Annotated in this window: 53 protein-coding genes, 3 tRNA genes and 1 other RNA gene (2 of these 57 only partly in view); 33 read left to right on the top strand and 24 right to left on the bottom strand. The window is 74.5% G+C overall.

Going from position 1 to position 56,797, the window contains the following annotated elements; all coding sequences use genetic code 11:
- A protein-coding gene (locus PH189_RS10345; protein ID WP_274188683.1) for a prephenate dehydrogenase crosses the window boundary here: on the bottom strand, positions 1 to 9 show its beginning. 1,029 nt of this gene lie to the left of the window's left edge; the window shows 9 of its 1,038 coding nt (coding positions 1–9); it begins with the start codon at positions 7 to 9; the stop codon falls past the left edge of the window.
- Positions 10 to 76: 67 nt separating this feature from the next.
- On the bottom strand, positions 77 to 1,267 hold the full coding sequence (locus PH189_RS10340; RefSeq protein WP_274188720.1) for a M20 metallopeptidase family protein: 1,191 nt from the start codon (positions 1,265 to 1,267) through the stop codon (positions 77 to 79).
- A 221-nt stretch (positions 1,268 to 1,488) separates the two neighbouring features.
- Here PH189_RS10340 and PH189_RS10335 point away from each other — a divergent pair, with 221 nt between their 5' ends.
- From PH189_RS10335 to PH189_RS10325, 3 genes are all read left to right on the top strand, one after another.
- Entirely contained in the window at positions 1,489 to 2,028 is a 540-nt protein-coding gene (locus PH189_RS10335; protein WP_274188682.1) for a tRNA adenosine deaminase-associated protein, read from the top strand.
- Positions 2,029 to 2,035: 7 nt separating this feature from the next.
- Entirely contained in the window at positions 2,036 to 2,482 is a 447-nt protein-coding gene (locus tag PH189_RS10330) for a nucleoside deaminase (RefSeq protein ID WP_274188681.1), read from the top strand.
- Positions 2,483 to 2,492: 10 nt separating this feature from the next.
- Positions 2,493 to 2,578: transfer RNA gene (locus tag PH189_RS10325), tRNA-Ser, on the top strand.
- A gap of 112 nt (positions 2,579 to 2,690) precedes the next feature.
- Here PH189_RS10325 and mftD read toward each other — a convergent pair.
- Both mftD and PH189_RS10315 read right to left on the bottom strand, forming a co-directional pair.
- Positions 2,691 to 3,863, bottom strand: a complete 1,173-nt coding sequence (gene mftD / locus PH189_RS10320; RefSeq protein ID WP_274188680.1) for a pre-mycofactocin synthase MftD — start codon at positions 3,861 to 3,863, stop codon at positions 2,691 to 2,693.
- Between the two features lie 117 nt (positions 3,864 to 3,980).
- The gene (locus tag PH189_RS10315; protein WP_274188679.1) at positions 3,981 to 5,060 is read right to left on the bottom strand and encodes a LacI family DNA-binding transcriptional regulator; all 1,080 of its coding nucleotides are present in this window, start codon (positions 5,058 to 5,060) and stop codon (positions 3,981 to 3,983) included.
- A gap of 149 nt (positions 5,061 to 5,209) precedes the next feature.
- Here PH189_RS10315 and PH189_RS10310 point away from each other — a divergent pair, with 149 nt between their 5' ends.
- The 4 genes from PH189_RS10310 (at position 5,210) to PH189_RS10295 (ending at position 9,142) form a co-directional block, all read left to right on the top strand.
- The gene (locus PH189_RS10310; RefSeq protein ID WP_274188678.1) at positions 5,210 to 5,500 is read left to right on the top strand and encodes a hypothetical protein; all 291 of its coding nucleotides are present in this window, start codon (positions 5,210 to 5,212) and stop codon (positions 5,498 to 5,500) included.
- 103 nt (positions 5,501 to 5,603) lie between these two features.
- On the top strand, positions 5,604 to 6,362 hold the full coding sequence (locus PH189_RS10305; protein ID WP_274188677.1) for an RNA polymerase sigma factor: 759 nt from the start codon (positions 5,604 to 5,606) through the stop codon (positions 6,360 to 6,362).
- Complete coding sequence (locus PH189_RS10300; protein WP_274188676.1) at positions 6,359 to 7,192, top strand: anti-sigma factor domain-containing protein; 834 nt, start codon at positions 6,359 to 6,361, stop codon at positions 7,190 to 7,192. The genes PH189_RS10305 and PH189_RS10300 overlap by 4 nt, the downstream gene beginning before the upstream one ends.
- Before the next feature lie 180 nt (positions 7,193 to 7,372).
- Entirely contained in the window at positions 7,373 to 9,142 is a 1,770-nt protein-coding gene (locus PH189_RS10295; protein ID WP_274188675.1) for an ATP-dependent DNA ligase, read from the top strand.
- A gap of 35 nt (positions 9,143 to 9,177) precedes the next feature.
- Here PH189_RS10295 and PH189_RS10290 read toward each other — a convergent pair whose 3' ends face one another.
- Complete coding sequence (locus tag PH189_RS10290) at positions 9,178 to 9,453, bottom strand: hypothetical protein (protein ID WP_274188674.1); 276 nt, start codon at positions 9,451 to 9,453, stop codon at positions 9,178 to 9,180.
- Positions 9,454 to 9,697: 244 nt separating this feature from the next.
- On the opposite strand from PH189_RS10290, the gene PH189_RS10285 reads away from it, so the two are divergent.
- From PH189_RS10285 to PH189_RS10275, 3 genes are read left to right on the top strand one after another with little or no spacing between them, the layout of a single operon-like run.
- The gene (locus tag PH189_RS10285; protein WP_274188673.1) at positions 9,698 to 10,573 is read left to right on the top strand and encodes a hypothetical protein; all 876 of its coding nucleotides are present in this window, start codon (positions 9,698 to 9,700) and stop codon (positions 10,571 to 10,573) included.
- Complete coding sequence (locus PH189_RS10280; protein WP_274188672.1) at positions 10,570 to 11,871, top strand: Gfo/Idh/MocA family protein; 1,302 nt, start codon at positions 10,570 to 10,572, stop codon at positions 11,869 to 11,871. Before PH189_RS10285 ends, PH189_RS10280 begins: the two co-directional genes overlap by 4 nt.
- Positions 11,868 to 12,764, top strand: coding sequence for a TIGR03619 family F420-dependent LLM class oxidoreductase (locus tag PH189_RS10275; RefSeq protein WP_274188671.1), 897 nt, complete (start codon positions 11,868 to 11,870; stop codon positions 12,762 to 12,764). Before PH189_RS10280 ends, PH189_RS10275 begins: the two co-directional genes overlap by 4 nt.
- A 16-nt stretch (positions 12,765 to 12,780) precedes the next feature.
- Here the strand turns inward: PH189_RS10275 and PH189_RS10270 are convergent, their stop codons facing one another.
- The 3 genes from PH189_RS10270 to PH189_RS10260 are packed head-to-tail and all read right to left on the bottom strand — an operon-like array spanning position 12,781 to position 15,759.
- The gene (locus PH189_RS10270) at positions 12,781 to 13,893 is read right to left on the bottom strand and encodes an ROK family transcriptional regulator (RefSeq protein ID WP_274188670.1); all 1,113 of its coding nucleotides are present in this window, start codon (positions 13,891 to 13,893) and stop codon (positions 12,781 to 12,783) included.
- Between the two features lie 38 nt (positions 13,894 to 13,931).
- A complete protein-coding gene (locus tag PH189_RS10265; RefSeq protein WP_274188669.1) occupies positions 13,932 to 14,933 on the bottom strand; it encodes a Gfo/Idh/MocA family protein in 1,002 nt (333 codons plus the stop codon).
- A gap of 13 nt (positions 14,934 to 14,946) precedes the next feature.
- The gene (locus PH189_RS10260; protein WP_274188668.1) at positions 14,947 to 15,759 is read right to left on the bottom strand and encodes an LmeA family phospholipid-binding protein; all 813 of its coding nucleotides are present in this window, start codon (positions 15,757 to 15,759) and stop codon (positions 14,947 to 14,949) included.
- 237 nt (positions 15,760 to 15,996) lie between these two features.
- Between PH189_RS10260 and PH189_RS10255 the strand changes: the two genes are divergently transcribed.
- The gene (locus tag PH189_RS10255; protein ID WP_274188667.1) at positions 15,997 to 16,839 is read left to right on the top strand and encodes a hypothetical protein; all 843 of its coding nucleotides are present in this window, start codon (positions 15,997 to 15,999) and stop codon (positions 16,837 to 16,839) included.
- A 119-nt stretch (positions 16,840 to 16,958) separates the two neighbouring features.
- Here PH189_RS10255 and PH189_RS10250 read toward each other — a convergent pair.
- A tRNA-Ser gene (locus PH189_RS10250) sits at positions 16,959 to 17,044 on the bottom strand.
- Positions 17,045 to 17,130: 86 nt separating this feature from the next.
- Here PH189_RS10250 and ffs point away from each other — a divergent pair.
- Both ffs and PH189_RS10240 read left to right on the top strand, forming a co-directional pair.
- Positions 17,131 to 17,225: signal recognition particle sRNA small type (gene ffs / locus PH189_RS10245), an RNA gene on the top strand.
- 44 nt (positions 17,226 to 17,269) lie between these two features.
- Positions 17,270 to 19,363 (top strand): DNA polymerase III subunit gamma and tau, encoded by a 2,094-nt coding sequence (locus tag PH189_RS10240; RefSeq protein ID WP_274188666.1) that lies wholly within the window; start codon positions 17,270 to 17,272, stop codon positions 19,361 to 19,363.
- A 3-nt stretch (positions 19,364 to 19,366) separates the two neighbouring features.
- On the opposite strand, the gene PH189_RS10235 is transcribed toward PH189_RS10240, so the two are convergent.
- Positions 19,367 to 21,172 (bottom strand): alpha/beta fold hydrolase, encoded by a 1,806-nt coding sequence (locus PH189_RS10235; RefSeq protein ID WP_274188665.1) that lies wholly within the window; start codon positions 21,170 to 21,172, stop codon positions 19,367 to 19,369.
- A gap of 98 nt (positions 21,173 to 21,270) precedes the next feature.
- On the opposite strand from PH189_RS10235, the gene PH189_RS10230 reads away from it, so the two are divergent.
- Complete coding sequence (locus PH189_RS10230) at positions 21,271 to 21,591, top strand: YbaB/EbfC family nucleoid-associated protein (protein WP_274188719.1); 321 nt, start codon at positions 21,271 to 21,273, stop codon at positions 21,589 to 21,591.
- 9 nt (positions 21,592 to 21,600) lie between these two features.
- Complete coding sequence (recR, locus tag PH189_RS10225) at positions 21,601 to 22,209, top strand: recombination mediator RecR (protein ID WP_274188664.1); 609 nt, start codon at positions 21,601 to 21,603, stop codon at positions 22,207 to 22,209.
- Here the strand turns inward: recR and PH189_RS10220 are convergent.
- Positions 22,206 to 22,394, bottom strand: a complete 189-nt coding sequence (locus PH189_RS10220) for a hypothetical protein (protein ID WP_274188663.1) — start codon at positions 22,392 to 22,394, stop codon at positions 22,206 to 22,208. The genes recR and PH189_RS10220 overlap by 4 nt on opposite strands.
- Positions 22,395 to 22,653: 259 nt before the next feature.
- Between PH189_RS10220 and PH189_RS10215 the strand changes: the two genes are divergently transcribed.
- Both PH189_RS10215 and PH189_RS10210 read left to right on the top strand, forming a co-directional pair.
- Positions 22,654 to 23,532 (top strand): helix-turn-helix domain-containing protein, encoded by an 879-nt coding sequence (locus PH189_RS10215; protein ID WP_274188662.1) that lies wholly within the window; start codon positions 22,654 to 22,656, stop codon positions 23,530 to 23,532.
- Positions 23,533 to 23,605: 73 nt separating this feature from the next.
- Positions 23,606 to 23,773 (top strand): DUF397 domain-containing protein, encoded by a 168-nt coding sequence (locus PH189_RS10210; RefSeq protein ID WP_274188661.1) that lies wholly within the window; start codon positions 23,606 to 23,608, stop codon positions 23,771 to 23,773.
- Between the two features lie 136 nt (positions 23,774 to 23,909).
- Here the strand turns inward: PH189_RS10210 and leuA are convergent, their stop codons facing one another.
- A complete protein-coding gene (leuA, locus tag PH189_RS10205) occupies positions 23,910 to 25,697 on the bottom strand; it encodes a 2-isopropylmalate synthase (RefSeq protein WP_274188718.1) in 1,788 nt (595 codons plus the stop codon).
- Positions 25,698 to 26,040: 343 nt separating this feature from the next.
- Between leuA and PH189_RS10200 the strand changes: the two genes are divergently transcribed.
- From PH189_RS10200 to PH189_RS10175, 6 genes are all read left to right on the top strand, one after another.
- On the top strand, positions 26,041 to 26,400 hold the full coding sequence (locus tag PH189_RS10200) for a hypothetical protein (protein ID WP_274188660.1): 360 nt from the start codon (positions 26,041 to 26,043) through the stop codon (positions 26,398 to 26,400).
- Between the two features lie 92 nt (positions 26,401 to 26,492).
- Entirely contained in the window at positions 26,493 to 27,758 is a 1,266-nt protein-coding gene (locus tag PH189_RS10195) for an aspartate kinase (protein WP_274188659.1), read from the top strand.
- 2 nt (positions 27,759 to 27,760) lie between these two features.
- A complete protein-coding gene (locus tag PH189_RS10190; RefSeq protein ID WP_274188658.1) occupies positions 27,761 to 28,813 on the top strand; it encodes an aspartate-semialdehyde dehydrogenase in 1,053 nt (350 codons plus the stop codon).
- A gap of 97 nt (positions 28,814 to 28,910) precedes the next feature.
- Complete coding sequence (locus PH189_RS10185) at positions 28,911 to 29,417, top strand: Fur family transcriptional regulator (RefSeq protein ID WP_274188717.1); 507 nt, start codon at positions 28,911 to 28,913, stop codon at positions 29,415 to 29,417.
- A gap of 35 nt (positions 29,418 to 29,452) precedes the next feature.
- The gene (locus tag PH189_RS10180) at positions 29,453 to 30,937 is read left to right on the top strand and encodes a catalase (RefSeq protein ID WP_274188657.1); all 1,485 of its coding nucleotides are present in this window, start codon (positions 29,453 to 29,455) and stop codon (positions 30,935 to 30,937) included.
- A gap of 84 nt (positions 30,938 to 31,021) precedes the next feature.
- Positions 31,022 to 31,498 carry a Dps family protein gene (locus tag PH189_RS10175; RefSeq protein WP_274188656.1) on the top strand — a complete coding sequence of 159 codons (477 nt, stop codon included), beginning with the start codon at positions 31,022 to 31,024 and terminating at the stop codon, positions 31,496 to 31,498.
- A 5-nt stretch (positions 31,499 to 31,503) separates the two neighbouring features.
- Here the strand turns inward: PH189_RS10175 and PH189_RS10170 are convergent, their stop codons facing one another.
- A complete protein-coding gene (locus tag PH189_RS10170; RefSeq protein WP_274188655.1) occupies positions 31,504 to 33,372 on the bottom strand; it encodes a S9 family peptidase in 1,869 nt (622 codons plus the stop codon).
- 81 nt (positions 33,373 to 33,453) lie between these two features.
- Here PH189_RS10170 and PH189_RS10165 point away from each other — a divergent pair, with 81 nt between their 5' ends.
- Complete coding sequence (locus PH189_RS10165) at positions 33,454 to 34,257, top strand: SAM-dependent methyltransferase (protein WP_274188654.1); 804 nt, start codon at positions 33,454 to 33,456, stop codon at positions 34,255 to 34,257.
- A gap of 7 nt (positions 34,258 to 34,264) precedes the next feature.
- Positions 34,265 to 34,996, top strand: a complete 732-nt coding sequence (locus PH189_RS10160) for an enoyl-CoA hydratase (protein ID WP_274188653.1) — start codon at positions 34,265 to 34,267, stop codon at positions 34,994 to 34,996.
- 4 nt (positions 34,997 to 35,000) lie between these two features.
- On the opposite strand, the gene PH189_RS10155 is transcribed toward PH189_RS10160, so the two are convergent.
- The 4 genes from PH189_RS10155 to PH189_RS10140 form a co-directional block, all read right to left on the bottom strand.
- Entirely contained in the window at positions 35,001 to 36,464 is a 1,464-nt protein-coding gene (locus PH189_RS10155) for an HAD-IB family hydrolase (RefSeq protein WP_274188652.1), read from the bottom strand.
- Positions 36,451 to 38,841: a glycerol-3-phosphate 1-O-acyltransferase gene (locus PH189_RS10150; protein WP_274188651.1), complete on the bottom strand. Its 2,391-nt coding sequence runs from the start codon at positions 38,839 to 38,841 to the stop codon at positions 36,451 to 36,453. Before PH189_RS10150 ends, PH189_RS10155 begins: the two co-directional genes overlap by 14 nt.
- Before the next feature lie 127 nt (positions 38,842 to 38,968).
- On the bottom strand, positions 38,969 to 40,006 hold the full coding sequence (locus PH189_RS10145) for a glycoside hydrolase family 18 protein (protein ID WP_274188650.1): 1,038 nt from the start codon (positions 40,004 to 40,006) through the stop codon (positions 38,969 to 38,971).
- Between the two features lie 59 nt (positions 40,007 to 40,065).
- Positions 40,066 to 41,091, bottom strand: a complete 1,026-nt coding sequence (locus tag PH189_RS10140) for a hypothetical protein (protein ID WP_274188649.1) — start codon at positions 41,089 to 41,091, stop codon at positions 40,066 to 40,068.
- A gap of 520 nt (positions 41,092 to 41,611) precedes the next feature.
- Between PH189_RS10140 and PH189_RS10135 the strand changes: the two genes are divergently transcribed.
- Positions 41,612 to 43,402: a hypothetical protein gene (locus tag PH189_RS10135; protein ID WP_274188648.1), complete on the top strand. Its 1,791-nt coding sequence runs from the start codon at positions 41,612 to 41,614 to the stop codon at positions 43,400 to 43,402.
- 85 nt (positions 43,403 to 43,487) lie between these two features.
- On the opposite strand, the gene PH189_RS10130 is transcribed toward PH189_RS10135, so the two are convergent.
- From PH189_RS10130 to PH189_RS10120, 3 genes are all read right to left on the bottom strand, one after another.
- Positions 43,488 to 43,561: transfer RNA gene (locus PH189_RS10130), tRNA-Pro, on the bottom strand.
- A gap of 23 nt (positions 43,562 to 43,584) precedes the next feature.
- Entirely contained in the window at positions 43,585 to 44,577 is a 993-nt protein-coding gene (locus tag PH189_RS10125) for a metallophosphoesterase (protein ID WP_274188647.1), read from the bottom strand.
- On the bottom strand, positions 44,574 to 46,961 hold the full coding sequence (locus PH189_RS10120) for a transglycosylase domain-containing protein (protein ID WP_337994145.1): 2,388 nt from the start codon (positions 46,959 to 46,961) through the stop codon (positions 44,574 to 44,576). The genes PH189_RS10125 and PH189_RS10120 overlap by 4 nt, the downstream gene beginning before the upstream one ends.
- 282 nt (positions 46,962 to 47,243) lie before the next feature.
- Between PH189_RS10120 and PH189_RS10115 the strand changes: the two genes are divergently transcribed.
- Entirely contained in the window at positions 47,244 to 47,642 is a 399-nt protein-coding gene (locus PH189_RS10115) for a WhiB family transcriptional regulator (protein ID WP_274188715.1), read from the top strand.
- On the opposite strand, the gene bagB is transcribed toward PH189_RS10115, so the two are convergent.
- Both bagB and bagA read right to left on the bottom strand, forming a co-directional pair.
- Entirely contained in the window at positions 47,639 to 48,805 is a 1,167-nt protein-coding gene (gene bagB, locus PH189_RS10110; protein ID WP_274188646.1) for an ATPase BagB, read from the bottom strand. The genes PH189_RS10115 and bagB overlap by 4 nt on opposite strands.
- Positions 48,805 to 49,821, bottom strand: coding sequence for an ATPase BagA (gene bagA / locus PH189_RS10105; RefSeq protein WP_274188645.1), 1,017 nt, complete (start codon positions 49,819 to 49,821; stop codon positions 48,805 to 48,807). The genes bagB and bagA overlap by 1 nt, the downstream gene beginning before the upstream one ends.
- Before the next feature lie 95 nt (positions 49,822 to 49,916).
- Here bagA and PH189_RS10100 point away from each other — a divergent pair, with 95 nt between their 5' ends.
- The 6 genes from PH189_RS10100 to PH189_RS10075 all read left to right on the top strand — a co-directional run bounded on the left by PH189_RS10100 (position 49,917) and on the right by PH189_RS10075 (position 55,679).
- The gene (locus tag PH189_RS10100) at positions 49,917 to 50,084 is read left to right on the top strand and encodes a Sp36 family protein (RefSeq protein WP_274188644.1); all 168 of its coding nucleotides are present in this window, start codon (positions 49,917 to 49,919) and stop codon (positions 50,082 to 50,084) included.
- Positions 50,081 to 50,539 carry a RidA family protein gene (locus PH189_RS10095; RefSeq protein WP_274188643.1) on the top strand — a complete coding sequence of 153 codons (459 nt, stop codon included), beginning with the start codon at positions 50,081 to 50,083 and terminating at the stop codon, positions 50,537 to 50,539. The genes PH189_RS10100 and PH189_RS10095 overlap by 4 nt, the downstream gene beginning before the upstream one ends.
- Positions 50,540 to 50,612: 73 nt before the next feature.
- Positions 50,613 to 51,302, top strand: a complete 690-nt coding sequence (locus PH189_RS10090) for a hypothetical protein (RefSeq protein WP_274188642.1) — start codon at positions 50,613 to 50,615, stop codon at positions 51,300 to 51,302.
- Positions 51,295 to 53,952, top strand: a complete 2,658-nt coding sequence (locus tag PH189_RS10085) for a hypothetical protein (protein WP_274188641.1) — start codon at positions 51,295 to 51,297, stop codon at positions 53,950 to 53,952. Before PH189_RS10090 ends, PH189_RS10085 begins: the two co-directional genes overlap by 8 nt.
- 81 nt (positions 53,953 to 54,033) lie before the next feature.
- Positions 54,034 to 54,861 (top strand): NUDIX hydrolase, encoded by an 828-nt coding sequence (locus PH189_RS10080; RefSeq protein ID WP_274188640.1) that lies wholly within the window; start codon positions 54,034 to 54,036, stop codon positions 54,859 to 54,861.
- Positions 54,858 to 55,679: an MBL fold metallo-hydrolase gene (locus PH189_RS10075; RefSeq protein ID WP_274188639.1), complete on the top strand. Its 822-nt coding sequence runs from the start codon at positions 54,858 to 54,860 to the stop codon at positions 55,677 to 55,679. The genes PH189_RS10080 and PH189_RS10075 overlap by 4 nt, the downstream gene beginning before the upstream one ends.
- On the opposite strand, the gene PH189_RS10070 is transcribed toward PH189_RS10075, so the two are convergent.
- A complete protein-coding gene (locus PH189_RS10070; RefSeq protein ID WP_116708603.1) occupies positions 55,676 to 56,350 on the bottom strand; it encodes a Crp/Fnr family transcriptional regulator in 675 nt (224 codons plus the stop codon). The two genes, PH189_RS10075 and PH189_RS10070, sit on opposite strands and share 4 nt — an antisense overlap.
- Positions 56,351 to 56,591: 241 nt before the next feature.
- Positions 56,592 to 56,797 carry the 3' portion of a hypothetical protein gene (locus tag PH189_RS10065; protein ID WP_274188638.1) on the bottom strand. The gene runs 43 nt beyond the window's last position, so the window shows 206 of its 249 coding nt (coding positions 44–249); the start codon falls outside the window, past its right edge; it ends in the stop codon at positions 56,592 to 56,594.

Genomic DNA, 56,797 nt, shown 5'->3' with positions numbered 1-56,797 from the left:
AGCTTCCACGGGGCCCGACCCTAGGACGACCCGGGAGAGTGAGGGAGGTGCGCCCGAACGGGGGCCGCGCGGAGGCTCAGGCCCGCCGGAGGGCGTCCAGGACGTACCCCGAGTACAGGGCCACCCCGGCGACCATGGCGTCCTCGTCGAACACGACACGGTTGGAGTGGTTCGGCGGCGCCTCGGCCGGGTCGACGTCCGCCGGGCACGCCCCGAGGAACGCCAGTGCGCCGGGCACGCGCCCGAGCACGTAGGAGAAGTCCTCCGAGCCCATGATCGGGTCCGGCATCGGCTCGACGAAGCGCGAACCGAGCACGGAGCGTCCGGCGTCGGCCACCCGGTCGGCGACGTCCGGGTCGTTGACCGTGACGGGGTAGCCGGCCTCGATCTCGACCTCGCAGGTGCAGCCGTAGGCGTCGGCCACGCCGGTGCACACCCGCGTCACCTCGTCGAGCACGCGGGCCCGGGTCTCCTCCGACAGCGTGCGGACGGTGCCCTCGAGCGTCGCGGTCTCGGGGATGACGTTGGTGGTGGTGCCGGCGCTGATGTGGGCCACGGTGAGCACGGCCGGGTCGAACGCGCTCACCCGCCGCGTCACCATCGTCTGCAGCGCGCCGACCATCGCCGCCGCGGCCGGCACCGGATCGAGCGCGTCGTGCGGGGCCGAGGCGTGCCCACCCCGCCCGGTGACCCTCACGTGGAGGTCGTCGGACGACGCCATGATCGAGTCGGGGCGCGTCTGGAGCGTGCCCGCCGCGAGGCGCGACGTGACGTGCAGGGCCATCGCCGACTCGGGCGTCCCACCCGGCCCGTCGGCCGAGAGCAGCCCCTCGGCGATCATCATGCGAGCGCCGTGGGAGCTCTCCTCGCCGGGCTGGAACATGAGGACGAGGGTGCCGGCGAGGCGGTCGCGCCGCCCGGCGAGCAGTCGGGCGGTGGACGCCAGCATCGCGGTGTGCAGGTCGTGCCCGCAGGAATGCATGGCGCCGTCGACCTCGGAGGAGAACGGCAGCCCGGTGTCCTCGTGCATCGGCAGCGCGTCCATGTCCGCGCGCACGAGCACCGACGGTCCCGGCCGCGCGCCGCGCAGGACGGCGACGACCGAGCTGCACTCCCGGCCGGTGTCGACCTCGAGCGGCAGGTCCTCGAGCGCGGAGAGCACGGCGGCCTGTGTGACGGGCAGCGTGAGGCCGGTCTCGGGGTGACGGTGCAGGGCGCGCCGCAGCGCCAGCGTGCGCGGCTGCAGGGCGCGGGCCTCGGCCAACAGCGCGCGCTCCGGGGCACGGTGCGCCGCGCGGCGCCCGCCCGCTCGCCGCTCCGGAGCGCTCACCCGTCCGATCCTGGCACTCCCACCGTGACGCCGCCGCACCCCGGTTCAGTCGCCGACGTACCCCCGGACGGCCGGAGGCCCTGCGCCGACGACCGTCCGGCGCTTCCGTGACCTCGCCGGACTTCCACTGGACACTTGCCCGGACCTACCGTAGGGCCATGGCAGGTCAGGGGTCCGCAGGCGCCGCCGCGACACGCGGGGGCGCCGGCACCGTCGCGCCCCTGGACGGGTGGGCGGTGGCCGTCACGCGCGAGGAGGGTCGCTGGCGCGCGGTCGCCATGGAGCGCGACAGCCTCGCCGACCTCGACTCCGCGATCAGCGCGCTCCGCGGCCTGCGGTCCACCGGCGCCGTGCTGGGTCTGCTCGACGTCGACGACGAGTTCTTCGTGCTCGTGCGCCCCACCCCCGGCGGGGTGGCGCTGCTGCTCTCCGACGCGGTCGCCGCGCTCGACTACGACGTCGCCGCCGACGTGCTCGACCTGCTGCGCCTCGAGGTGCCCGACGAGGACGAGGCCGACGACGACCCGTGGCCCGAGGGTGACCTCGGGATGCTGGCCGACCTCGGTGTCCCCGCCGACGAGCTCGCCGTGCTGGTCGAGGAGATCGACCTCTACCCGGACGAGCAGCTCACCGCGATCGCCCGTCGCTGCGGATTCGCCGACGAGCTGGCGAAGGTCGTGGAGACCGCTGACGCCTGAGCAGTGGATGGCCCGTGCGATCGAGGTCGCACGGACGTCCGGGGACGACGTCCCCGTCGGCGCGCTGGTGATCGACGCCGACGGCCGGGAGCTCGCCGCGGCGGCCAATGCCCGCGAGGCCACCGGCGATCCCACCGCCCACGCCGAGATCCTCGTCCTGCGCGAGGCCGCCCGGCACCACGGCGATCGCTGGCGTCTCGGCGGCTGCACGCTCGTCGTCACCCTCGAGCCCTGCACCATGTGCGCCGGCGCGGCGGTGCTCGCGCGGGTCGACCGGATCGTGTTCGGCGCCTGGGAGCCGCGCACCGGAGCCGTCGGCTCCCTGTGGGACGTGGTGCGCGACCGGCGGCTCAACCACCGCCCCGAGGTCCTCGGCGGGGTGCTCGAGGCCCGGTGCGCAGCGCTCATGGTCGACTTCTGGCCCGGTCGTCGGCGCGAGGACAGCGTCCCGTAATCTTGTCAGCGGTAGCGTGTCCGAGCGGCCAAAGGAGCGCGCCTCGAAAGCGCGTGTGGGTTCTGCCCACCGTGGGTTCGAATCCCACCGCTACCGCACCCGCGGGGGGCTCCGCCCCCCGTGAACCCCCCGAAGGACGCCGGGGGTCGGCTCACGACGAAGGGCCCCTCCCGGATTCCGGGAGGGGCCCTTCGCGTCGTTCCGGCGCTCAGCTCACGGCCTGCCGGGTGAAGTTCGGCGGGATGATCAGGTCCTCGGGAGCCAGGTCGTGCACCGAGCTCTTGCCGAGGCCCATGAGCCCCGAGCCGATGCCGCTGCGCAGGATCTCGAAGACGTTCTCGACGCCGGGCTGGCCGTTGGCGGCGAGGCCCCAGAGGTAGGCGCGCCCGATGGCCACGGCCCGGGCGCCGAGCGCCAGGGCCTTGACGACGTCGCTGCCACGCCGGACGCCGCCGTCGAGGATGACCTCGACCTCGCGGCCCACGGCCTCGACGATCCCGGGCAGCACACGGATCGGCGCCGGGGTGGAGTCGAGGTTGTTGCCGCCGTGGTTCGACACCTGGATCGCGGTGGCCCCGGCGTCCACGGCGCGCTTGGCGTCGTCGATGCGGGTGATGCCCTTGACGCAGAACGGACCGTCCCACTGCTCACGCAGCCAGGCGACGTCGGCCCAGGTGGGCGGCGGGGTGAACATCCACTGCCCGTACGCGCCGAAGAAGGTCGGGGGGTCCTCGCCGCCGACCGGGATGTTCGGCACGGTGAGGTCGGGGACCTTGCCCGCGCGGAGCATCCGCAGACCCCAGCGCGGGCGGGTGACGCCCTCCGGGATGTACTTGATCATCGTCTTGAGGTCCATCTTCTCCGGGATGGCCGGGCTGCCCCAGTCCCGTCCGTGGGAGAACGACCAGTCCAGGGTGACGATGAGGCCCTTGGCGCCGGCCTTCTTGGCGCGCTCGGCGCGGGCCGCGAGGGTCTCGCGGTCGCCCACCCAGTACATCTGGAAGAACGTCTTCTCGTTGGCCTCGAGGACGTCCTCGACCGAGCGGCTGGCGAACGAGCTCAGCCCCATCGCGGTGCCGGCGTTCTTCGCCGCGCGGGCCACCGCGACCTCGCCCTCGGGGTCCACGGCCTGCACGCCGGTGGGCGAGATGATCACCGGCATCGAGATGTCCTGGCCCATCACCGTCGTGGACAGGTCCTTCTCGAACGGCAGGTCGCACACGTGGGGCAGGAACTGGAGCTCCCGGAACGCCGCCATGTTGTCCTCGAGGGTCGCCCCCGCCTCGCTCCCGGCCACCAGGGCGCCGTAGACCGACTTCGGGAGCTCCTTCTTCGCCCGCCGATGGGCCTCGGCGACCGACTCGAACCACTGACCAGCCATGTGCAACCTTCCGGGTCCCGTGACCTGCTTCACCGCTCCCGGTCACCGTAACCGGACGTGGCGACCTGCACGGTGTCTTCGCGGACGGGCCGGAACCCTCCGAACGGAGGGGGCGGGTCACCGCCCGGGCGGGGGGCCGGTGGAGGCGCGGACGACCAGCTCGACCGGCAGGCGGTGCTCGTCGCCGGCGGGGCCCGGGCTGCCCCGGCGCAACAGCAGCTCCGCGGCGCGCCGGCCCTTCTCCCGGTGCGGCTGGCGCACGGTGGTCAGCGCGGGGTGGGCGTCGGCGGCGGCGGGCACGTCGTCGAACCCGACGATCGCCACGTCCCCGGGCACCGACAGGCCCGCGTCCGCGGCGGCGGCCATCGCGCCGAGGGCGAGCTCGTCGCTCATCGCGAGCAGGGCCGTGGGGCGCGGGCGACGGGCCAACAGGGCGGCGGCGGCGCGACGCCCCGCGTCGCGGCCGTAGGGCGAGCGCTCCTCCACCGGCACGGCCGACCACCCGAGCCCCGCGGCCCCGACCGCGTCCTGGTAGCCGAGCAGGCGCTCCCGGGAGGCCCGGTAACGTGCGCGGTCCTGGCGGTCGAGGTCGGCCGTGCCCTCCCACTCGTCGTCGACCAGGGGCAGGGCGACGACGCCGAGGCGGGTGTGGCCCAGGTCGATCAGGTGGCGTGCGGCGGCGGCGGCGCCCGCCCGGTCCTCGATCCCGACGTGTCCCGCCCCGGGGACCTGCGGCCCGTCGACCACCACGAACGGCAGGCCGCGCTCGACGATCGCCGCGAGCTTGCCGTCGACCGGGATGTCGCAGTAGCAGATGACGCCGTCGACCAGCGCCACGCGCGCCACGGCGCTGCCCGGCCCACCGCTGATGAGGACCAGCGCGAGGTCCTCGCGTTCGCACACCTCGCTGACGCCCTGGAGGAACAGCACTGCCGCCGGGTCGCTGAACGCGAAGGACATCGGGTCCTCGTAGACCAGGCCGAGCGCGTTCACCCGGCCCCGCGAGAGCGTTGCCGCGAGCGGGTCGGGGCCCGCGTAGCCCAGCTCCCCCGCCGTGCGCAGCACGCGGCTGCGCAGGCGCGGGCTCAGGCGCTCGGGGTGGTTGTAGGCGTTGGACACGGTGGCCCGGGAGACGCCGAGGGCGCTCGCCACGGTCGCGAGCGTGACCCGCCCGCCCGCGCGTCCGCCCGTCTCCACGCCCTCGATCCTCCCGTGTTGCGGCGGATGCGCGGGAGACCGGTGGTTGATGGACCGGTTCAAGTTGCGCCGATCGGCCACGACGCACCTCTTGCGTGCGCCGTCTTTGAACCGGTTTAGTAGTCGCCACCGACAACGAGGAGGGCCCGATGGAGCTCCGAGCGATGTGGCGGCGGGCGACGCGGTGGATCGGCGGCGCCACGGACCGCCGCGCGGCCCGGGAGGTCGCCGACGCGGCCGAGCGGGTGGTCGGGCGGGCGGCGACGCGGGCGCGGTTGGCGGCGGTCGAGGCCGAGATCGTGGCGCTGATGGCGGACGACCGGGTGCCGGCGCGCGGCCGGCGTCTGCGGGCGCTGGAGCAGGCCAGGGACGACCTGCGGGCGGAGCTGGAGGCGGACGGGGCCGCGACACCGCGGGAGCCCGTGGCACTCAGGACGTAGGCGACACCTCCGGGTTCTCTGCAGCGCACCGACCGAACGGCCGAACCGTCGGCGACCGGCGGGCGAACGGTGCGCAGTGATCCCCGACGGAGGAGGTGGCCGCGTGTCCCTGCCCCTGATGCCGGCTCGTGCGGACGCCCCACCCGAGGTGGGGGACACGGTCGCGGCAGCCGAGACGGCACGGGACGGGCGGCGTGGCCGTTCCCCGATGTCCGCGGTGCCGCCGGTCGAGCCCGCGGTACCCGCCGTGCCCGCCGGGCCGACGGGGAGCGAGGCGGCGGCCGCCGACGCCGCGCTGCTCGTCCGTCTCTCCGACCGTGAGACCGCGGCGCTCGACGCCCTCTACCAGCGCTACGGGCGCCCGGCCTACTCGCTCGCGCGTCGCATCTGCGCCGACGACGGGTTGGCCGAGGACGTCGTCCAGGAGGTCTTCCTCGCGCTCTGGCGCGACCCCGGGAAGTTCGACCCGGGGCGCGGCACCGTCGCGAGCTGGCTGATGACGCTGGTGCACCACAAGGCGGTCGACGCCGTGCGCCGCGAGGCCACCCGCCGCCGACACCACCCGACCACGGGCGAGCCGGACGAGGGCGTCCCCGCCGCGGGCCCGTCCGCCGCGCGCCAGGCGCTCGGTGCCGTGCTCGGCGAGCAGGTGCGCGCGGCGCTCCACCGGCTGCCCACCGAGCAGCGCACCGCGCTCGGGCTCGCCTACTACGGCGGCTACTCCCAGCGGGAGGTCGCGAGCCTCACCGGCGTGCCGATCGGCACCGTGAAGTCGCGGATGTTCGCGGGCGTGGCACGGCTGCGCGTCCTGCTCGGCCCGGTCCTCGGCTCCTCGGCGGATGCGCTCGGGGACCTCGCGTGAGCACCTGTACCCAGCGCGCCGACGCCGTCGGCGCCGCCTTCTCCGCGCTCGAGCCCGACGAGGAACGTGCCGTGCAGGCCCACCTGCCGCACTGCGCGGACTGCCGCCGTGCCTTCGACGAGGCCCTCGACGTCGTCGCCGCCCTCGGCGCCGCGGTCCCGTCCCTCGAGCCGCCCGCCGAGCTGAAGGGCCGGGTCCTCACCGCGGCCCGGGCCGAGCCCGGGGCGCCGGTCCGTCCGGTGCGCCGGCCGACCCCGGCCCGCCCGGTCGCCGACGGACCCCGGACCTCCGGCACGACCCCGCGGCCCCGGTCGCGGCGGCTCGTCACGGCCGCCGGCGGCCTGGTCGCCGCGGTGGTGCTCGGACTGGGACTCATCGTGGCCCGCGGCGTGCTGCCCACCCAGGAGGCGCCGCCGGACACCCCGGCGGTGGCGCTGGACCAGCAGGCCGACCGGGTCGTCGACGACGCCCGGTCCCGTGACCCCGGCCTGCGCGCCGCGGTGCTGCGCGGGCCGGACGGCAACCCCGCCGCGGTGGTCCTCGACCCGGGGGACGCCGCGGCCCCGGTCCGCATGGTGTCGCTGGACCTGCCCGCGACCGGGAACCAGCGCGACTACGTCCTGTGGGCCACCGGCATGCCGGGCAACGCGCCGGTCGCGGTGGCCGTCATCGACCCCGCCGACGGCGTGACACGCCCCCTGGACACGGCGGCGCAGCCGTCCGGACCCGGCGACCCGGCGCCGCGAGGGTGGGCGGTCTCGGTCGAACCCACGGGCCCCGTGCCCCCGCGGCCGTCGACGGTCGTCGCGGTCGGGCTGGCGGCGGCCTGAGCCTGCTCGCCCACCCGCGACACGCCGTTCCACCGTTCGTCGCTGCTCAGCGTTCCCCGGTCGCAGTCCGCGCGCGCCGCGTCCGCGACGACGGTGCCACCGTCGGGGTGCGCGGATACCGTGGGCCCTGTCGGCGATCACCCCGCCGGCGGCAGCGAGCGGGTCGGGGAGGTGGCGCCGATGGCAGGGGTGTCTGCTCTCACGACCGGGGAGCTCGGCGTCACGTCGTCGGCCGACCACGCCGACCACACGGGGGCCTCGCCCGGGCGTCCCATGCTCGCGAGCGCGGGCGACGTCCCGCGTGGCGCGGGCTGGGCGTTCGAGTTCCTCTGGGACGGTCTTCGCTGTCTCGCGCGCACCGGTGACGAGGGACTGCGGCTGGTCACCGACGCCGGGCGCGACGTCACGTCGCACTTCCCGGAGCTCGGGATCGCGGCGCCCTGGACGGGCACCGGCGGGCTCGTGCTCGACGGGGTCGTCGTCGCGCTCGACGGGGTGGGCCGCCCCAGCGCCGGCAAGCTGCGCCGCCGGGCCCGCGTCGCCCACCCGTCGGAGATCCTGCAGGCGCGCGTGCCGGTCTCCTACTACGTGTTCGACGTGCTGGAGGTGGCCGGCGTCTCGACGCGCCGGCTGCCCTACCGCCAGCGCCGCGAGCTGCTCACCGAGCTCGATCTCTCCGGCAGCCGCGTCGTCATCCCCCCGTACTTCACCGGCGTGGGCGCCGAGGCGGTGGTCACCACGGCGCGGCGCTACGGCCTCGACGGCGTGGTGGCCAAGCGCCTCGAGTCCACCTACCAGGTCGGCCGGCGCTCGCGGAGCTGGATCGAGACGCCCGTGCGTCGCGTCCAGGACGTCGTGGTCGGCGGCTGGATCCCGGCGCGTGGTCGGCCGGACACGGTCGGGGCCCTGCTGGTCGGGGTGCCGGGCGAGTCGGGGCTGCGCTACTCGGGCCGCGTGCTCACCGGCGTCACCGCGGCGGCCCGGCGCGAGCTCGACGGGGTGCTCGGCGCGCTCGAGCGACCCGAGAACCCCTTCGTCGACGTGGTGCCCGAGGACGCGCAGGGCGCCGCGCGCTGGCTGGCCCCGCGCCTGGTCGGCCAGGTGGAGCACCGGCGCTGGACCGCCACGGGGCTGCTCGAGCGCCCGGCGTGGCAGGGGCTGCGCGCGGCGCACCCGGCGACGGTCGCGGCCCCGGTGCTCGCGGCGCCGGTGGTCGACACCGACCTCGAGCTCGACGACCTCGAGACCGCCGAGTCCCCGAGCAGCGGGATGCGCACCCGTCCGACGGCCGCCGTCGCCGACATCGTCACGACGCCCTCGCCCGAGGACGTCGAGTCGGCCCTGCGCTCGCGCTTCTCGGCGCACTTCGTGCACAACACGCTCACCGCGATCGCGTCCTACGTGCGCACCGACCCGGCTCGCGCCCGCGAGCTGCTCACCGAGTTCGCCGACTTCACGCGGTACTCGTTCCGCTCCGGGGGCGAGTTGACGACGGTCGGCGACGAGCTGCACAACGCCGAGCGCTACCTGACCCTCGAGCAGGCCCGGTTCGGCACGCGGCTGCGGGCGGAGGTCGCCGTCGCCCCCGAGGTGCGCGGCGTCCTGGTCCCGCCCTTCGTCGTGGCGCCGCTGGTGGAGAACGCCGTGCGGCACGGCATCGAGCCGATCCCCGGGGGCGGTGCGGTCAGCGTGTTCGCCTCGGGCTCCGGGTCCGACTGCGTGATCACCGTGTCGGACGACGGCGCCGGCATGGGGCCCGAGGCCACGCGTACGGCGTCGCAGGTCGACCGCCGTCACGGCGGTATCGCCGAGGTCTCCCGCCGGCTCCACGCCGCCTTCGGGTCGCAGTGCGACGTCCACGTCGACACCCGGCCCGGCGTCGGCACGGCGGTCCGGTTGCGCATCCCGGCGATCTCGACGGCCGAACCGAGCCGGAGCCTCGTCGGCTGAGGTCCGGCCCGGCTCCGCCCGGGCGTGGTTCTGGCCTAGTCGTCGACGGCGTCGTCCTCGTCCACCACCGCGCAGGTGGCGTCCGACGGCGCCGCGTCGCTGCCCCCGAGGACGTCGGACAGGATCGGGATGCCGGCGTCCACCCCGCAGGCCTGCACGGGCAGCACGGTCAGGTCGTTGAGCAGCGCGATCCCGGTGTCGCCGTCGTCGGTGGGAACGGGGTCGGCCGAGGCCGTCGGGGCCGCGGCGAGCAGCCCGGCGGCGGACAGGGCGACCGATGCCGACAGGGTGGCGGCAACGCGTCGGAACATGGCAGGACTCCTCGCAGAGGACGGAACGGGAGCGACCGTTCGTCGCAAGGAGCGCTGCGATGAACGGTCGTCGTGGACTCAACCCCGCGCCCCCGGGTCGGGCAATCGGTGCGACGAAGGCCCACCGGAAAGCGTGGTGGTCGGTTGAACGGGATCGACGGCGGGCAACGCGCGACGAGCGGCTCATCGAAGGCGGCGAGCGGCGGGTCGATGGGACCCGGACGGGCGGCGGCACCATGGAGCCGTGGAGGTGCTCGCGGTGGACTGGTCGGGCGACGCGCGGGCGTCTCACCGGCGCATCCGCGTCGCGAGCGCGCGGCCGGGGCGCCTCGTCGAGGTGCGCGCCGGCCTCGACCGCGACGGCGTCACCGCGCACCTGATCGCACGCGCCGCCGAGACGCCCCTCGTCGTCGGTCTCGACTTCTCCTTCGGCCTGCCCGCCTGGTTCGCCCGCGAGCACGGGTGCGGCGACGTCGCGGCCCTGTGGGAGCTCGTGGCCCGTCACGGCGAGGAGTGGCTGCGGGCCTGCCGCCCGCCGTTCTGGGGCCGGGGTCCGACACCCCGCCCGCCGCACGACCCGGCCCGGCCGGGCTACCGGGTCACCGAGGAGGCCGCCCGCGCCGACGGCCTCGATCCCCGTTCGACGTTCCAGATCGGGGGTGCGGGCGCCGTCGGCACCGGCTCGCTGCGGGGCATGCCCCATCTCGCGCGGTTGCGGGCCGCGGGGTTCGCGGTGTGGCCGTTCGACGACGCCGGGCCGGCCACGGTCCTCGAGATCTACCCGCGGGTCCACACCGGACCCGTCGTGAAGCGCTCGGCGGCGGCCCGCTGCGCGGTCGTCGACGCCGACCCCCGCATCCCGCCGGAGCTGCGCGACGCCGTCGTCGACACCGAGGACGCCTTCGACGCGGCGATCTCCGCGCTGGACATGGCCGGGCACCATGGCGAGCTGGCGGCGTTGGAAGCCGCCCCACCGGGCAGCCCGGAGGCGATCGAAGGCGCGCTCTGGCGTCCGGTCCGCCGCGATGCTCCGGATGCGGACCGCAACCGGCGACGGCGTCCCCCTGTCGGGGGCAGGATGTCCTCCGGCGGGGGCAACAGCAGGGAGGAACGCGCGTGAGCCTCGGGTCACGTCCGGTCCGGGTCGTGATCGTCGGTGCCGGCGGTCGGGGGCGTCTGCACGCCCGGCACGTCCGGCTGGCGGGCGGGTTCGTCACGGCGATCGCCGAGCCGCGACGGGAGCGCCGCGAACGCCTGGCCGACGCCTGTGACGTCCCCGAGCACGCCCGGTTCACGCAGTGGACCGACCTGGCCGAGCGCGCGGACCTCGTCGACGTCGTCGTGATCGCGACCCAGGACGACGACCACGTCGACCCCGCCATCGCGTTCGCCGAGCGCGGCGTGCACCTGCTCGTCGAGAAGCCGATCGCGCCGGACGAGGCCGAGGCGCTGCGCGTCGCCGAGGTCGTGCGCCGGACCGGCGTCCTCTTCTCGATCTGCCACCCCCTGCGCTACGCGCCCTACACCGCGGCGCTCGTCGCGGCCCTGCGGGCGGGACGGATCGGCGACCTCGTGTCGGTGCAGCACCTCGAACCGGTCGGTGCCTGGCACTTCGCCCACTCCTACGTGCGCGGGGCGTGGCGGCGGGAGGACCTCGCGTCGTCCCTGCTGCTCGCCAAGTGCTCGCACGACGTCGACCTGCTGACCCACCTCGTCGGCGACCGCCCGGCCCGCCTGTCCTCGTTCGGCCGGCTGAGCCACTTCCGGTCCGACAAGCAGCCCGAGGGTGCGTCGTCCCGCTGCCTGGACTGCGCGGTCGAACCGACGTGCCCGTACTCGGCCCCGCGGCTCTACCGGTCGTGCCTGGGCGACCCCGAGTGGGAGCACCAGCTGCTCGGGGCCGTCACCGAGGTGCCGACGGCGGAGGCCCTCGACGAGGCGCTGCGTACCGGTCCCTACGGCCGGTGCGTCTACCGCTGCGACAACGACGTCGTCGACCACCAGGTCGTCGCGTTCGAGTTCGACAGCGGCATCACCGCCACGCACACCGTCACCGCGTTCTCCGAGCTCGCGCCGCGCCAGACCCGGGTGTTCGGCACCCACGGCGCGGTGGAGGGCGACGGCCACGTGCTGCGCTTCCACGACTTCCGGGCCCATCCCGACCAGGCCGTCGAGACCTTGACCCCCGGCGACGGCCGCCCGCCCCACCAGGAGGGCGACGAGGAGCTCGTACGCGCCTTCCTGCGCGCCGTCGCCGACGACGACCCGTCCGCGGTGCTCACCGGGCTCGACGAGACGCTGACGAGCCACCGCATCGTCTGGGCCGCCGAGCGGTCGCGGCGCTCCGGGGAGACGGTGACGCTCGACTGGGACCCCCTCGGTGACCCCCGCGGTGACTCCGTCGGGGTCGTCGGATGAGGATCGGCGTCACCGTCCCCAACTTCGGCCCCGCCGCCACGGTCGACTCGCTGCGCGCGTGGGCCGCGCTGGTGGAGGACGCCGGGTTCGACCTCCTCATGGTCGGCGACCACGTCGCCGCGACCCCGGACGTCACCGCCGCCTACCCGGGCCCGTTCTGGGAGCCCCTGACGCTGCTGGGTTACCTCGCGGGCGTCACCCGGCGCGTCGAGCTGGGCACCACCGTCCTGGTCGTGCCGTACCGCGACCCGCTGCAGACGGCCCGCAGCCTCGCGGGACTCGACCAGCTCAGCGACGGGCGGCTGATCGTCGGTGTGGGCATCGGGTGGGCCCGCTCGGAGTTCGCGGCGCTCGGCATCGACCCGGGGCGTCGCGGGGAGATCACCGACGAGTACCTCGGCGCGATGCTCGCCCTGTGGAGCGACGACGTCGTGAGCTTCGCGGGGCGCCACGTCGCCTTCACCGACGTCGACACCCGCCCGCGCCCGCACCGCCGGCCGCACCCGCCGCTGTGGATCGGCGGCAACGGCGACGCCGCCCGCCGGCGCGCCGTCCGGTGGGGCCAGGCCTGGCACCCCCTGCGCGTGCCCGCCGGCTGGCTGCGGGCCGAGGGACTGCCGGCGCTGCGGCGCGCCGCGGACGAGGCCGGCCGGCCGGTGCCCGCGCTCGCCCCGCGGATCGTGCTGCACCCCTCTGCCGAGCACCGGCCGGACGCCGACCGCCTCGCGGGCGAGGGCCGTCCCGACCAGATCCGCGCCGACCTCGACGAGCTGCGGGACCTCGGGGCGACGCACGTCCTGCTCGACACCCACCGCGACGCGACGACGGTCGGGCACGACCACGCGGCCGAGCGCGCGGTGCTCGAGGAGGCGGCGGTCTGGCTGCTGGGGTGAGCGGGGGTGGGCGGGATCAGCCCCGCGCGGAGACCAGGTTCTCCCACGCGAGACGGCGGGCCTCGGACAGCGCGCCCCACAGCGGCGCGGTCTCGCCGAGCGCGCCGGCGGCCACCGGTACCTCCCGCGGGGCGAGCTCGGCGACCGTGGCCTCGACGTGCGGGAGCAGGCCGGGCGTGAGGCCGACCGGCCCGCCGAGCACGACCAGCGCGGGGTCGACGGTCGCGCAGACGGCGACGGCGGCCTCCCCGAGGGTGCGCCCGGCCTGCGCGAGCACCTCGGCGTCGAGGGCCTCCGCGGTCGCCCGCAGCCCCTGGGCCGCGATCTGCTCCCCGAAGCGGAAGCGGCCCGTGCCCTCGCCGAGCGGCAGGTAGCCGATCTCCCCGGCCAGCCCGCGCGCGCCACGGACGAGCGCGCCGTCGAGGACGAGGCCCATGCCGACGCTGTGCCCCTCGCCGACGTACAGGTAGGCGAACGTGGACGTCCCGGAGGCGGCGCCGTGGTCGCGCTCGGCGAGCGCCGCGAAGTTGACGTCGTTGTCGAGCACGATCATCGAGGGGTCGACGCCACGCACGTCCTCGGTGCTCACCACGCCCGCAGGGAAGGCGGACTCCCGCAGCTCGACGACCCGCCCGGTGGCCGGGTCGACGGGGTTGGCGATCGACACCGCGACCGCCCGCACCGGGCGACCGTGCCCGAGCCAGCGCTGGGCGAGCGTGTCGAGGACCTCGTGCAGGCGCGCCGCGACGACGTGCCCGTCCTCGGGCGGGTCGTGGTCGGACCGTTCGAGCGTGCGGCCCGTCAGGTCGCCGACCGCGCTGCGCACGACCGACCGGTTGATCTCCACGGCGACGACGACGCCTGTGCCCGGGGCCAGGTCGTAGAGGGTGGCGACGGCGCCGGGGACCCCGGAGCGCGGACCGACGGCGACGAGCACCGCGTCCGACTCCATGCGCCGCACGGCCTCGCTGATGGCCGGCGGGGAGATCGCGGTGCGGCGGGCCAGCTCGGCACGGGTCAGCGGGCCGTCCTCGGCGGCGAGGCAGTCGAGGATCGCGCGCTCGGTGGTGGCCCGGCGCAGTCCGCTGTGCGGCGACGTCGCCCGCGCCGCCGGCCCCGGCTCGTCCATGCCACCTCCTGGGCGTTCGCGTGCAGGGTAGGCGCCGGTCACACCGCGGTGTCGTCCTCCCGGAAGACGAGGCCCAGCTGGTCGCCCGCCTCGGCGAGGACGCCCTGGACGGCGAGCGTGTCGTCCAGCGGCATCACGGTGCTCTCGGTCGCGCCCGCACGCAGGCACTCGGTGACCTCGACGAGCTCGTGGCTGTAGCCCGCGCCGGTGGGGGGCAGTTCGATCCGCTCGCCCGGGTCGTTCGTGTCGTGGTGCAGGACGATCGTCGTCGGGTGGTGGAAGCGGGGGAGGACGTCGATCCAGCCCGTGGTGCCGAAGACCCGCGCCTGGCCGGGCGTCGGGCTGTGGAACGACGTCTGCAGCGTCGCGTAGCGCCCGTCCTCCCAGGACAGCAGCATCGCGCCGTCCGCGTCGACGCCGGTGGTCTCCCGGGACGCGACGGCGTGCACGCGGTCCGGCGTGCCCAGCACCATCTGCGCGAACGACACCGGGTAGACGCCGAGGTCGAGCAGCGCGCCGCCGCCGAGCTCCGGGGCGAACAGGCGGTCCTCCGGGTCGACGTCGCGGACGGTGCCGAGGTCGGCCTGCACCGAGCGCGGCTCGCCGATCTCGCCCCGCGCGATGAGCTCCCGCAGGCGCACGACGGCGGGCTGGAAGCGGGTCCACATCGCCTCCATCGCGAACACGCCCTGGGTGCGCGCGGTGTCGACCACGCGCCAGGCCCCGGCCAGCGTGGCCGTGAAGGTCTTCTCGACCAGGACGGCCTTGCCGGCCTCGAGGCACGCCACCGCGAGCGCGGCGTGCTGGGGGTGCGGTGTCGCGAGGTAGATGACGTCGACGTCCGGGTCGTCGACGAGGGCGCGGTAGCTGCCGTGCGCGCGCACGTCGGCGCCGCCGTGGTCGTCGGCGAACGCCCGTGCGCGCTCCTCCGAGCGGGAGCCGACGGCGACGAGGGAGGCGCCCTCGACCAGGGCCAGGTCCTCGACGACCTTCGCGGCGATGCGGCCGGGCCCCGCGATGCCCCAGCGGATGTCCTGCATGGGGCTCACTGTGTCAGGACCCCGGACGGGCCAGGAGGTCGACGTCCCGCGCGGTCCCCGAGACCACCAGGACGCCGTCCTCGGCGCGCAGTTCGGTCGTGGAGATGGAGAACGGCAGCTCGCCGGGGTCGACGCTGGTGGAGAAGCCCGACAGCCGCGAGCGCAGGGCGCTCGCCGCGACCTGCCCGGCCGCGCCCTCGCCGCCCTCGGCGCGGATGTCGCGGGCCGAGAGGGTGATGCGCCCGCCGGAGAGACGGAACGACGCGATCACCGCGACCTGCACCTGCTGGCCCTGCACGGTGGTCGACGACGTGAGGCGCACCGACGACGCCGGGTCCACGTCGGCCAGCGCCTCGCTGCTGCCCGAGGCGCCGGAGTCGTCGGCCTCGGCCTCGGAGCGCAGGCGCTCGAGGTCGGCCTCGGTCAGCGGCTCGATGGTCAGGTCGCCGACGTCGAGCAGCCGGGCGAGGTCGGTGGGGTTGACCCGCGCCGCCGCCGTGACCTGCCGGGCGGGGATCTCGCGGACCTGCCCGTTCACCAGGTTCTCCAGCGGCAGGGAGACCCCGGAGAGGTCCGCGGTCAGCGTGAGGTCGCGCAGCTCGCCGTAGCGGATGCCCGGCGCCGAGAGCCCGACGTCGTCGTAGGTCCCGTCGAGGGCCTGGGTGAGGAACGGGAAGCCCCGGATGTCGACGTCCGGCGACTGCGGCAGGTCCAGCGAACTCTGCAGCGCCGCCCCCACCCGGTCCTCGGCGACCCACCGGGCCGCGAAGTCGATGCCCACCAGCACGGCGACGACCACGACGAGGGCGATCAGGAGTCCGCGCACGCCCGACACCGTGTCATCAGCCGTGGACGTCGCGGTCGGCCGGGGCCGGGGCCGAACGGATGCCGCGCGGCCGGCGTCGGCCGCCCGCGCGGGCGGTCGGCGCCGCTGCGCCGATCGGCCTGACTCCGGCCCGATCCCCGCGTCACCCGCGTGTCGATCGTGGCCGGCGGGCACCAGGCAGCGTTCCTGACGTCTCGAGCACCCGGGACGGCATCCAGCACGAGGACGGGGAGGCGCATGACCTCCGAGAAGTACAGCCAGACGTCACCGGGCCAGACGCCGTCGATGGTGTCCGACGCCGTCGCGACCTGGTTCGACGACGTGTTCCGTATCTACGGCGAGGTGGTGGACTCGCAGCGGCGCCTCGCCGTCGCGCTCATCCACGCCTCCTCGCCGGTGCTCGACGTGGGCGAGCGGGCGAGCGACAAGGCCGCGGCGGGCGCCGAGAGCCTGTCCGCGTCCGTCCAGGCGCGCCGGCAGACCCCGGCCCGCGCCGCGGCGCCGACACCGGTCGCACCGCCGTCGGAGGGCAGCTCCGGTGACGACGAGGCGCTCGCGGCGTCCCGTGACGACGTCGCCGGGCGGGATGGCGACACGACCCAGCGCGGTGAGGACAGTTCCGGGGACGTGGACCCCGGCGACGAGGAGATCGCCGGTGTCACCGCGTCCGAGGCGGAGGCCGCCGGCCCGGAGGAGGCCGACGCCGCGGTCCCGACGGGGGCCGGCGACGACGAGACGAATGCCGAGGCGATCGCGGAGCTCGACGGCGACGCACCGGTGGACGACGACACATCGGCGGAGACCGACATCGAGACCGACACCGAGACCGCCGAGGTCGCCGCCGCACCGGTGGACATCGACGTCCCGGGGGAGACCGACACCGACACCGGGACAGCGGACGACGGCGCGCGCGGAGATGCCGGGGAGCCCGAGAGGACGTCGCGGCGGACGAACGGCGCCGGTGACGCGAACGGCTCCGAGCGGCGTCGCGCCACCGGCACCCGGAAGGCCTCCGGGGCCTCCCGGCCGGCGCGGCGGACGACATCGAGCGCATCGGGCGGGCGCGGGACCGCGCGCTGATCCGGCGGTGCCGTCCCCGGCCGACCGCCGGGGCGGCACCGCAGCGCAGAGGGGTCCGGACGCACGAACGCCGGCCGGGCCACGAGGGTCCGGCCGGCGTCGCCGCTGGTCAGCGGGTGCGGAGGATACGGGATTTGAACCCGTGAGGGTGTTGAGCCCTACACGATTTCCAATCGTGCGCCTTAGGCCGCTCGGCCAATCCTCCGCGGGGAACGATACAGCCCGGCGGGAGGCGCCGAGGGGGTCGGGGCGGGCCCCGCGTGGGGACCGGCCGGCTTCGTTACACTGGGCCACGGACCCCGCGCGGCGTCCATCCTGTGAACTCCCCCAGGGCCGGAAGGCAGCAAGGGTCAGCGGGCTCTGGCGGGTGCGCGGGGTCCCCTTCATCTCCCCTCCGGCGGCGTCGGGGGGCCCGCGTAGCCTCGGGCTCGTGGCTCTGGCGCTCTACCGCAGGTACCGGCCGGCGACGTTCGCCGAGGTGGTCGGTCAGGAGCACGTCACCGATCCGCTGCGCACCGCGCTGTCCGCGGGCCGGGTCAACCACGCCTATCTCTTCTCCGGTCCGCGGGGCTGCGGCAAGACGTCCAGCGCGCGCATCCTGGCCCGCTCGCTGAACTGCGAGCAGGGCCCGACGCCCGACCCGTGCGGCGTCTGCGAGTCCTGCATCGCGCTCGCCCCCAACGGCCCGGGCTCGCTCGACGTCACCGAGATGGACGCCGCGAGCCACAACGGCGTCGACGACGCCCGCGAGCTGCGCGATCGTGCCCACTTCGCGCCGGTGAGCTCCCGCTACCGCGTCTTCATCATCGACGAGGCGCACATGGTCACCACGGCGGCGTTCAACGCGCTGCTCAAGGTGGTCGAGGAGCCGCCCGAGCACCTGATCTTCATCTTCGCCACGACCGAGCCGGACAAGGTGCTCACCACCATCCGCTCGCGCACCCACCACTACCCGTTCCGCCTGTTGCCGCCGAGCACGTTGCGCGCCCTCCTCGAGCGCATCTGCGTCGAGGAGAGCGTGACGGTCGAGCCGGCCGTCTACCCGCTCGTGGTGCGCGCCGGCGGCGGGTCCGCCCGTGACTCGCTCTCGGTGCTCGACCAGCTGCTGGCCGGCGCGGGCGACGAGGGCGTCACCTACGCCCACGCGGTGGGGCTGCTCGGGGTCACCGACGTCGCGATCCTCGACGACGTCGTCGACGCGCTCGGGGCCGGCGACGGTCCCGCCGTGTTCGGGGCGGTCGACCGGCTCGTCGAGGCGGGACACGACCCGCGGCGCTTCGCCGCCGACCTGCTCCAGCGCCTGCGCGACCTTATCCTCGTGCAGGCCGTCCCCGACGCCGGGGAACGCGGCCTCGTCGACGTCCCGGCCGACGAGATGGAGCGGATGGTCGACCAGGCGCAGCGCCTCGGCCCGGCGGCCCTGGCCCGCCACGCCGAGCTCGTGCACACCGCGCTCACCGAGATGCGCGGGGCCACCGCGGCGCGGCTGCTGCTCGAGCTGGTCTGCGCCCGCATGCTGCTGCCTGCCGCCTCATCGGCGGACGCGGCCATGATCCAGCGCCTCGAGGGCGTCGAGCGGCGCCTCGCGGTGGGCGCGCCCGGTCCGTCGGACGCCGCGCCCTCCCGCTTCAGCCGGCCGTCGCAGCGGTCCGAGGACGGCGCCGAGGACGCTCACCCGCGCGCCGGGGAGCTCGACGCCACCGTCGTCCCGCCCACCGACCGTCCGGCGGCCACCGTCGAGGCCCGGGACGAGCCGCCGCGCGACGCTCCGCGGGAGCGCCCGCAGGCGCCGCCGCCCCAGCGCCCGGAGCGCCCGGCCGCCCAGGAACGTCCCGAGCGTCCGCAGGTGCCCGAGCCGGAGTCGACGCCGGAACCGCAGCCCGCCCCGGCCGCCGGCGCGCTCGACGCCGCGGCACTGCGCCGGGTCTGGCCCGAGGTGATGACCCAGGTCCGCGAACGCAACAAACCCACCCACGCGCTGCTCCAGAACGCGACGGTCACGGCGGTCGAGGGCACGACGATCACGCTCGGCATGCCGACGCCCCCACTGGCACGCCAGCTCTCCCAGCCCAACCGCGCCGATCACGTCGCTGCGGCGCTCGGGGCGGTGCTGTCGGGGCAGTGGACCGTGCAGGCGGTGCACGGCACCGGGGGAGACAGTGGCGGTGGCGGCGCGCGGGGCGGTGGACGCCCGGAGCAGAGCCGTCAGCGCCCCGATCCGCCGCGGCGTCCCGAGCGGCCCCCACGCCCGGAGCAGCCGCCGCGGGCGGACGCTCCCCCTGCCGAGGCTCCCGCACGGGGCGGCCCGGGCGACGCCCCGCCGGCCCGGCGCCCGGCCCCGCCGTCGGACATCCCGCCCCCTCCGGAGCCGCCCGAGGACGGCGATGTCAGCGAGGAGGACATGTACGCCGAGGCGGCCGCCGACCCGGGCGGCACCGCGGGCGGCGCGCGCGTCGACCCCGAGGAGGCGGCCATGGAACTGCTGACCTCGCAGCTCGGCGCGCGGCGGGTCGACGGGCGGTAGCGCTCAGCCCAGGGCGCGGCCCAGGAACGCGACGGCCCGGGGGTAGGCGTCGAGCCGGTTGGCGCGCTTCGCCAGCCCGTGGCCCTCGTCGTCGTAGACCACCATCTCCACCTCGACCCCGTTGGCGCGCACCGCCGCCGCCACCTGCTCGGCCTCGGAGAGCGGCACCCGCGGATCGTTCGCGCCGTGGATGACGAACAGCGGCGCGCGCACGTCGCCGATGCGCGTCAGCGGCGACGCGCGCTCGAGGAACGCGCGGTCGCGCTCCAGCGAGCCGTACTCCCGCTCGCGGTGGGCGCGCCGGTAGGGCGAGGTGTTCTCCAGGAACGTCACGAGCGACGAGATGCCGACGATGTCGACGCCCGCCGCCCACAGCTCGGGCTGGAAGGCCAGCCCGGCGAGGACCATGTAGCCGCCGTACGAGCCGCCCCACAGCGCCGCCCGTGTGGGGTCGAGCCCGAGGCGGGGAAGGTAGGCGTGCAGGGCGGCGAGGTCGGCGACGGAGTCGAGGCGCCGTTCGACGTCGTCGAGCGAGTACCAGCGCTTCCCGTAGCCCACCGAGCCGCGCACGTTCGGCACGAGCACCGTGTGCCCGGCGCCGACCAGCGCCTGGACGATCGGCGAGAACGCGCGCACCGACTGCCCCTCCGGACCGCCGTGCACGATCGTCACGCTCGACCCCGACGGTTGGGGCGGCGAGTAGACGAAGCACGGCACGGTCTCACCGTCCGGCGTCGGCACGCCGTGGCTGGTGGGGGCGACGAGGTCGAGGTCCTCCAGCGGCTCGCGGGACGAGGCGACGACGCCGGAACGGCCGCGCGCGGCGTCGACGAGCAGGACGTCGGCCGGGGTCGCGGGGTCGGTCCACGTGATCGCGAGCCCGGTGCCGTCGGGCGACCAGCGCGGCACGGCGAGGAAGTCGGCGACCCCGCCGCGCAGCTCGGCGGGCAGGCCGACCGCGCGCCGGAAGGTGCCGTCGACGTCGTGGACGGCGAGGCGGCTCGTGCCGTCGTCGTCGGTCACCACCAGCAGCGTCTCGCCGTCCGGCGACAGCCGTGCGGTGACGTCGTGCTCGTCGTCGGTCACCAGCCAGGTCAGCTCGCCGCTGCGGACGTCGAGCCGGGCGACGCCGAGGTGGTCGCGCCCGGAGTCCGTGGTGATCACCGCGGCCTCGCCCCGGGGCAGCCACTGCGGGGCGAGGTAGCGGGCGTGCTCGCCGGCGTCGGTGAGCTCGGTGGTCGTGTCGCCGGCGAGCAGCAGGACCTGCGAGCTCAGCGCGGGACGGCCGGGTCGGGTCATCAGGGCACGGGTGCCCTCGTGGCTCACCGCGGCGCCGCCCACCATCCCGCCGCCGTCGTAGAGGACGGTCTCGGTGCCGTCGTCGACGCGGCGGACGACGAGGTCGAAGTCCACGCCGTTGCGCCGATTCGTCGTGTAGACGACCTCGCCGGTCGGGAGGACCTCGACGAGACCATGGATGTACGCGGGGTCGTGCACGAGCGGGACGAGGCCGTCCTCGCCGACCGGCTCGGTCACGGCGTCCGGGTCGAGCAGTGAGAGCTGGGCACGCTCGTCGCCGCCGGCGTCGTGGGAGACGACGACGCGCCGCGTGCCCGGCAGGTACCGCCCGTGGCAGGCACCCGGCAGCGCCGTGAGGGATACGCGAGTCCCGTCGGGACGCAGCTCGACGAGCTGCACCGTCCCGGACCCGTCGTACCCCGCGAGGATGCGGCCCTGCGCGTCCACGTCGAACGCGCGCCAGGTGGTCACCTCGAGGAGGCGGTGCAGCAGATCGGTCGTCTCGTTCATCGTCGACGTAGCCTGCCCGCCGCAGCCCCACACGGCGACCACGGGCGCGCGGTTAGGGTGGTGATGTGCAACCCGGTCAGAACCCTGAAGGCATGGACATGGGCGCGCTGCTGCAGCAGGCGCAGGCGATGCAGGAGCAGCTGATGTCCGCCCAGGCGGAGCTGGCCGAGGCCGAGGTCACCGGCCAGGCGGGCAACGGCCTGGTCACCGTCACCCAGACCGCCACCGGCGAGGTCCGCTCCGTGCGGATCGACCCGAAGGTCGTCGACCCGGACGACGTCGAGACGCTGCAGGACCTCATCGTCGGCGCGATCGCCGACGCCGCACAGGCCGCCGCCGAGCTGCAGGCCGAGAAGATGGGCCCGCTCGCCGGTGGGCTCGGGGACATGGGCGGCGGGCTGGGCCTGCCCGGCCAGTAGGTTCGTCGGGTGTTCGAGGGACCGGTCCAAGACCTGATCGACGAGCTGGGCCGCCTGCCCGGCATCGGTCCCAAGAGCGCCCAGCGCATCGCCTTCCACCTCCTCGCCACCGAGGAGGCCGACGTGACGCGCCTGCAGGAGGCCCTGCAGAAGGTCAAGGTCGGTGTCGTCTTCTGCGACGTCTGCGGCAACGTCTCGGAGCAGCCCCGCTGCCGGATCTGCAGCGATGCCCGACGCGACGCGACGGTGGTCTGCGTCGTCGAGGAGCCGAAGGACGTCATGGCGGTGGAGCGCACCCGCGAGTTCCGCGGTCGCTACCACGTCCTGGGCGGGGCGCTCGATCCGCTCTCGGGCATCGGCCCCGATCAGCTGCGCGTCCGTGAGCTGCTCACCCGCATCGGCGGCGCCGGCGACGAGCCGGAGATCGCCGAGGTCATCCTCGCCATGGACCCGAACACCGAGGGCGAGGCCACGGCCACCTATCTCGTGCGCCTGCTGCGCGACTTCCCGGGGCTCAGCGTCACCAAGCTGGCGTCCGGCCTCCCCATGGGCGGCGACCTCGAGTTCGCCGACGAGCTCACGCTCGGTCGGGCCCTCGCAGGCCGCCGCGCCTTCTAGAGTCGGGCGTCCCGCGCCCGGACGGGCGTGCGGTAGGCGACGGACCCGGCCCGGTCGAGCTCCATCTCGGCGCGGTGCACGCGCCCCATCCGCTTGCGCGTCGCCTCGCGGTGCACGGAGATGCCCACGAGCACGCCCAGGACGAACAGGGCCCAGAAGATCACTACGGCGATGATGATGGTCATGGCGGTCATCGTCGGCCGCCCCTCGTTGCGCTCATGATCAGTGCCTCCCGTCGAGTCGTGCGGCCCGTTGTGCGGTCCACAGCTCCGGCGATCCAGCTCCGGTCTTCCTGACAGTGCTGTGTGCGACCCCACAGCACAAGAGAATTCTGCAATTGCACGCAACGATTGCGTGACGACATGGCCGTCCGGGGTCTACCGTGTGCGCAGCGAAGCCGGTGGGGGGAGCCGACACAGATCGCCCATCTCAGGAGGCGCGCGCATGACCTGGTCGCCGGGCCCCGTGGTGACCCGCCGCCGCCTCGGCGGCGAGCTCAAGCGCCTGCGAGAGGGCAGGCGCCTCAAACTCGAGGACGTCGCGCGCCGGCTCGAGTGCTCGCCGTCGAAGATCAGCCGGCTCGAGAACGGCAAGGGCGTGCCCCGCTGGCGCGACGTCCGGGACATGCTCGACGTGTACGACGTCCAGGACGCCGGGATGCGCGACCGTCTCGAGTCCTGGGCACGGACCGGCCAGGCGAAGATGTGGTGGCGCTCGTACAGCGACGTCATGCCACCTGCCATGGCGACCTACGTCGAGCTCGAGTGGGACGCGGCGCGGATCCAGGCGTACGAGCCGTTCGTCGTGCACGGTCTCCTGCAGACGCCCGACTACGCCCGCGTGGTGCTCCGCAACGCTCTGGGATCGTCCGCACCAGAGCGGACGATCGACAAGCTGGTCGAGGTCCGGATGCAGCGTCAGGACGCCCTGAAACAGGAGCACGGGCTCTCGTTCGCGTGCGTGCTCGACGAGTCCGTCCTCAATCGGGTCGTCGGATCGGTCGACATCCTCAAGGCCCAGCTCGAGCACCTCCTGACCGCCGCCGAGGCCGAGCACGTCGACGTGCGCGTCCTGCCGTTCTCGGCGGGCCTCGTCCCCGGAAGTCGTGGCGCGTTCGCCAAGCTCGACTACAGCGAGGGCATCGAGCACGGCCTCGTCTATGTCGAGCGGCCGCCGGTCGCGGGCGAGTTCCTCGCGGACCCGGCGGAGATCGCGGATCACGAGGCCTGGTTGGAGGGCCTGTACGCAGCGGCGTTGAGCGAGTCGGACTCCGTCCCGCTGCTGGAACGAGCCGTTCGCCGCATCGACACCACCGATGGGTGAGTCCGGCTTCCGGCGACGTCGCAGACGCCTCGAAGATGCCGCAGTGCGATCGCGTCGTGACGTTCAGGTGCCGGTGAGGACGAGCAGCTTCTGCAGCGACGGGAGCTGTGTCGGCGTCGCGATCGGTTCCGACGAGGTCCGCGTCGTCGACACGAAGTCCGAGGGCGTGCTGAGCTTCACGACCAGGGAGTGGGCGGCGTTCGTCGCCGGCGTCAAGGCCGGTGAGTTCGACCTCCCCTAAGCAAGGTCCGGGTGCGTGGAGCGAACGCTCCGCCCAGCAAGACGTCCGCGCCACGAACCGAGATCTTGCTCCCTGCACGCGACCTCGGTGACGAAACCCGCGCTCAGCGCGGGTTCCGCCACCGAAGTCGGGAACGTCAGCGCATCGCGCGGTTGATCGCCGACACGACCGCCTTGAGCGAGGCGGTGAGGATCGAGCCGTCGATGCCGATGCCCCAGACCTCGGTGTCGCCGACGGCCGCCTCGACGTAGGCGGCCGCGCGGGCGTCGTCGCCGGCGGACATGGCGTGCTCGGCGTAGTCGAGGACGCGGACGTCGTAACCGACGGTGGCGAGGGCGTCGACGAAGGCGGCGATCGGGCCGTTGCCGACGCCGGTGACCTCGTGCAGGTCGCCCTCGACCTTCAGCGTGGCGCTGAGCTCGGCCTTGCCGTCGTCGTGGGTCGACACCCGCGAGCTCACGAGCTCCAGGGGCACCCGCCGCAGCAGGTACTCCTCGGTGAAGATGTCGTACATCTCCTTGGCCGAGACCTCGCCGCCCTCGGAGTCGGTGACCTCCTGGACGCGGCGCGAGAACTCGATCTGGAGGCGTCGCGGCAGGTCCATCTGATGCTCGGTCTTCATCAGGTAGGCAACGCCGCCCTTGCCCGACTGCGAGTTGACCCGGATGACGGCCTCGTAGGTGCGGCCGACGTCCTTCGGGTCGATCGGCAGGTACGGGACCTCCCACGGGTGCTCGGACACGTCGTGCCCGGCCTCCGACGCCTCGGCCGCCATCGCCTGCAGGCCCTTGTTGATCGCGTCCTGGTGCGAGCCCGAGAACGCGGTGAAGACGAGGTCGCCGCCCCAGGGGTGGCGCTCGCCGACGGGCAGCTGGTTGCAGAACTCGACGGTGCGACGGACCTCGTCGATGTCCGAGAAGTCGATCTGCGGGTCGATGCCCTGGCTGAACAGGTTCATGCCCAGGGTCACCAGGCAGACGTTGCCGGTGCGCTCACCGTTGCCGAACAGGCAGCCCTCGACGCGGTCGGCGCCGGCCTGGACGCCGAGCTCGGCGGCGGCGACGCCGGTGCCGCGGTCGTTGTGGGGGTGCAGCGACAGGATGATCGAGTCGCGGCGCGCGAGGTTGCGGTGCATCCACTCGATGGAGTCCGCGTAGACGTTCGGCGTCGCCATCTCCACCGTCGCCGGCAGGTTGACGATCATCGGCTTCTCGGGCGTCGGCTCCCAGACGTCACCGACGGCGTCGACGATCTCCTTGGCGTACGAGAGCTCGGTGCCGGTGTACGACTCGGGCGAGTACTGGAAGCGCCAGTCGGTGCCCGGCCGCTTCTCGGCCTCCGCGCGGACCTTCTCCGCGCCGTCGACCGCGATCTTCGTGATGCCGTCGCGGTCGGAGCGGAAGACCACGCGCCGCTGCAGGATCGAGGTCGAGTTGTAGAGGTGGACGACCGCCGAGTGCACGCCCTCGAGGGACTCGAAGGTCCGCGTGATCAGCTCGGGTCGCGCCTGGGTCAGCACCTGGATGCGGACGTCGGCCGGGATCGCGCCTTGCTCGATGATCTCGCGGACGAAATCGAAGTCGGTCTGCGAGGCGGCGGGGAAGCCGACCTCGATCTCCTTGTAGCCCATGCGCACGAGCAGGTCGAACATGCGGCGCTTGCGCGCGGGCGACATCGGGTCGATCAGGGCCTGGTTGCCGTCGCGCAGGTCGACCGCGCCCCAGAGCGGCGTCTTCTCGATCACGCGGTCCGGCCAGGTGCGGTCGGGCAGCGAGATCTTCTCGACGAGGTCGGCGAAGCGCCGGTAGCGCTGCACCGGCATGCGGCTGGGGCGCTGGGTGTTCCAGGCCGGCTGGCCGTCGGGGATGTCGCCGTCGGGATGGACGACGGTCGAACGGATGTCGGCGATCGGCTCGTCGTTCATCGACGTGCCGGGAGTGATGCTCATGGGGTGTCGCGCTCCTGGATCCTGCAGCACTGCGAGGGATGGCGACCGGCAGCGCGCATCACCCGCGGCAGGGGGCCGGTCTGTTCAGACCCCGCCGCGGCGGCGAAGAAGCAGGCCCGGGGTGATGGCCGGGGCTGCGGGCGCGGAGAACATCGCCCTCCACGGTAGTCCCGCCACGTCGTGGTCCGGTACCCCGGGACCCCGGACGACCGGGGTCGCACACCCCCGAACAGGCCTCCGACCTGCGCAGAAGTGCCTCGGTGACTCAGGTCGCACCCTCGGCTACCGACCAGTCACCTAACGTGCCATGATGTCGCGCATGGCGCAGGATGCGAGCACGGACACGTCCGAACAGCGGCGTTCGCACACCTCCGAGGACATGCGCGCACTGGTCCGCAAGGTCCTCACCGTGGCGGCGTCGGTGATCCGGATCCTCACCGTCATCTTCGCGGCGATCCTCGTCGTGCACGTGATCCTCGCGGTGGCCGGGGCCAACCCCGCCAACGGCATCACGATCTTCTTCCGCGATCTCGCGAACAACCTGACGCTGGGCATCGGCGACCTGTTCCTGCCCGCCAGCGAGTCGCTGCGGATCATCCTCAACTTCGGGCTCGCCGCGGTCGTGTGGATCGTGATCGGCATCGTCGTCTCCAAGCTTCTCAACGCCCTCGCGCCGTAGCCGCTCCAGGGTGGTGACAGCCACCTCGTGAGCCCGCAGGCCTCGGATAGGGTCGGAGCCGTTCGCCGACCAGCAGGTGGAGGTCCGTCGCGGTGGCACTCGTCGTCCAGAAGTACGGCGGCTCGTCGGTGCAGTCGGCCGACCGCATCCGGCGGGTGGCCGAGCGCATCGTGCGCACGGGCAAGGACGGGAACGACGTGGTCGTCGTCGCCTCCGCCATGGGCGACACGACCGACGAGCTGACCGACCTCGCGATGCAGGTGCACCCCAGCCCGCCGCCGCGCGAGATGGACATGCTGCTGACGTCGGGGGAGCGCATCTCCAACGCGCTGCTGGCCATGGCGATCAACGCCCTCGGCGGGCGCGCGCGGTCGTTCAGCGGCTCGCAGGCCGGCATGATCACCACGGGGAAGCACGGCGACGCCCGCATCGTCGACGTCACCCCGGGGCGCATCCACGCCGCCCTCGCCGAGGACCACATCGCGCTCGTCGCGGGGTTCCAGGGCGTCAGCGCGGACTCCAAGGAGATCACGACGCTCGGCCGCGGCGGGTCGGACACGACGGCGGTCGCGATGGCCGCCGCCATGAAGGCCGACGTCTGCGAGATCTACACGGACGTCGACGGCGTGTACTCCGCCGACCCGCGCATCGTCCCGGACGCGAAGCTGCTCGAGACCATCACCTACGAGGAGATGCTCGAGATGGCCGCGTGCGGGGCCAAGGTGCTGCACCTGCGGGCCGTGGAGTACGCCCGCCGCGAGGGCGTGCCGCTGCGGGTGCGCTCGTCGTACAACGACAAGCCCGGCACGACGATCGTCGGGTCGATCGAGGAGCTCAGCGTGGAACAGGCCGTCCTCACCGGAGTCGCGCACGACCGGTCCGAGGCCAAGATCACGGTCATCGGCGTGCCCGACCAGCCCGGCTTCGCGGCGCGCATCTTCCGCGCGGTCGCCGACGCCGAGATCAACATCGACATGGTCCTGCAGAACGTGTCGCACCTGAAGACGGGCAAGACCGACGTGACCTTCACCCTGCCCGTCAAGGACGGCCCCAAGGGCGTCGCCGCCCTGTCCGCCGTGCAGGGCGAGGTCGGCCACGAGGACGTCATCTACGACGAGCACGTCGGCAAGGTGACCCTCGTGGGCGCCGGCATGCGCAGCCACCCTGGCGTCACCGCGACGTTCTGCGAGTCGCTGGCCCTCGCCGGCGTGAACATCGAGATGATGAACACCTCGGAGATCCGGATCTCCGCGCTCATGCGCGACACCCAGCTGGACGACGCCGTCCGCGCCCTCCACGCCGCCTTCGACCTCGGGGGCGACGAGGAGGCCGTGGTGCACGCGGGAACAGGACGCTGACCATGACCACCCTCGCCATCGTCGGCGCGACCGGGGCCGTGGGCACCGTCATGATCGACATCATCAACGCCCGGGAGACCGTGCCCTGGTCGGAGATTCGCCTGATCGCCTCGCCGCGCTCGGCGGGCAAGCGCCTCACGGTGCGCGGCCGGGAGATCGAGGTCGTCGCGCTCGCGCCCGAGGCCTTCGACGGCATCGACATCGCGATGTTCGACGTGCCCGACGAGATCAGCGCCGAGTGGGCGCCGGTGGCGGTGTCCCGCGGCGCGATCGCGGTCGACAACTCCGGGGCGTTCCGGATGGACCCCGAGGTCCCGCTCGTCGTGCCCGAGGTCAACGCGGAGGCGGCGCACACGCGGCCGAAGGGCATCGTCGCCAACCCGAACTGCACGACGCTGTCGATGATGGCCGCGCTCGGCGCCCTGCACCGCGCCTTCGGGCTGCGCGAGCTCGTCGTCGCCAGCTACCAGGCGGCGTCCGGTGCGGGCCAGGACGGCATCGACCGCCTGCGCGCCGAGCTCGCGGCCGTCGCCGGCAAGGACGTCGGCAACCGGCGCGGCGACGTCGCCGAGGCCCTCGCGGCCGCGGGGCTCTCCGAGGACACCCCGTTCGGCGCCCCGCTGGCGCTCAACGTGGTGCCGTTCGCGGGCTCGCCGAAGGCGGACGGCTGGACCTCCGAGGAGCTCAAGGTCCGCAACGAGTCGCGGAAGATCCTCGACCTGCCCGAGCTCAAGGTGTCGGCCACCTGCGTGCGGGTGCCCGTGATCACCACGCACTCGCTCGCGGTGCACGCCACCTTCGCCGGCCCGGTCGACGTCGCCACGGCGCACCAGGTCTTCGCCGCCCAGCCCTCGATCGTGCTGGTCGACGAGCCGGAGGCCAAGCGCTTCCCGACCCCGGCGGACGTCGTCGGCGAGGACCCGACCTACGTCGGGCGCGTGCGGCAGGCGCTGGACTTCCCGGACACCCTCGACTTCTTCGTGTGCGGCGACAACCTGCGCAAGGGCGCCGCGCTGAACACCTACGAGATCGCCGAGGAGCTCGTCCGGAGCTGAGGCGCGGCCGCCCGCTTTTCTTGACTCGTTCCAGTCTGGCTGGCACCTTGGGGTCATCATGACCTCACGGACCGAGCACGAGGGCGACCCCGCAGTAATGCCCGTGGTCGCGTCTCCTGCGGATCCACGTCACCACGTGGCCGATCCGCGGGCACGGCTCCGCCAGGCCGGACTGCGGGTCACCGCGCCCCGGCAGGCGGTGCTCGGGGTCCTCGGCGATCACCCCCACTCCACGGCGGACGCCGTGGCGTCGGCGGTGCGCGGCCGGTTGGGGTCGGTGTCCACCCAGGCCGTGTACGACGTCCTCGCCGCGTGCGTGGACGCCGGCCTCGTGCGCCGCATCGAGCCCGCGGGCTCCGCGGCGCGGTACGAGACCCGCACGGGCGACAACCACCACCACGTCGTGTGCCGCGCGTGCGGCGCGACCGCCGACATCGACTGCGTGGTCGGCGAGCGCCCGTGCCTGGCCCCGTCCGACGCGGGGGGCTTCGTCGTCGACGAGGCCGAGATCGTCTTCTGGGGCACCTGCCCGGCCTGCCGGGACGCAGGAGCGGGTACCCCGCATATCGACGCCGACGGGACGAGCTCGATCCCGTCACGGTGAAGACACGAGAGCCACCACCACGAGGAGAGGCGAACGTGACCAATCCGAACCGTTCTTACGCCACCGACGACGCCGGTATCCCGGCACCCAGCCACGAGTTCTCCGCGACGGTCGGGACGGACGGACCCCTGGTCCTCCAGGACCACTACCTGATCGAGCAGATGGCGAACTTCAACCGGGAGCGCATCCCGGAGCGTCAGCCGCACGCGAAGGGCAGCGGGGCGTTCCTGACGTTCGAGGTCACGCAGGACGTCTCGGCCTACACCAAGGCCGCGGTCTTCCAGCCCGGTGAGACCACCGAGGGGATCATCCGGTTCTCCACCGTCGCCGGTGAGCGGGGCAGCCCGGACACCTGGCGCGACCCGCGCGGATTCGCCCTCAAGCTGTGGACCCGCGAGGGCAACTGGGACATGGTCGGCAACAACACGCCGGTCTTCTTCATCCGCGACCCCATGAAGTTCCAGAACTTCATCCGGTCGCAGAAGCGCCTCGCCCGCAACGGCCTGCGCGACCACGACATGCAGTGGGACTTCTGGACGCTCTCGCCCGAGTCGAAGCACCAGGTCACGTGGCTCATGGGCGACCGGGGCATCCCGAAGGACTGGCGCCACATGAACGGCTACTCGAGCCACACCTACATGTGGGTCAACTCGGCCGGCGAGGAGTTCTGGGTCAAGTACCACTTCAAGTCCGACCAGGGCGTCGAGTGCCTGACCGAGGAGGAGGCCGGCCGCCTCGCGGGTGAGGACGCCGACTACCACCAGCGCGACCTCTACGAGGCGATCGAGCGCGGGGAGTTCCCGAGCTGGACCCTCCACGTGCAGATCATGCCGTTCGAGGACGCGAAGACCTACCGGTTCAACCCGTTCGACCTGACGAAGGTGTGGCCGCACAGCGACTACCCCCTCCAGGAGGTCGGGAAGATGACGCTGAACCGGAACCCGGTCGACTACCACACCGAGATCGAGCAGGTCGCGTTCGAGCCGAACAACCAGCCGCCCGGGCTGGGCCTGTCGCCGGACAAGATGCTGCTGGCCCGCGGGTTCTCGTACGCCGACGCGCACCGCGCCCGGCTCGGGGTCAACTACAAGCAGATCCCGGTGAACTCGCCGCAGGGCACCGACGCGCACCCGTACACCGTCGCGGGCGCGATGCGGGTCGTGAACGCGCCGGACCCGGTCTACGCGCCGAACACCAAGGGCGGCCCGCAGACGACCGAGACGATCCAGCCGCCGACGTGGTACTCGGACGGTCAGATCCAGCGCGCGGCCTACGTGCCGCACGCCGAGGACACCGACGAGGTCCAGGCCCGCACGATGATGCTCGAGGTCTGGGACGACGACATGCGCGAGCGCTTCGTCGAGAACGTCTCCGGCCACCTCTCCAAGGGGGTCGGTGACGACGTCCTCGCCCGCGCGTTCGACTACTGGAAGTCGATCGACGAGGGCATGGGTCAGCGTGTCGAGGACCGCGTCCGCGAGCTGACCGGCAAGGAGCAGAAGGTCCTCAGCCAGAGCTGAGCCACGCGCTCACACACACGGCACCCGGCCTGCCCCACACATCCTGGTGGGGTGGGCCGTGGTGTTCGAGAGGAGATCACCACCATGGCCACCGCCCCCATCACGAGCCCCCTGCCCGACGACGCGCAGCAGACCGTCGGCGCCGTCCTGCAGGACAGCCTGGCCGACTTCGTCGACCTGTCCCTGACCGCCAAGCAGTGGCACTGGAACGTCGTCGGTCGCAACTTCCGCGAGGCGCACCTGCACCTCGACGAGCTGGTCGAGCTCGCGCGGACCTACTCCGACGAGGTCGCCGAGCGCGCCGCCACCATCGGTGTCTCGCCCGACGGCCGCACGGAGACCGTCGCCAAGAGCAGCGGTCTGCAGAAGACCGAGGAGGGCTGGCGCGACGTCGAGGACGTCAACGAGGCCGTCGTCGAGACCCTCGCGCGTCTCATCGAGCGCATGCGCGAGCGCATCGAGGCCACCGACGAGCCCGACCCGGTCACCCAGGACCTGCTCATCGCCCAGACGGCGAAGCTCGAGGAGGCCCACTGGATGTGGCAGGCCAAGACGGCCTGAGCCCCTCAGGCGGGGACGGGGAGCCCGAGCGCGCGGCGGGCGAACGCGATCTCGGCGACCGTGTGCCGGAGGGTCTCGGCCACCACCAGGGACCCGTGCCCGGCGTCGTAGCGCACCATCGCGTACTCCCGCCCCCGCTCCGCCAGGGCGTCCAGGTAGTTGTCGATCTGGCGGATCGGGCAGCGCGGGTCGTTCTCGCCGGCGAGCACGAGGACCGGCGCCCGCACCGCGTCCACCCACGTGAGCGGTGACGCCTCCGTGTAGCGCTCCGGCACCTGCTCGGGCGACCCGCCGAACAGCGAGCGGTCGAAGGCGCGCAGCGGCTCCATCTCGTCCTCGTAGGCCGCGAGGTAGTCCGCCACCGGGACGCCCGCGCATCCCACCGCCCAGCGCTCCGGCTGGCGCCCGAGGCCGAGCAGCGTGAGGTAGCCACCCCAGGACCAGCCTTCGAGCACACAGGCGGCCGGGTCGGCGAGCCCCGACGCGACGGCCCAGTCGTGCACCGCGGCGACGTCCTCGAGCTCCGTGGTGCCCGGGCGTCCCTCGATGGCGTCCCGCCACGCCGACCCATAGCCCGACGAGCCGCGGTAGTTCACGTGCACCACGGCGAAGCCCGCGTCGACCCACACCGCGCGCACCGGCGACCAGCGGTCCTCGTCGGCCGCCTGCGGGCCTCCGTGGATCATGAACACGGTCGGGACGGGGCCGGTCGTGCCCGCGGGTCGGGTCCACAGCGCGTGGACCGGACCGGCGACCCCGTCGACCCACGCGTCCTCCAGGGCGACGGAGGGCTCGGGTCGCTCCCCGGGCGGGGCGAGCAGCTCGGTGTCGGTGCCGTCCGGGCGCAGGGCGCGCACCGACGACGGGTACGCCGCCGACGACCAGCCGTACTCCACGGTCCCGTCGGGACGTACGTCCGCACCGCCGACCGAGCCGGCGGCCGTCGGCAGGTCGGACAGCGCGCCCGTGGCGAGGTCGTAGCGGTGCAGCGTCGTGCGGCCCGCGCGGGTGTGGGCGACGAGCAGCGCCGAAGCGTCGGGGTAGAAGCCGGCGGAGAGGTCGCCGGGCAGGTCGATGTCGAGCACGGTCTCGGTGTCCGTCGCCAGGTCCCAGATCAGCAGCTCGTCGCGGCCGCGGCGCTCGTGGCCGACGAGCAGGCGTTGGTCGCCCTCGACCGGCGCGAACTCGATCGGGTCCAGGCCCTTCCCCTCGCCGTCGTGCCGCTCGCCCACCGCGACGGCGTCGGCGACCCGCAGGACGCGGATCGCCGGGTGGCGCGAGTCGCCGTGCTCGGCGTGCGAGATGGCCAGCAGCGTCTCGTCGCGCGACAGCGCCCCGATCCCGGCGTCCTCGGTGTGGGTGTAGAGGACGCGCGCTTCTCCCCACCCGTCGTCACTGCCCTCGCTCACCGCGAGCGTCGACCCGTCGTCGGTCGACCAGCCGACGGCGACCGTCCGCCGGCCCAGGTCGAGCCCCGCCGGGTAACCGGGCTCCGCGCCCGCGACGGCCGGCTCGGCGGACCCGCCGGCGAAGGGCTCGCGGACCCACACCCCGAACTCGTCGCCGTCGGTGTCGTCGAACCACCAGATCGCGGTGCCGTCGGTGCTCGGCGCGCCGCCCCGTGTGCCGTTCGGCCGGTCGGTGACCCGCCGATGGGTGTCCGCGGAGCGATCCCAGGCGTAGATCTCCCAGGTCCCGGTGGCGTTCGACGAGTAGACGCTGTGATCCGGGGCGTCTCGTGCCCAGTCGGGCACCGAGACGCGCGCGGCCGTGAACCGGCCCCGCCAGCGGTTCTCGACGGCGGCATCGGCGAACAGGGCGTCCGGGATCTCAGGAGCCGGGTCCTGGCGGCGGTGCGGCGACGACGCGGTCATGCCCCGAATCCTGCCCGCCGGTGTGCCGCTGCCGCCGTGTGGACCGGCCGGTGGGAGAGGATGCGCACGGGGGGAGACACCATGACCGATCTCGGGCCGGACGACGAGGAGACGCCGCCGAACCTGGCGCGCGTGTTCGACCACTATCTCGGAGGCGACGACAACACCCTCGTCGACCGGGAGTTCGCCGCGGAGGTGGATCAGGTCCTGCCCGGCATGGGCGACCTGTGCCGGGGCCACCGACGGTTCTCCGCCGCGGTGGTGGACCACTGGTGCGCCGAGGGCATCGACCAGTTCCTCGAGCTGGGCGCGGGCCTGCCGACCGTCGACCACGTCCACACCCGCGCGCGTCGCGTGCATCCCGGGGCGCGGGTGGCCTACGTCGACGAGGACCCGGTCGCGGTGGTGCACGCCCGCCGCGTCGTCGCGCGCCACGAGGGCGTCTCGGTGCTGCTGGCCGACGCGGGCGACGCGGAGACGGTGCTGGCCGCGCCCGAGGTCCGGGACCTCCTGGACCTGACGCGACCGGTCGGTGTGCTCGCCGTCGGCGTCCTGCACTACGTGCCCGACGCGGTCGCCGCGGAGGCGATGCGCCGCTACCGCGAGGCCCTTGCTCCGGGGAGCGGTGTCGCGATCTCGCATCTCACGGGCGTCGGACGGCCCGATCTCCACACCTGGTCGACGATCAACCACGGCGGCTGGAGCTACGCGCCGACGCTGCGGGACCCCGAGGACATGGACCCGTGGCTCGAGGGCCTGGAGCTGGTCGGACCCGGGTGGGCCTCCGCGCCGCACTGGGTCCCGGCGGGCGCGGTGCCGGGTGCCGGGGAGACGGCGAGCGGGCTGTGGGGTGTGGTCGCGCGGCGGCCCGACCGCCGGGGATGATCGGCGCGTGATCGGCACCCAGCGCCACGACGACGCGGTCCACGAGATCCGCCTGGACCGCACCGAGCGGCGCAACGCACTCGACACCGCCCACTGCCGCGATCTGCACGCGGCCGTCGACGCCGCCCTCGCCGACGGCGCCCGTGTGCTCGTGCTGACCGGTGAGGGCACGGCGTTCTGCTCCGGCGCGGACCTCGACACCGTCGGCGACCCCGACTTCCTCGCCGCGCTCTACGGCATGCTGCACCGGCTCGCGGAGGTGCCGGTGCCCGTCGTGGCCGCGGTGCACGGGCCGGCGATCGGCGCCGGCACGCAGCTCGCGCTCGCCGCGGACCTGCGCGTCGTCGATCAGGCCGGCGTGTTCGGGCTGCCCACCGCCGGGCTGGGCCTCGCCGTCGACCCGTGGACGGTGCGCCGACTCGCGCTCGTGGCGGGCGGCGGCGCGGCGCGGCGGATCCTGCTGGCCTGCGAGCGCCTCGACCACGACGCCGCCCGTGCCGCCGGCCTGGTCGACCGCGTCGGCGACCGCGACACCGCCCTGGCCTGGGCCGCCGAGATGGCCGCCCTCGCGCCCCTCACGCTGGCCTACAACAAGCTCGCCGTCGCCCGGCTGCTCGAGGACGCGCCGGTGCCCGCCGAGGTCGCTGCGGCGTTCGACGCCTGCTGGGCGAGCGAGGACCTGGTCGAGGGCCGCCGGGCCCGGGCGGAGAAGCGGGCACCGGTGTTCCGGGGGGTCTAGCTGGTCAGCCCTCCCCGGGCCAGTGCGCGAGCGTGTCGATGTAGGACTGCCGGACGCCCTCGATGCGCTCGTCGAGTTCCTCGCGGGTCCAGGACGAGACGTCGATCGGCGGCAGCACGGCGACCTGCACGACGCCGGGGTGGATGATCATCGCGTTGCGGCTCATCAGCTCGCCGGTGTTGCGGAAGACGAGCGGGACGATCGGCACACCGGCCTGCATGGCCAGGTGGAACGCGCCCTTCTTGAACTTCCCCGGCGTCGGGGTGGGCGAGCGGGTGCCCTCGGGGGCGATGACGATCGAGGTGCCCTCGCGCAGGCGCTCGACGGCGGGCTCCAGGGCCTTGACGGCCTGGGCGTTGTCGGCGCGGTCGATGAACGCCGTCTCGAGCAGGCGCATGAGCCCGCCGAACAGCACGTTGTTGGCCAGCTCCTTCTTCGCGACCGGCGCGAAGTTGCCGCGCAGGAGCCCGCCCAGGACGAGGACGTCGAGCTGGCTCTGGTGGTTGAACAGGAAGACCGCGGGTTGCGCCTCCCAGATGTGCCGGGCCCCGTGGACGTCGAGCGAGACGCCGGAGGCCATCAGCGAGAGGTCACCGCCGAGCCCGATGCCGAGGTTGAGCCCGGCGCGCCGCGAGCCGCCGAGCAGCCCGAGGCCGAGCCCGGTGGCGAAGCCGCCCATCATCCCGGCGAACGTCGCCACGGTGCGGCCGATCTCGACCGGCGTGGTCCACGGGCGGCCGTCGAAGTCGAGCGCGGGCCAGGCGCGCTCCGCCGCGGCCCGCCGCAGTCCCGCGCTGGGGTTCACCGCGGCCGGGTGGCCCACGGTGGCCAGGAACGGGACGTCCTCACCGCCGTTGGAGTACGCGAAGCTCGCGTCCAGGTCGACGTCGTGGCTCGCCGCGAACTCCTTGACCGCCGCGGCCTTGCCCTCGCCGTAGGGCGAGCGGCCATCGGGGTGCCCGGTGAGCGTGCCGTCCTCGCCGACCTCGACGGCTGTGTAGATCGTGTGCTCGACGCCCAGGGCCTTCGCGGCCGGCTCCACCTGGAACCGGGTCGCCGAGCTCGCGAGGACGACCGTGTGGCCCTTCTCCAGGTGCAGGCGGATCAGGCGCCACGCCTCCGGGTAGACGCTCGGGCCGATCTCGTCGCGGAAGAGCCGGTTGCCGATCTTCTCGAGCTCCTCCGGCGTCCGGCCCGCCCACGTGCGCAGCGTGATGCCGAGGAACTTGCGGAAATCCTCCTCGCCGTGCAGGCCCTGCCAGCCGCTGACCAGCGTGTCGATCGTCGTCCGCGGGTGCAGGTCGAGGTTCTTGACGTGGTGGAGCATGAAGGAGGTGACCGAGTAGCCCGCGATCACCGTGCCGTCGAAGTCGAAGAACGCGCCCACCTGCGGGCCCTCGGGTGCCGCGGCGACCGCGTCCATGAGGTCGGCGGCGGTGACCGCCGTGCTGGTCTCAGGGTCGGACACCCGCGGACTCCTGTCGGTTCGTCGCGTCGGTCTCGTCGATGGTCACGACTCGTTCCACTACCCCGCGAATCTCCGCGGCGAACGCCCGGCGACGGGTCGCCAGGTCCGATTCCCCCTCGCGGGGGGTGTTCGGGGCCAGGAGGCCCCGGTTGGAGGCGAGCCGCACCGCGGAGGCGAAGAGCTCCCGCGACAGCGACTCGGGCCCGTGCAGCTTGCCCTGCAGCAGCAGCTGGCGCCCGACGGCGGCGGAGCGGTCGAGCAGCGCGTCCTCGTCGACGGGCGTGTCGGGGTCGTGCTCGGCGAGCCGCTCGGCCACCACCCACTGCGCGTCGACGAAGGACCGGAGCACCCGGTGCGCACAGAGGAACCGGCTCTGGCGCAGCAGCTTCTGGGTGCGGGCGACGTCGTGGTCCCCGGACTGCCAGTCGGGGTCGATCAGCGTGAGCTCGCGGATCAGCTCCTCGCGGAACGTCTCCTTGTCGGGGAAGAAGAACTCGTACTTCAGGAGGTCGCGCAGGTCCAGGGCCGCCTGGAAGCCGCGCGCCAGCGCGTCCCGGCCGGTGAGGTCGCCGACCTCGAGGATCGAGAGCTCGACGATCGCGCGGTTGACGAAGTGGTGGATCGCCGAGTTCCGGTAGAACGCGGCGACGATGTGGTGGCCCCGCTCGACCGAGAACACCGGCTCGGAACCCTCGGTGTAGGCGCTGACCACCTTCTCCCGGCGCAGCGAGAGGAGCGCCTCCGCGACGCCGCCGTTGGTACGCAGGGAGCCGATGCCGGTGTGCGGCAGGCCGCGGGCGTCGACGTAGTCGAGCACCGGCTCGACGACCCGGCGGACCTGCGACAGCGTCAGCGCGCGGTCACGCACCCCGAGCAGCGCGAGGGCCGCCAGCGCGATGGGCGTCACCGGCGTGACGCGGTTGATGCGGACGAAGACCTCGAACGCGGTCTTCTGCAGGGCCAGACGGCGCGCCGCGGAGTCCTCCGCCACGACGCCGTCGGCGTCCTCGCCCGTCTGGCTCGGACGCACGTCGAGCGCCGGGTCGTTGGCCGCGGAGAGCGCGGCGCGCAACGACAGCGGCTCGCCGAAGCTCACGTGCACCCCGCCGACCGGACGGCGCTGCGCCCGGGCGTAGCCCGCGAGCCAGCGCAGGCCCTCCGGGGTCTTGGTGGCGCCGGTCTGCTCGGCCGCCATCTGGTGCACTTCCTGGAGCTGGTCATGGATGATCGACACCGGGACGAGGTAGACGTCCTCGGCGCGCCGGGTCTCCACGGCGCTGGCCACGTCGGAGAGCAGCCCGTACTTCGGCGGCCGGAGCTTCCCGGTGCGGGTGCGCCCGCCCTCCATGTACCACTCGAGGTTGAAGCGCTTCGCCGACAGCCACGAGAAGTACTCGCGCACCACGGCCTTGTAGACCGGGTCCCCGCCGAAGCTGCGGCGGATGAAGATGATGCCGCTGCGCCGCGCGAGCTGCTCGAGCCCGAGGATCCGCAGGTTGTCGCCGCCGAGGACGTGGTTGCGCGGGAAGTCGTTGCTGCGCAGCACGTCCGCCAGCACGAACGGGTCGGTGTACGAGCGGTGCGAGGGCAGGAAGACCAGGGCGTGCTCGGCGTTGAGCTCCCGCAGCGGCTCGAGTCCCGCGGTGTCGGCGTGCACGGTCCACGCCTTCTCGTGCATGGGGCGCAGGACGCCGGAGAAGAGGTCGACGGCGCTGGGGTCGAGCGAGGCGACGATGCTCTCGAGGTCGCTGGCCGCCTCGGCGGCCACCTCGTCCTCGGGGCGGCCGGTCTCGGCGGCGAGCCGACGGATCTCGCGACTGAAGTGCGCCGACCCGATGATCTGCGACGCCACCTCGCGGGGCACCTTGAAGCGATTGCCGGTGAGTGCGCGCTCGGCGCGGTCGAGCGCGAGCGTCGCCTGGCGGGCCACGAACCGCACGAAGTCCGCGCTGTCGGTGGAGTCCCGCTCGCGGCGGTGGCGGCGCAGGAGCTCGCGGACCGTGGCCGGGCGTCCGACCACGACCTCGTGCTGCGGCGGGCTGCGGCGCGCGGCCCGGGCGCGGTTCCGCAGGGCCCAGCCGCGGGTGAGGACGTCGGCGAGGCGCAGCAGCATGCCGTCGGGTTCCGGGTCGGTCGCCCACACCACCCGGACGGGGACGAGCAACGGGTTGTCGCCGCGCGTCAGGCGCGCGGCGAGCTGCTCGCTGTCGGCGGGCAGCACCTCGAGGCCCCGCCCGCCCAGCCGGCCGTCCCCACGGACCCGGCCGAGCCACCGGTCGACGAGGCGGCGCTCCATGCCGGAGGGCGCATCGACGAGGACGACGAGAGGCCGGTCCCCGGAGTCCGGGAGGACCGCCGTGTCGACCTGGGTGCTCACGTCTCGCACCTCCCGCGTCTCGCGACACCGCGTGTCCCGGCGTCACCGTCGTGCCTCCGTCGGACCCTACCGGGTGGGATCGCCCGACGACCGGCCGTGAAGGCCGTCCCCCGGGCCCGCTGGTGACCTACGGCGCCGCGGTGAAGCCCTGCGCGATCCGCGTGAACGCCCAGGGCTCCTGCTCGATGCCGCTGCAGTCGTCCGTCTCGTCCTCCGTGCCGGGGCATGAGCCGTTGTCCCGGGCGAGGGCCCAGAAGCCGACGCCGCCGTAGCCGTTGCCCCGGGCGTCCTCGACGACGGCCCGCGCGTCCTCGGGCGTCGTCGTCATGTCCATGTCGTTGCGTCCGAGCATGAACGTCACGCCGGTCCGACGCCGCACGTCGACGGGATCGCTGCCGGGCCAGAGGGCCTCGAGCTGGCCGACGGCGGTGCGCGCGGCGCCGGTCATGGCGTCGGCCCAGGCGCCCTCGTACGAGAAGTTCATGACCATGAGGTTCACGCGCGCGGCGACGCCGGCGGTCGTGGTCTCGCGGACGAGGTCGACGGCGTCGGCGCTCATGCCCTCGCTGACGCCGTCGATCTGCACGGTCAGCGTCACCCGCGTGCCGCGCTCGCGCTGGAGCAGGGCGAGGGCCTCGGCGATGCGGCGGGGCGAGACCTCGCGGCCGCTGTCGGTCTCGACGTCGACGTCGAGGTGGTCGGTGCCGACCGCGTCGAGCGCGGCGCCGTAGGCCCGCGCGAGCGACGGCGCGTCCGGACAGGCCTTCTCGAGGTAGTCACCGAGCGCGCCGCCCGACGACACCGTCACCGTGCCGCCGCGGGACTTCAGGCCGGCCACCCGCGCCATCACGGCAGGGTCGGCGAGCGAGGTCGTCCCGCCCCAGGTCGGGCCGCACGAGCCGTCGGCCCCGGCCAGGACGAAGGCGAGCACGACGTCGGCGTGGCCGGTCGCGTCCGCCATGTCGGTGATCGCCGGCAGCGGCGGCGTGGTGAGGTCGACGTACGGCGCCATCCCGACCGTCGGCAGCGGGCCCTCGGGGGCCGCCACGCCGGCACGTCGCGGGGCGTCCGCCGCCGCGCCCCCGGCCTCCACGACGTCCGCCAGCGCCGGCTCGGGCGTCGGCGTCTCACCGGTGACCATCGGTGCGGTGACCAGGACCGCCACGAGGGTGGCGAGCAGGGAGGCGCGCAGCGACGGCCGGGTCGCGCTGCGGCGGGGCCGGCTCAGGTGTCCGCGCCGGCGTCGTCCGCGGCGTCGGCGGCGTCGTCCTGGGCGTTCGGGGCGTTCGGGACGTTCTGGGTGTCGGCGACCGGCGCCGGGTTCGCGCGAGCGGGGGCCTGCGGCACGACGGGCACCGGCGCGACGACGACCGGGCGCGGTGTGACCCGCGCCTTCGGAGTGGTCGAGCGGGGCGTGCTGCGCGTGGTGGCGCGCGCGGAACGGGTGGTGGTGGACGTCGCCGTCGGCTCCACCTCGGCGACGTTCTGCGCGGCGGGCCCCGGGGTGGCGGTCGGCGCCGGCGGAGCCGTCGTCGGCGCCGGCAGCAGCGTCGGCGCGGAGGTCGGCCCGACCGGTCCGGCCACCGCGCCGACGGCCACGACGCCGACGTAGGACGCGCAGACGGCGGTCGCCGCGATCGCGGCGGTGCGCCAGCGACGGGCCCGACGCCCGGTGCGGTCGGCGAACACGGGCGCAGCGCCGGCGACGGGCGCGGGAGTGGCCGGCGCGGAGGGAGCGGCGGCCGCGGCCCGGCGGGCCGCGCGACCCGGGTCGGGCGAGGCGCTGATCAGCGTGGTCGTCGCCCGCGCCGCGATCTCCTCCGGGTCGGAGCGACGGGCGGCGGGGCGCTTGACGCGCACGGGTGCGGGGCCGGGGGTGGCGCTGGTGTCGGCGCCGGGCGGCGTGACCGCGGTGGCCTGCGTCGCGCCGGTGGGCGGGAGCGGGCGGGGGACCGGGCCCTGCAGCGGGACGGCGCGTCCCGGCGCCTCCGCGTGCCGGGAGCGGTCGACGGCGCGCGTCGACGGAGTGTGGGGTTCGGGAGCGGGCCGCGGCGTGGGCACCACGGCGGCGTGCCGGGTCGCGGGAGCCGGCTCCGCGACCAGGTCGGCGACACGCGTCGTGTGCCGGGGCTCGGCCTCGCGGCGCGGGGCGGGGCGCACGAGGCCGTCGACGGGGTCGGGCGCCGGGCGCGCGTGGCGCTCCGAGGCCCCGGACCCGTCCGGTCCGGCCGAGTGCCGTCCGCCCGTCACGGGCGTGGCGGTGGCAGACCGCGCAGGCGCGGCGTGCCGCCCGGTGGGCGGCTGCGGTGCCCCTCCGTGTCGCATCGTGTCCCCGATCCGTGTGAGAGCCCCCCGACAGGGTGATCCGAGGGGACCATCGTCGGTCGACATCGTGTCGTTACCGGACGGAGACCGACAAGTGCTGGTTCCGACGAGGGAACGATCGGCACTCGGCCGTGGAGAGCACGGCTGACGGACGTACGACGCATGCTCGGGGCGATCTCGGGTCACCGAGCCCGACCGCGGCAAGCGGGCGGTATCCGGGGCGCGGTGCTGACGATCGCCGCGTGCGGGGCATACCGTCCACGCAGGCACCCAGGGCGTGATCGCTGTCGTTCCGGCGGATCGCGGGGGTGCGCCCACCCCGGACCCGGTGGTGCGGTGACCCGACGCGCGGGCATCGCTCGGTGTGCTCGGGGGGCTCCGTGAAGACACAGCCATCGTCGCCGTTCCGGACCGACGGACCATCCGGCGAGCACGGGCCCGTGCGGTGAGCGAGGTCCGAGCCGCGGCCGCGACACCCGCCGGGAGCGGCGACCCGACCGACGTCGATGCGCAGGGCGACGTCGACGACGCCGGAGCCACGTCAGCAGCCAGGACGCGGTGGGGCGGGGCCGTGGCCGTCGGTGTCCCCTCGATGGTGCTCGGCCTGCACTCGGCGTCCTACGGGCAGTGGATCGTCGACGACGCGGGGATCACGTTCGCGTACGCCCGATCGCTCGCGACCGGGGCGGGTCCGGTGCTCCAACCCGGTGCCCCGGCGGTGGAGGGCTACTCCGACCCGGCCTGGCTGGCCCTGCTCGTGGCCGCACACCGGGTGGGGCTGTTCGACCACGGCGCCTGGTTCGGCGTGCCCGACCTCGTGGCGCTCCCCAAGGTCCTCGGCTGGCTGTGCGGGGTCGGGGTGTTCCTCTGCTTCCTGGCGGCAGCCCGGGCCGTCTGCGGCCGTCCGGTGCTCGTCGCGACCGTCGCGGGCGTCGTCACCGCCGTGATCCCGTCGTTCGCCATCTGGACCACCAGCGGCCTGGAGAACGGCCTGCTGGCCCTCGCCGTGGTGGGTATCGGCACCACGATGGTCCGTGCGGTCGCCGCCGGACGGGTCCACGTGCCGTCGGTCGCGGCGACCTGCGGGGCCCTGGCCGCGCTCGCGGCGCTGACGCGGCCGGAGGGGATCGTGTACGCCGCCGCGTACCCCGCCGTCGTGCTGCTGCTGCGTCCCGCGGGGGCGCGGCTCCCCGTCCGCGCGATCGGGACCTCGCTGGCGGCGGCGGCTCTCCCGGTCGCTGCCCACCTCGTGTGGCGGGTGCTGGCGTTCGGCGACGTCGTGCCCAACCCTGCCCGGGCCAAGGAGCAAGGCCTGCCGACGCTCGACGGCCTCGCTCACCCCGTGGTGCTGGTGACCTATCTGGGCTGGTCGGCCTGCCTGCTCGCCGTGGCGCTGGTCGCCGCCGCGTGGGCCCGCCGCCCGCAGGTCGGTCCGGCCCTCGTCGCGCTGACGGTCCCCCTCGGGCTCGCCCTCCTCAGCTTCGCGGTCCTCGCGCCGGACTGGATGGAGCAGGCCCGCTTCGCGACACCCCTCTGGCCCCTCGGTGCGCTGGTGACCTCCATCTCCGGCGTGGCCCTGTGGGGCGGGGCGACACGGCGCCACCGGCGGTTGCTGGCCGCGGCTGCCGTCCCGGTCCTGCTGCTCTCGATGGTCGGCTGGTCGGTCCGGGCCGCGTCGTTCCGGGCGGCGCCCACGGTCACGGTGTGCGCCATCGCCCTGAACACTGGCCTGACGACCAACACCTACGCCGACCTGCTCGGGGTGCGCGACGGCTCGTTGCTCGCCGTCGACGCCGGTGGCACCGCCCTCACCAGCCGGCTGCGCTTCGTCGACCTCGCCGGCCTCGCGGACCGCAGGATCGCCCGACACTGGCAGGACGACGACATGCCCGGCCTGCGGGACCACGTCTTCGAGCGGGTCCGACCGACCTTCGTCCGCCTCTGGACCGGCTGGGCCGAGCTCCGACGCTCCGGGCTCCTGGCCGATCCGCGTCTCGCCCGCGACTACGTCCTCATCTGGGGACCGAGCTCCGGCGGCGGGACGTGGGTCCGACGGGACGTCGTGTCGACACCCGCGGGCCGCTCGGGGCTGATCGAGGCCGCCCGCCGTGGCCCCCGCATCGCCGCGGGCATCGAGCGGCTCTATGCCGACCCGGTGCAGCGGTGGTGGTGCGGGCCGACGATGCGTCCCTCACCCGAGGGATCCGACCCGATGCGGGTGCCACCTCGACGATGACCCCCGACCGACCGGCCCCGGAACGCACACAGCCCCGAACCCGTGAGGGTTCGGGGCTGTGCCGATGTCCTGCGACATCACGACGTCGGGGTGGCGGGATTCGAACCCACGGCCTCCTCGTCCCGAACGAGGCGCGCTACCAAGCTGCGCCACACCCCGGAGGCGATCGCGCAGACGGAACTCTACCCGTTCGCCCCCGACCGGGCGGACGGGGGCCGTCCCCCGCGCTCGCCGGCGGTCGCAGGCGTCGACGAGGTCGGGCCGGGACGGGGCACGAGCTCGAGGAGGGTGGCCTCGGGACGGCAGGAGAACCGCGCGGGCGCGTACGGCGAGGTGCCGAGACCCGCCGAGACGTGCAGGCGCATGTGGGAGCCCCAGCGCGACGCGCCGCGGGCGCGGGAGCGGTCGACGCCGCAGTTGGTGACGATCGCGCCGTACCCGGGCAGCCGCAGCTGGCCGCCGTGGGTGTGGCCCGCGAGCACGAGGTCGTAGCCGTCGGCGGCGAACGCGTCGAGCACCCGGGGCTCGGGGGAGTGGGTGAGCCCCAGGCGCAGGTCGTACGGCTCGTCGGCGGAGCCGGCGATGCGGTCGTAGTCGTCGCGGCCGATGTGCGGGTCGTCGACGCCGCCGATCGCGAGGCGGAGTCCGTTCACGGTGAGCGTGTGCCGGGCATGGGTGGCGTCGAGCCAGCCGTGCTCGAGGAACGCGGCGCGCAGGTCGCGCCACGGCAGCTCGGGGCCGAGGACCCGGTGCTGGGGGTTGAAGAGATAGTGCGTGGGGTTCTTCGGCTTCGGCCCGTGGTAGTCGTTGCTGCCCCACACCACGACGCCGGGCGTGTCGAGCAGACCCCCCAGCGCGCGCAGCACCTCGGGGACGGCGCGCCGGTGGGAGAGGTTGTCGCCGGTGTTCACCACGAGGTCCGGTGCGAGTTCCGCGAGCCCCTCGACGAACCGCTGCTCCAGGCGCTGGCCGGGCCGCAGGTGCAGGTCACTGAGGTGCAGCACGCGCAGCGTCCGGCCGGCGGCGGTGACCGGGTCGAGGACCTCGAGGCGGGCGGTCCGCAGCGCGAACCAGTGCCGCTCGATCCCGACCGCGTAGCCCAGTCCGAGGGCGCCGGCGGCGGTCACGCCCGCGGCGGCGCGCAGGGCCTTCCCCGTGATCGTCGTCCCGCTCATCCGCCGCCTCCCGTCGCTCCGGTGTTCGCTCCCCCCGCCAGGGGTGGCGGGCCGCTCGGCGGCGTCGGCGGCGAGGGCACCGTCCCGTTCGAGACCTGCAGCGTCACGATCTGGTCGGGGAGGACCGAGCCGCGCGGGTTCTGCCCGACGACCGTGCCGGCCGGGGCGCGGTTGCCCACCTGCGTCTGCGTGACCTGGAAGCCGGCGTCGCGCAGCTCCTCGGTGGCCTCGTCGACCTGGTCGCCGACGACCTCGGGCACCTGCTCGTTCGTCCCGCCCTGCAGGTAGCGCGGGCTCGTCGGGGGCAGGGGCGCGACCGGCAGGGAGGCGAACAACGGGTTCATGGCCTTGAACCAGGTGCGGGCCGGGGTGGTGCCGCCGAAGAGGTTGCCGTCACCGCACGGGAACGGCGGGTTGTCGCCACCGCCGTCGCAGAGCGTCCGGGGCGACGACGAGTCGTCGAAGGTGATCACCGAGCCGGCGTACTGCGTGTTGAAGCCGAGGAAGGCGGCCGACCGGTTGTTCTGGGTCGTTCCGGTCTTGCCGGACAGGGGTCGGTTCCAGCCGTTGGCGGCGGCCGCGGCGGCCGCGGTGCCGCCGGGCTGGTCGTCCTTGCTCAGCCCCGTCATCAGGGTGTCGGCCAGCGCCGGGTCGACGACCTGCTCGCAGGGCTGCTCGACGACCGGGACGGGGGTCCCGCTCGAATCGGTGATCGACTCGATCGGCGTGGGCGGGCACCACATCCCGCTCGAGGCGAGGGTGGCCCCGACATTGGCGAGCTCGAGGGGACTGGTCGGCGTGACACCCAGGGTGAACGAGCCCTGGTTCTGCTCGCGGGCGGTGTCGGCGATCGACGACCCGTCCGGCCCGGGCTCCGCGAGTGAGCGCAGGCCGAGGCGGACCGCCATGTCCACCACCGGCGGGACGCCGGTGGTCTCCATGAGCTTCACGAACCCCGTGTTCGGCGACTGGGCCAGCGCATCGGTCATGCTCAGGAACGGTGCGAGACCCTCCTCCGCGTTGCGCACCGGGAACGGGTTCCCGGCGCCGTCGCGGTAGATCGGCGACGCGTAACCGTCGGGTGGGATCGGCATCTGGTAGTTGATGCCCAGCCCCTTCTCAAGGGCGGCGGCCGCCGTGAAGATCTTGTACGTCGAGCCGGCGCCGAGGTTCACCGGTTCCCACGGGAGGCCGTAACTGGTCTGCAGGGCGTCGCCGTCCACGCCGAAGATGCGATTCGCGCCCATGGCCACGACGCGGTGGCGGTCGCGTCCGGGCTGGACCGTGGACATGACGTCGGCGACGTTCCGCTGTTGCGCGGGCACCTCGTCGTTCAGGGCCTGCTGCATGGCGTTCATGGCGTTGCGGTCGAGCGTGGTGCGGATCGTGTAGCCGCCGCGGTTGATCTGCTCGGACGAGATGCCGGACTCGCCGAGGTAGTCGACGACGTACTTGCAGAAGAACGCGGCGTTGCCCGCGCCGATGCACCCGTTGGGCGGCGTGGCCAGCGGCTCGACGATGCCGAGCGGGGAGGCGACGGCCTCCTGCGCCTGCTGCTGGGTGATCATGCCCTGGCCCAGCATCTGGTTGATGACCTCGTTGCGCCGGCCGGTGGCGGCCTGCGGGTGGCGGGTCGGGTCGAACTGGGTGGTCGACTGCACCATGCCGGCGAGCAGCGCGGCCTGCGGCACCGTGAGGCGCTCGGGCGTGGTGTTGAAGTAGGTCCGGGCGGCCGCGGCCACGCCGTAGGAGTTGTTGCCCAGGAAGACGATGTTGAGGTACCGCTCGAGGACCTCGTCCTTCGCCTCGCGCTTGCTGCGCCCGGACGCGAGCTGGCGCTCGAGCTGCAGGGCGACGCGGACCTCGCGCAGCTTGCGGGCGTAGGTCGGCTCGGTGGCCTCGAGGCGCTCCGACTCCGTCTGCGCGGTGACGTAGAGCTGGTAGTTCTTGATGTACTGCTGCGTGAGCGTCGAGGCGCCCTGCTGCGTGGAGCCCGCGGTCTGGTTGGTCACCAGCGCGCGCAGCGTGCCGGTCCAGTCGACGCCGTCGTGCTCGTAGAACCGGCGGTCCTCGATCGCGACGATCGCGCCGCGCATGGCGGGCGACATCTGCTGCAGCGAGACCGGCGTGCGGTTCTGCTCGTAGAGGTAGGCGATCGGCGCGCCCTGGTTGTCGGTGACCGTCGAGACCCCGGGCAGCTGGCCGGCCGCGAGGTCCGACGACGTGGCGTTGACCGTGTCGCTGGCGTCGTTGGAGATCAGTCCCATCGCGCCGGCGAACGGGAAGGTCATGCCCGCGACGATCACGCCCGCCACCAGGCAGATCGCCAGGAGCTTCGTGATCGGTCGCACCTTCGCACCGATGTTCCGTTCGCCCCTCGCCACGACGGTGAGGGTACGCGGTGGGGAGTGAACGACCTGTCGGCGCGGCCCGCGCGTCGGGTGCCGCGCGGCGGTGCGGAGCGGCGATGCGGAGTGGATCCCGTTGTGACGGGAACCGAGCGCCCATACAGTGCGTCAGACCCCAGTGACGGGCAGGGCGCGCCCGGGGACGGATCCGGCGCGCGCACGTGTGGCGCACCTGCGGGGAGGTGTGTCCGCGGACGAGGTGCCCGCACGGGGACACGAGGGTGGGGACACGACGTGACAGGTGAGTCGGTGCCGTTCGTGACGGCGAGCTCGGCGACCTCGTTCGACTGGCGGCACTCCGCGCGCTGCCGCGACGACGACCCGGAGACCTTGTTCGTGCAGGGCGCCCAGCAGCGGGACGCCCGCGAGGTGTGCAAGGCCTGCCCCGTGCGCACGGAGTGCCTCGCGCACGCGCTGGACAACCGCATCCGGTTCGGCGTGTGGGGCGGGATGACCGAGCGCGAGCGCAAGGCCCTGCTCAAGCGCCGGCCCGACGTGATCTCGTGGGCCGCCCTGCTCGAGTCGGCCCGCCGGGCCGCGCTCGCGAGCCCGCCGGCCGACCCCGACGCGCCGGGCCGTACGCGCCGCAGCGCGCCGGCCCGTCCCGCGGCGCCGGCCCGTCCGGCCGAGGGCGGGACGCAGCGCCACGTCGGTTAGGACGCCAGGCGGCGGCCGATCTCGCGCAGACCGTCGAGGTCGTGCACGTCGGTGCTCATGGCGGGCACGTCGATGATCGGCACCCCCGGGTGCGCGCGGGTGAAGCGCCCGAGGACGCGGCGTTCCCGCTCGGCGGTCTCGACGCGGTCGGCGTGCAGGCGCAGCACCGCCGCGGCCAGCTCGTCGCCGCGCGCCGACTCCAGGGTCTCGGCGCCCTCCCGGGCCCGCGCGCCGGAGAGCGTCGAGTGCACCGGGTGGGTGCGGTTGAGCACGAGGCCGGCGAGCGGCATGCGCTCCGACGACAGGCGCTCGACGAAGTAGCTCGCCTCCCGCAGGGCGTCGGGCTCCGGGGCCGCGACCACGACGAACGAGGTGCCCGGCGCCCGCAGCAGCTGGTAGGTCGCGTTCGCGCGCTCCTGGAAGCCGCCGAAGAGCGTGTCGAAGGCCTGCACGAACGCCGACGCGTCGGCCAGCATCTGCCCGCCGAGGATCGTCGACACGGCCTTGGCGAACAGGTTGAACGTCGAGCCGACGATCTTGCGCAGGGCGCTGCCGCCGGCACGCGCCGGCGCCGAGAGCAGCCGGATCATGCGTCCGTCGAGGAACGACGAGAGCCGCTGCGGGGCGTCGAGGAAGTCCAGCGCGGACCGCGACGGCGGGGTGTCGACGACGATGAGGTCCCACAGGCCGGTGCTGGAGAGCTGGCCCAGCTTCTCCATGGCCATGTACTCCTGCGTTCCGGAGAACGAGGTGGAGATGGTCTGGTAGAAGGGGTTGTCGAAGATCGCCTGCGCACGGTCGGGCGTGGTGTGGCCCGAGACCATCTCGTCGAAGGTCCGGCGCATGTCCAGCATCATCGCCTGCAGCTCGCCGTCACCTCGGTCGGCGGTGTTGCGCAGCGCGCCGGGGACGGTGCGGGGCTCGTTGTCGAGCTCCTCGAGACCCAGGGACTGGGCGAGCCTGCGGGCCGGGTCGATGGTCAGCACGACGACACGGCGGCCCTGCTCGGCGGCGCGCAGGGCCAGCGCGGCGGCGGTGGTGGTCTTGCCGACCCCGCCCGAGCCGCAGCAGACGAGCACCTTGGTGTCACGGTCGGCGAGCAGCCCGTCGAGGTCGAGGTGGCGGGGTCGTCCGGCGCGGGCGTCGGCGCGGTCGGCGGTCATCACCGCACCCCCTGCTCGCGCAGCAGCTCGGCCAGCTCGTAGACGCCGCCGAGGTCGACGCCCTCGGTGAGCTCGGGCAGCTCCAGCTGGGGCAGGCCCGCGGCGTTGAGGCGCGAGCGCACCGCCGACTCGATCTGCACCCGCTCGGCGTGCTCGACGGTCTCGCTGACCAGCCCGTCCACCTCCTCGTCCTTCAGGAACAGCCCGGCGGCCTCGAGCCCCGAGCGCAGCCCGGAGCCCAGCCCCGCGCCCGTCGCCGCCCCGGTGAGCGCCGTGGCGGGCAGGCGCGAGGGGCGGATGCGGTTGATCAGCACCGCCCCGGTGGGCAGGCCGGCCTCGACGAGCTCGTCGACGGTGTCGAGCGTCTCCTGCACGGGCAGGTCCTCGAGCTGGGTGACGAGGTGGATCGCGGTGCGCGAGGAGTGCAGGAGCTCCACCACGCCCTCGCTCTGCGTGTGGATCGGGCCGGTGCGCGCGAGTGACCCCATCGCCTTGGTGACGTCGAGGAACTTGACGATGCGCCCGGTCGGCGGCGCGTCGAGCACGACGGCGTCGTAGAGCGGGACACGGCGTCCCCCGCGGCGGTCCTCGCCGACGGTGCGCCCGACGCACTCCTTGACCTTCCCGGACAGCAGCACGTCACGAAGCCCCGGCGCCAGCGTGGTCGCGAACTCGATCGCGCCCATCCGCCGCAGTGTCCGGCCGGCGAGGCCGAGGTTGTAGAACATCTCGAGGTACTCGAGCAGTGCTGCCTCGGCGTCCACCGACAGCCCGCGGACCTCGCCGCCGTCGGGGGCGACGGCGATGCGCTGCTCGGCGTACGGCAGCGGCGGGGTGTCGAAGACCTGGGCGATGCCCTGCCGGCCCTCCACCTCGACGAGCAGGGTGCGACGCCCGCCCGCGGCGAGCGCGAGGGCCAGTGCGGCGGCGAGCGTGGTCTTGCCCGTGCCGCCCTTGCCGCTCACCACGTGCAGCCGGGCCTCGGCGAGGGCGGCGGGCCAGCGCTGATCGGTCACGCCGTCCACCCTAGGCCCGGTCCCGCGCACTCGCGGGCGGTGCGGACGGGGTCCGGGTCACAGCGGTGTCGGGTGCCTTCTCTACCCTCGCCCACATGAGTGCGGATGCCGTGAAGTGGGAGTACGCGACGGTTCCGTTGCTGACCCACGCGACCAAGCAGATCCTCGACCAGTGGGGTGAGGACGGCTGGGAGCTGGTCACCGTGCTGCCCGGGCCCACCGGTGAGCAGCTCGTGGCCTACCTGAAGAAGCCCCGGGCGTGACCGGGCCCCGGGAGCGGCTGCAGGAGCTCGGGCTCGAGCTCCCGGGGGTGGCCGCCCCCAAGGGCGTCTACGTGCCCGCCCGCCGGACGGGCGACCAGGTCTGGACCTCGGGGCAGCTGCCGCTCGTCGGCGGGGAGCTACCGGCCACCGGGCTGGTCGGCGCCGACGTCGACCCGGACGACGCCGCGGCCTACGCCCGGATCGCCGCGCTCAACGCGCTGGCGGCCATCGACGCCCTCGTGGGGCTCGAGGCGATCCGTTCCGTGGTCAAGCTCGTCGGCTACGTGGCGTCCGCGCCCGGGTTCGGCGGTCAGCCACAGGTGGTCAACGGGGCGTCCGAACTCCTGGGTGCCGTCTTCGGCCCGGCGGGCGAGCACGCCCGCTCGGCGATCGGAGTGGCGGCGCTGCCGCTGGGCGCCCCGGTCGAGGTTGAGGTCGTCGTCGACCTCACGTGAGCTGGGATCCGGGCCGTCCCGACATCGCGGGCGGCCCGGCGGGATCGCCGCAGGGTGGATCGGAGCACAGAGCGTGGACCAGAACGGGACCGTCTCCTCGTCGGCCGACGAGGCCGAGCAGGCGTGCCACGACGTCCTGCTGGCGATGGCCGGCCGGCTGCCCGACCGCCTGCTGTGGCGTCTGCGCGACTGGCTCTCCAGCGGCGCCCACGTCGCGCTGCGCACCGCCCTTCCACGCGCTCTCCTGCGCCACCGCGTCGGCGTCTCGGAGGACGAGCGCGCCCGCCTGCGCACGGCCGTGCTCGCCTGGGGCGGGCCGGCGCGGCTGGTCGACGCCGTCCTGCACGTCGACGCGGCGCCCGAGCCGACCGCGGGCTTCGTCGAGCCGGGCCGCGGCCCCGGGTGGGACGACACCGATCTGGTGCTGCGCGCCCTCGCGCCCGTGGCCGGCGGGGTCACCGCGGTCCGCCGTGCCTGGCGCCACGGGTCGGGCGCGCCGGTGCGCGTGGTGCTCGTCGACGGCCCGGCGGACGCCTCCGCCGGCGGCCGGGCGGCCCTGACCGGGGCGCTGCAGCGGGCGCTGCGCGCCCGCGGTGAGTCCGACCCGTGCGTCGAGGTGCTCGGCCCGACGACCGTCCCCACGCCGTACCACCGGGCCGCGCTCGCGGCGGCCGAGGTGCTGTGGCGACGCGGCACCGATCGCGTCCCGCCCGCCCGCACCGGGCTCGGCGCGGAGGCCGGGGAGCTGGTGGGCCATGGCTGAGCGTGACATGACCGGCGAGGAGCGGCCGGACCGTCCCGCTCTCCCCGCCGACATGGCCGGGCCCGACCCGGCCGGCCCCGACCAGCCCGGCTCCGACCTGGTCGGCCCCGACCCGGCCCCGGGGCTCGCCCGGCGCCGGGCCGGCGACCCGCCGCGGATCGGGCGGCTCGGGTTCGAGGGCTTCGCCGCCGACCTCGCCGGTCTCGCCGGCGGGGCCGGTGATCTCGCCAACCTGCCGCCCTGGTCGGTCCGCGACGACAAGGCCGGCGACCGTCCCGACCGCGACCCGGTCGCGCTGGCCGCGTGGCGCCGCGTCGCCGAGCGGCGGCGCCTGCGGGCCGGCGTCGAGCCGGTCGGCGCGGGCATGGAGGTCGTGGAGGACATCCCGGCCGCCGACGTGCCGGACGTCGTACGGGCCGAGGTCGTCGGCGACCTCGCCGACGACGACCGTGTCGGACAGTCGGCATGGACCGAGGGAGCGGGGCACCACATGGCGGGCGACCGGGCGGAGGTCCCGGTCGACGAGGACGCCGTGGACCTCGTGGATTCTGCGGACCCCGTCGACCCCGTGGCCGAGGCGGTCGATCACGACGACGCCGAGCCCTCCGACGGGTTCGTGAACGAGTTCCGTCCGGAGGAGGTGCCGGCCGACCTCCCCGGCGACGAGGTCGACGAGCCTCCGGTGCCGGCCGCCTCGACGTCCGAGGGCCGTCCGGAGGGCGGGCCGCCGCCTGCTCGCGGTCCGGGAGCGCCGGCGGCGCGCGGCGGCCGCGATCCCCGCCCCGGCACGCCCCCGACCGCCCGTCCCGACCAGGGTGGGCGCCACGAGGTGCTGCTCTCGCTGGCGGGGCGGATCGACGACGACGCCCTGTCGTCGGTGCGCGACCTGGTCGCCGTGGAGGACGACGCCGCGGCGGCCGAGCTGCTCGGCGGCTGCCTGCTGGCGGCGGGCGCCGGCGTCACGGCGCGCGAGCACGCGGTGCTCGGGCGCTGGTTCGCCGCCTCGCGTGTCGACCCGGAGCTCGTCGACGTCCTGCCGCGCGACCCCGAGGCCGACCGGCGCGAGGAGCACCGCTTCACGCCCGACCCCCCGGCCTCGGCGCGGGAGTCCGGCTCGTCCCGCGACGCCGGCGAGGCCGTCGCCCGCGCCGCCGCACGACTGCCCGGCGTCCAGCGCGTGCGCCAGTGCTGGCGCACCACCCCGGCCGGGTCCGCGCCGGGCCCGGTGCCGCACCGGGTCGTGCTGGTGGAGACCCATTCGGCCGACGACTGCGAGCACGTCGCGCACCACGTCGCGCACGCCGCTCGCGAGCTGGGTGCGGTGTCGGTCGAGGTCTTCGCCGCCGGCGCCGAGCTCCCCGCCTACCACCGGGCGGCCGTCCGGGTGGCGCGCCCGCTCGGCGCCGCCGCGTCGTCGTCCTCGGTGTCCGAGACCGCGCCGCTCGGCCCGCCCGTCGGAGCGCCCCGCCCGGCCCAGAGCCCCCCGCCCCGCCGTGCCGAGGACGAGGTGCCGCCGTTCGGGGTGCCGTCCGCGCCGTCGGCGGGCTCGCCGTCGTTCCTCACGGTCACCGGCCCCGACGAGGGCCCGCCCGCCGAGCCGCATCCCGAGGAGCGGTCCGGCGACGAGCAGTACCGCATCGTCGCCGCTGCGGGTCCCGACCCGCTCGAGCGCGAGCGCGCCCGGGAGCACCACGTCGAGGCCGACGCCCCTCGGCTGGACGTCCCCGAGCCCGACGCCCCGCCCGAGCCCGAGACGGTCGCTCCCGAGGAGCCCGCCCCGGTCGACCTCGACCCGGAGGCCACCGCGGAGCGCATCGCCGCCCTCTGGCGCACCCCGCCGCCCGACGAGATCCTCTCCGACGAGCACCCCATCTCCTCGTGGGCCGAGACGTCGCTCGGGGTCAGCTTCGGGCCGGGTCCCGAGGACCCGATCGCCGACGTCGGCTCGTCGCCGGTCGCCGGGTCGGCACCGGCCGGGCCGTCGGTCGACCCGGACGCCGCCACCGGCGAGTTCCCCGCCGTCGCCGGCCCGGCCACCGGCGTCGACGTACCCGCCACGAACGGCGTCGACCTGCCCGGGGCGAACGGGGAGGCGCGGGTCCGGCGTGCCCGGCACAGCCGCAGCGAGACCGGGGAGTTCGAGGCGCCCGTCGTCGACACCCCCGCCCCGGCCCCGCCGACCCCTCCGGCGCGCACCAACGGCCACCACCACGGGGCCGAGCGTCCTGACGCCTCCGGGGACGCGGTGACCGGGCCGGTCCGGCGACCCGCCGAGATCCCCGCGCCCCCCACCCCGCCGTCGCCCGCACCCGCGGTGGGCTCGTCCGGGCCCGACTCGGTCGACTCCCAGCTCTCGGATCGCGAGCGGGAGCTGCTCGCCCGCCTGCACGAGGAGCTGGCGTCGCGCGAGCGTCTCGAGGCCGACGCGCCCGACCCGCTGACGGGCCGCCCCGTGGCGCCGCCGGCGGGTTCCGAGGACGCGACGGCACCCCGTCCGCGACCCATGGGCCCGCACCCGGGCCCGGGTCGTCCGCCCGGGCCGCCGCCGGGCCCGCCCGGCGGCACCAACGGGCACCGTCCCGTCAACGGTCACGGCCTGCCCCCTCGCCGGGATCAGGACAGCGATGACGGGGCGTCGCCGGGCGCCTAGAGAGTCCCGGCGACGAGGAGACGGCCCGACATCGCTCCTTCGTCGCGCTGTCCTCCCGGTCCCGCGCCTAGGGTGCCTCGGGTGACCACCGACCTCGTCGACCTGCCCCCGCGGTTCGGGATGGAGCGGTCCGCCTTCGACAAGATCGGCAGCCGGCCGGCGGGCGAGCTGCGTCTGGCGTCGACGGTGATCCTCGTCCGCGACGCCGCCGACGGTGCCGAGGTGTTCCTGCTCGAGCGGGCGGGCGAGATGGCGTTCGCGGGCGGCGTCTCGGTGTTCCCGGGCGGCGGGCTGGACGCCACGGACCGCGAGGCGCTCACCGAGGGTCTCGTGGACGACGCGGCGGCGGATGCGGCGGCGACCACCTGGGCGACGAGCGCCGAGGGCGCGGCGGCGCTGCTGGCGTGCGCGGTGCGGGAGACGTTCGAGGAGACCGGGGTCATGCTCGCCGACGTACGCCCGGCCGAGGGGGTGCGCGAGCGTCTGGTCGCCCGCGAGATCGGGCTGCGGGACGTGGCGGAGCGGCTCGCCGTCGACCGGCTGCGTCCCTGGGCGCGCTGGATCACCCCGGAAGGCATGCCGCGCCGCTACGACACCGCCTTCTTCCTCACCACCGTCCCCGAGGGCCAGGAGCCGGACGGCGCGACCACCGAGGCCGTCGGCGCCGGCTGGTGCGCCCCGGCGCGGGCACTGCGCGAATGGGAGGAGGGCCGGCGGGCGCTGATGCCGCCGACGTGGGCCGTGCTCACCGAGCTGGCGGAGGCCGGGGACAGCGCCGACGAGCTGCTCGCCGCCGCGTCCCGGCGGCGTCCGCGACCGGTGACCCCGCAGTTCCGCCCCGGCGACGACCGCGTCGGGCTCGCCGTCCCGCCGCACGCGTTCGGGACGTCCTCCGGAGCCGGGCAGTGAGCGGCCGCGTCGTCCCGGGCCCCGCGGACGCGACACCGGAGCATCCCGCCTACGGGCTCCTGAGGACCGTCACGCAGGCCGCGGCGGTGGTCCTGGCCGAGAACCCGTCACCCATGACGCTGGACGGCACCAACACGTGGATCCTGCGCGCACCGGGCCAGGCCGGCTGTGTCGTCGTCGACCCCGGCCCGGAGGACCCGGCGCACCTCGACCGGCTCGAGGCCTGCGGGCCCGTCGAGCTCGTCGTGCTGACCCACCGTCACCTCGACCACACCGAGGCCGCGCGGACGTTCGCCGGGCGCGTGTCCGCCCCGGTCCGCGCGCTCGATCCGACGCTGACCCTCGGCGCCGAGGGCCTCGCCGCGGGCGAACGCCTGGCCGTGGCGGGTCTCGACCTGCGCGTCCTGGTGACGCCGGGGCACACCGACGACTCGCTGTGTCTGATGGTCGACGACGACGGCAGCGTCCTGACCGGCGACACGGTCCTGGGCCGCGGCACCACCGTGCTCGGGGACTACGAGGGCGCGCTCACCGACTACCTCGACTCCCTGCGCAGGCTCGCCGAGCTCCCCGAGGGGATCACGCTCCTGCCGGGGCACGGGCCGGACCTCGCCGACGCCGGCGAGACCGCCCGTCAGTACCTGCGACACCGCGAGCAGCGGCTCGACCAGGTACGCGCGGCGGTGGACGAACTCGGGCCAGAGCCCACGCCCCGCCAGGTCGTGGAGATCGTCTACGCGGACGTCGACGAGAAGCTCTGGCCGGCGGCCGACCAGTCGGTGGCCGCGCAGCTCGAGCACCTGCGCAGGGTGGACTAACGCGCCCTTCTCGCCAGGCGGTCCGGCTCGAGGATCAGCACGCTCTTGCCCTCGAGGCGCAGCCAGCCGCGGGCGGCGAAGTCGGCGAGCGCCTTGTTGACCGTCTCGCGGGAGGCGCCGACGAGCTGGGCGATCTCCTCCTGCGTGAGGTCGTGCGTGACGCGCAGCAGACCGGCCTCCTGCGACCCGAAGCGCTGCGCGAGCTGCAGCAGCGCCTTGGCCACGCGGCCCGGGACGTCGGTGAAGATGAGGTCGGCGAGCAGGTTGTTGGTGCGGCGCAGGCGCCGGGCCACCACGCGCAGCAGCTGCTCGGCGATCTCGGGTCGCTGGGCGATCCACTCGCGGAGCGCGTTGCGGTCCATCGTGTAGGCGCGCACGTCGGTGACCGTCGTGGCCGTGGACGTCCGCGGGCCCGGGTCGAAGATCGAGAGCTCGCCGAACATGTCGGACGGGCCGAAGATCGACAGCAGGTTCTCGCGACCGTCCGGCGACCGCCGGCCGATCTTCACCTTGCCGGTCGAGACGATGTAGAGCCGGTCGCCGGGCTCGCCCTCGTTGAAGATCACCGTGCCTCGTGGGAACTCCACGCGCTCGAGGGACTCCGTGAGCACCTCGATGGCCGCGGGGTCCACCCCCTGGAAGATCCCGGCCCGCGCCAGTACCTCGTCCACCGTCCGCTCCTCAACGACTCTCGCTCTACCGCGCGCGTCCATCGGGTCTCCGACCCCCGTCCGCACCTCTGTGTCACCAGTCACGTCCGCCGCAGCATAGTCACGTCCCTCGCCGTGATCGCGCCGCGCGACCCCATGGAACTCACCGCATCGGGGTCGATCGCGGATATCACAGCTCTTGTTCCCCCGATCGGACCATCATAGTCGAGAGATCCGACGGCGTCGCTGCCGTGCGTGAGCGTCAGGCCCGTTCCTTGGTTCGCCGGGGGCCGCCCCGCTTACCGAGATTGCGGAGCCGGAACATCTGGAGCGCCCCGCCGATCCCCTGCCGGAACAGCGCCTTGACCTCGTCGGGCCGGGCGCGCTCGAGGAAGTCCTCGACCTCGTCCTCGCGCACGGTGCCCGAGCGCAGGCGGGTCTCGAGACGCTCCATACCGAGCGCGAAGA

It is taken from the genome of Actinomycetospora chibensis, assembly GCF_028737215.1.
Lineage (GTDB): Bacteria > Actinomycetota > Actinomycetes > Mycobacteriales > Pseudonocardiaceae > Actinomycetospora > Actinomycetospora chibensis.
Note: the sequence above shows the minus strand (reverse complement) of the source record. Positions and strands in the feature narration are given on the sequence as shown.

Coding starts and splice junctions, on each gene's coding strand:
- PH189_RS10295 (WP_274188675.1), top strand. CDS start 7,373: ATGGCAGGGGTGTCTGCTCTCACGACCGGGGAGCTCGGCGTCACGTCG.
- PH189_RS10330 (WP_274188681.1), top strand. CDS start 2,036: ATGGCCCGTGCGATCGAGGTCGCACGGACGTCCGGGGACGACGTCCCC.
- leuA (WP_274188718.1), bottom strand. CDS start 25,697: ATGAACGACGAGCCGATCGCCGACATCCGTTCGACCGTCGTCCATCCC.
- PH189_RS10255 (WP_274188667.1), top strand. CDS start 15,997: ATGACCTCCGAGAAGTACAGCCAGACGTCACCGGGCCAGACGCCGTCG.
- PH189_RS10265 (WP_274188669.1), bottom strand. CDS start 14,933: ATGCAGGACATCCGCTGGGGCATCGCGGGGCCCGGCCGCATCGCCGCG.
- PH189_RS10310 (WP_274188678.1), top strand. CDS start 5,210: ATGGAGCTCCGAGCGATGTGGCGGCGGGCGACGCGGTGGATCGGCGGC.
- PH189_RS10230 (WP_274188719.1), top strand. CDS start 21,271: ATGGGCGCGCTGCTGCAGCAGGCGCAGGCGATGCAGGAGCAGCTGATG.
- PH189_RS10235 (WP_274188665.1), bottom strand. CDS start 21,172: ATGAACGAGACGACCGATCTGCTGCACCGCCTCCTCGAGGTGACCACC.
- PH189_RS10270 (WP_274188670.1), bottom strand. CDS start 13,893: ATGGACGAGCCGGGGCCGGCGGCGCGGGCGACGTCGCCGCACAGCGGA.
- PH189_RS10170 (WP_274188655.1), bottom strand. CDS start 33,372: ATGACCGCGTCGTCGCCGCACCGCCGCCAGGACCCGGCTCCTGAGATC.
- PH189_RS10175 (WP_274188656.1), top strand. CDS start 31,022: ATGGCCACCGCCCCCATCACGAGCCCCCTGCCCGACGACGCGCAGCAG.
- PH189_RS10100 (WP_274188644.1), top strand. CDS start 49,917: ATGAGTGCGGATGCCGTGAAGTGGGAGTACGCGACGGTTCCGTTGCTG.
- PH189_RS10085 (WP_274188641.1), top strand. CDS start 51,295: ATGGCTGAGCGTGACATGACCGGCGAGGAGCGGCCGGACCGTCCCGCT.
- bagB (WP_274188646.1), bottom strand. CDS start 48,805: ATGACCGCCGACCGCGCCGACGCCCGCGCCGGACGACCCCGCCACCTC.
- PH189_RS10215 (WP_274188662.1), top strand. CDS start 22,654: ATGACCTGGTCGCCGGGCCCCGTGGTGACCCGCCGCCGCCTCGGCGGC.
- PH189_RS10125 (WP_274188647.1), bottom strand. CDS start 44,577: ATGAGCGGGACGACGATCACGGGGAAGGCCCTGCGCGCCGCCGCGGGC.
- mftD (WP_274188680.1), bottom strand. CDS start 3,863: ATGGCTGGTCAGTGGTTCGAGTCGGTCGCCGAGGCCCATCGGCGGGCG.
- PH189_RS10290 (WP_274188674.1), bottom strand. CDS start 9,453: ATGTTCCGACGCGTTGCCGCCACCCTGTCGGCATCGGTCGCCCTGTCC.
- PH189_RS10200 (WP_274188660.1), top strand. CDS start 26,041: ATGGCGCAGGATGCGAGCACGGACACGTCCGAACAGCGGCGTTCGCAC.
- PH189_RS10190 (WP_274188658.1), top strand. CDS start 27,761: ATGACCACCCTCGCCATCGTCGGCGCGACCGGGGCCGTGGGCACCGTC.
- PH189_RS10185 (WP_274188717.1), top strand. CDS start 28,911: ATGCCCGTGGTCGCGTCTCCTGCGGATCCACGTCACCACGTGGCCGAT.
- PH189_RS10335 (WP_274188682.1), top strand. CDS start 1,489: ATGGCAGGTCAGGGGTCCGCAGGCGCCGCCGCGACACGCGGGGGCGCC.
- PH189_RS10165 (WP_274188654.1), top strand. CDS start 33,454: ATGACCGATCTCGGGCCGGACGACGAGGAGACGCCGCCGAACCTGGCG.
- PH189_RS10275 (WP_274188671.1), top strand. CDS start 11,868: ATGAGGATCGGCGTCACCGTCCCCAACTTCGGCCCCGCCGCCACGGTC.
- PH189_RS10220 (WP_274188663.1), bottom strand. CDS start 22,394: ATGACCATCATCATCGCCGTAGTGATCTTCTGGGCCCTGTTCGTCCTG.